Here is a 56,577-nt window from a genome sequence, read left to right on the forward strand (position 1 = left end):
ACTCGATTCCCAGTCCAACTCCCGGGGAGCAGTTCATTCCCTCAGGGTTCCCCTCACGTACTTGGGCGCGGGTGGGCGGATGGGTGAGTTTCTGGTGTCGCTGATCGGGATTGTGCGACCTTCGTAGGTGGCGGTTGGGGCTGTCTAGTGCTGTGCGGGGAGGGCTGCGAAACGGGCGTTTTTCTGATTTCGGCACATTCCGCTGTGGACAGTGCGGATGAAACGGACTTTGGTCGCGCTTGTCCCTTGTGTCGCGATGAGAGGAGCAGATAACGGTTCCGCACCGGGGAGCTTGACGCTTCCCTGGCGGGCGGGGGCAGTCCTAGTCTCGTTCCGGCGGCAGGCGGGGTCGAGGCCGCGCAACACGAGGGAGTTGCTGTGCGTAGAAGCGTCACCATGTTTCTTTCGCTGGCGGTGGTGGGCGGCTTGGCCGCTTCGCCTGCCGTGGCGTCGGCTCAGGGGCGGGCGGACATTCCGCAATCGCATCCGGCTTGGGCCAATCCGCAGTCCAAGGTGGCCGACACGGCCGCGTCGTCCACAATGGACTTTCGGGTTTACTTGAACCTCAAGGACCAGGGCGCGGCGGAGGCGGCCGCGCAGTCGGTGTCCGATCCGAACAGTCGCGGGTACCGGCATTATCTTTCGCCGGACCAGGTGCGCGACCAGTTCGCGGCTTCCGACCAGACTGTGTCCGCGGTGAAGAATTGGCTGTCCGCAAGCGGATTCACCACCGGCGAGGTGCCGTCCAACCGGGCGTACGTCGAGGCGACCGGTACCGCTGACCAGGTGCAGCGCGCGTTCGCGGTGAACCTGGGCAAGTACCAGGTCAAGGGACAGACGTTGCGGGCGGCGGACAAGGACCTGTCCGTTCCGGCCTCGCTGGCCAAGGACGTGCTCGGCGTCGTCGGCGTCGACCAGGCGACGAATCTGTTCAAGCCGGACCACACCGACGGTGCGGACACGCCGGCGACGAAGCAGTCTCGCGTGCAGGGCAGCCCGTCGACCGCGCCGCCCAGCAAGGGATTCCGCAACTCGGGACCGTGCAGCGCCTACTACGGCGAGAAGACCGACACGACTGACCCGGCGTACAACGGCAAGCAGCTTCCCTACGCGCCGTGCGGTTACACGCCCGCGCAGCTGCGTTCGGCGTACGGGCTGGACCAGGCCGCGAAGCTCGGTGCGGACGGTCGCGGCACCACGATCGCCATCGTGGACGCGTTCGCCTCGCCGACGATCTACGCCGACGCGGCGGAGTACGCCAAGCGCAACGACCCGGCGCACCCGCTGACCAAGCAGCAGTTCAAGCAGCACATCTTCCCGCCGAACCCGGTGCTCGAAGGGCCGGACCAGTGCGACGCTTCCGGCTGGTACGGCGAGGAGACCCTGGACGTCGAGGCCGCGCACGGGCTCGCGCCGGGCGCGAACATCCTCTACGTCGGCGGGCAGGACTGTGAAGACCTGTCGCTGGACACCGCGCTGAACTACGTTGTCGCGGGGCACAAGGCCGACATCATCTCCAACTCCTACGGCGACACCGGCGAGGACATCCCGGCCGCCGAGGTCAAGGTGTTCAACCAGATCTCGATGCAGGCGGTGCTCGAGGGCATCGGCGTGTACTTCTCCTCCGGCGACAACGGGGACGAGGTCGCGCGGCTGGGCACGCCGTCGCCGGACTTCTCTGCTTCGGCTCCGTGGGTGACCGCGGTCGGCGGCACGTCGCTGGCGGTCGGCCAGGACGGCAAGCGGATCTTCGAAACCGGTTGGGAGACCGGCAAGTCGACGCTGGACAACGGCGCCTACGCCCCGGCGTTCCCGGGCACGTTCAACGGCGGCGCGGGCGGCGGCACGAGCCGGCTGTTCGGCCAGCCCTTCTACCAGAAGGGAATCGTGCCGGACGCACTGTCCACGAAGAACCAGACCGGCGGCGCGAAGGGCCGCGTGGTCCCGGACATCTCCGCGATCGCCGACCCGAACACCGGGTTCCTGGTGGGCCAGACGCAGACCTTCCCGGACGGCGTCTACTACGACCAGTACCGGATCGGCGGCACGAGCCTGGCGTCGCCGGTGTTCGCGGGCGTGATGGCGGTGGCCGACAGCCTCGACCACTTCCACCACGGGTTCATCAACCCGGTGCTGTACCAGCTGACGTCGCGCACGTCGGCGATCCACGACGTGCAGCACGTCGACGGCGCGGTGCAGCGCGTGGACTTCGCCAACGGGACCGACGCGTCGGCCGGGCTGAAGACCTCGGCCCGGGTGCTCGACTACCCGAACCTGACGATCCACACGACCAAGGGCTACGACGACGTGACGGGCCTCGGCTCGCCCAACGGAGTGGCGTTCCTCTTGCTGGTGTGACCGAGGGGTGAAAGGAAGGGCCTGCCGGGACTCCCTGGCAGGCCCTTCCTTGCGTGGCGGTCCTTCACGGCACGGGGACCGGCGGGTGCCGCAGTGCGCGGACGGCACGGGAGCGCAGCGGGGAAAGCGAGGTGGCGACCAGGACGAACCCGCCGACGAGCAGCACCGCGGGCGCGCCGAACGCGGCGCCGAGCGGTCCGGCGAGGAGTTCGCCGATCGGAATGCCCGCGTAGGAGCCGAAATCGTCGAACGCGGCCATCCGGGACAGGAGATGCCCGGGGATGTTCTCCTGCAACGTCGTATCCCAGGCCACGCCCATGACGCCGGCGGAGAACCCGGCGACGAACGTCGTCCCGGCCAGCACGGCGAAGTTCGCGTGCGTGCCGAGCGCGAACAGCGGCAGCGCGGTCAGGGCCGCGCCGACCAGTCCGACCGGCAGCAGTCGTTTCGGCGCGAACCGGTACATCACCAGCCCGGCCAGCAGCGCGCCCACCGCGCGCACGCTCAGCGCCGCGCCCCATCCGGCCGCGCCGATGGTGTCCTGCGCGATACCCGGCCCGAGCACCAGCCAGCCGCCGGTGAAGACGATGTTGTAGACGGTGAACGCCGTGACCACCCGCCACAGCCACGGGATCCGCCAGAACTGCCGCCAGCCGATTCGCACGCTGTGCAAGACGCTGTTCTGCTCGGACTTCTCCGCCGGGGGCAGCGTGATCGCCTGGTAGAGCAAGGCGGCGAGCACGAACGACACCCCGTCGGCGGCGATCGCCCACCCGCCGCCGACCGTGCCGACCAGGACCCCGGCGACGGCCGGACCGGCCACCTTGGTGATGTTCCGTCCGGTGGCCAGCAGCGAGTTCGCCTGCCGCAGCGATTCCGCCGGGACGATCTGCGGCACGATCCCGCGCAGCACCGGCGTGGTGAACGCCGTGCAGATCCCGCCGAGGAACTCGGTCGCGACGAGGGCGCCCAGCGAGTAGTTGCCGGTGAGCAGGATGGCCGCGGCCGCCAGCTGGGCCGCACCGGCGCCGAGGTTCGACAGCCGCAGCACGCGGTTGCGCGGGAACCGGTCGCCGACCGCACCGCCGACGAGCAGGAACGCCAGCAGCGGGACGATCCCGGCGGCGAGCACGATGCCGAGGTCGGTCGGGCTGTGGCTGCTGCCCAGCACCGCGAAGGACAGGGCGACCGGGGTCATGGCGCTGCCCAGGAGCGAGACCAGTCGTCCGGCGTAGAAAATCGCGAACGCGCGATGGCGCAACGGTGCTTCCCCCACCCGGCGATCCTGCCTGGGCCGGGTCGGGAACGCCACAGATTATTGGCGCGGCCGGGCACTCCGGTTCAGACTCACGGGTCAGCCGGGAGAAAGGGCAGCGCATGAGCGGGATCGACGCCGAGGTCTTCGGTGGCCGGATGCCATCTGGAGCAGGGGATTTCGCGATCGAAACGCACGGAATCACCCCGATCCCGGCGGAAAACCGGTTCGGCAGGCCGTGGCGGCTCGCGGGCGTGTGGTTCGCGCCGAACCTCACCATGACCGCCGTGTTCACCGGCACCCTCGGCGCGACGCTCGGGCTCGGTTTCACCACCGGGTTCGTCATCGCCTTGATCGGCACCGTGGTCGGCTCGCTGCCGGTCGCCTGGCTGTCCACCTGGGGTCCGCGCACCGGAACCGGTCAGCTGCCGCTCGCGCGGCTCCCGTTCGGCCGCGGCGTCGTGCTGCCCGGCCTGGTGCAATGGCTCGGCTCGATCGCGTGGGACGCGCTGGTGGGACTGTTCGGCGGCGAAGCGCTGGCGCAGCTCACCGGGCTGCCGTTCTGGGCCGCGGTGCTCGTGGTGCTGGTGCTGCAGTGCACGCTCGGCGTATTCGGTTACGCGGTGATCCACCGGGTCCAGGCCGTGATGAGCGTGGTGCTGGTTGTCGCATTTGTCGCGCTCGCCGTAAAGGTGGTGCTTGATCATCCGATCACGTTTACCGATTCCGCGACTGGCGGCGATTTCGCCGGTGCCGTCGTGCTGTTTTCCACCATTACGCTCAGTCTGGCGATTTCGTGGGCTCCTTATGCCTCGGATTTCAGCCGTTACCTGCCTGCTTCGACGCGACCGAGCGGCGTCTTCTGGTTCACGCTGCTCGGCCTGACCGCCTCGTACGCGCTCGGCGAGGGCATCGGCCTCGCGCTTGGTAGCGCGCTGGGCGACCAGACCGCTGCTGGAGTGTCGACGCTGCTCGGCGGGGGTGTGCTGGGTGCGGTCGCGCTGCTGGTGATCGCGCTGGCCGCAGTGTCGTCCAACGCGATGAACGACTACAGCGGCTCGCTCGCGCTGCAGACTGTTGGCGTGCGGGTGCGCCGGCCGGTGTCGGCGGTGGTCGTGACGGTGCTGGCGTTCGCGCTGATTCTCTGGATGCACACCGGGGATCTGGCGGCGAAATTCCAGAACGTGCTGCTGGTGGTGAGTTACTGGATCCCGCCGTTCCTCGGTGTCGTCGTGCCGGATTGGCTGCGGCGCAGGCGTGGCGGACGCGAGATCGATGTGCTCGCTGAGCTGCAGCGTCCGGTGCGCGGTTGGGCCGCGCTGGTGGCGTTCGTGGTGGGCTTCGCAGCGGCGGTGCCGTTCATGAACACGACCGTCTACACCGGACCGGTCGCCGCGGCGCTGCATGGTGCGGACCTGGCCTACTACGCCGGGTTCGTGGTTTCGCTGGTGGCGTACACGCTGCTGCGCGGCCGCCGACCGGTTGACCTCCAGTAAGGTAGAGGTCGCACGCTGGCAGGTGCCTACTTCTGGAGGAACCCATGCCAGTAGCTGTTGTCACCGGCGCTTCCGCCGGTCTGGGCCGGGCGCTCGCCGCGGCTCTCGTCCGTCGCGAATGGACAGTGCTGGGCACCGGACGCGACCCGGGGACGCTGCGCGCCGCTGCGGCGGAGGCCGGATTCACCCCGGTGCCCGGCGACGTCACCGATCCCGTGCACCGCGCCCGGCTCGCCGAAGCCGCCGGACCCCGGCTCGACCTGCTTGTCAACAACGCCAGCACGCTCGGCGTCAGTCCGCTGCCGCCGCTGGTCGAATACCCGCCGGACGAGCTGGAAACTGTCTTCCGCACCAACGTTTTCGCGCCGCTAGCGCTCGCCCGCCTGCTGTTGCCCGCGCTCGCCACGGCCAAGGGAGTGCTGGTGAACATCAGCTCCGACGCCGCCGTGGAGGCGTACGAGGGCTGGGGCGGCTACGGTTCGGCGAAGGCCGCGCTGGACCACCTGAGCGCGGTGCTCGGCGTGGAAAACCCGGAAATCGCGGTGTATGCCGTCGATCCCGGGAATTTGCGCACTGCCATGCACCAGGCCGCTTTCCCGGGCGAGGACATTTCGGACCGGCCGCTGCCGGAGACCGCGGTACCTGCTTTCCTGCGGCTGCTGGAGGAACGTCCGCCGAGCGGCCGGTTCAAGGCGGCGGATCTGCAGGTGCGGTCGTGAACGCGCCGCACACCCGGTTCGACCTGGCCGAGGATCGCAGCGCGTCCGCTCCGCCCGAAGCGCGCGGCCTCGAGCGGGACGAGGTGCGGCTGCTCGCGGCCGGTCCGGCGGACATACAGCACACCACTTTCCGAGACCTGCCCGCGTTCCTGAACCCGGGCGATCTGTTGGTAGTCAATACTTCCGGCACGTTGCCCGCCGCCGTCGACGCGGTCCGGGACGAACGCGTCATCACCGTCCACTTCTCCACCGAACTCGACGATGGCACCTGGGTCATCGAGCTTCGTGCGCCTGGCGGTCCGCTCCTCGACGGCCGCGCGGGGGAGCGGCTCAGCCTGCCCGCCGGAGCTGTCGTCACGCTGCGCGAGCCGCACGTCGCCGGTGCACAACGGTTGTGGCGCGCGAAGATCGAAGTGGAAGGCGAGGTCGCGCGGTATCTCGCGAAGGTCGGTCGGCCGATTCGCTACGGCTATGTCCCGCGCGCGTGGCCGTTGCCGAATTACCAGACTGTGTTCGCCCTCGATCCCGGTTCGGCGGAGATGCCGAGCGCGGCGCGGCCGTTCACTCCGGAGCTCGTGACTCAACTGGTCTCGAGGGGAGTGCTGTTCGCGCCGATCTTGTTACACACCGGCGTCTCGTCGCCGGAGGCCGGAGAACCGCCGTACGGAGAGCGATTTCGCGTTCCGGCGACGACTGCCGCGTTGGTCAATTGGGTGCGTGACCAGGGTGGACGCGTTATCGCAGTAGGGACAACGGCGGTGCGTGCGATCGAATCGGCGGCGAATCCCGGCGGGCTCGTCACCGCGGCGGCGGGATGGACCGAACTTGTGCTCGGTCCGGGCCGGTCGGCCCGCGCGGTCGACGGTTTGATCACCGGATTGCATACGCCGGAGGCGTCTCACCTGCTGCTTCTCGAGGCGGTCGTGGGTCCCGAGCTGGTGCAGCGGGCCTACGACGCGGCGGTGCGACGGGAGTATCTGTGGCACGAGTTCGGCGACGTCTCGCTCCTGGCGAGCAGGTGAGGCCCGGGCCTGTCAAGTAATCCCACACAATTTCCCGGGATGCGGATGCATATGCAGTCTCGCGGGTGAACGTGTCATTCTCGCCCCGTTCCGCTGACCGCGAAAGGGCCATTTGTGCGTACATTTCCGCGAACCCGATTGCTTGCTTCCGCACTCGCCGCGCTGACGGTGCTCGGGGCGCTCGCCGGGTGTTCCCGAGCGGACCGCACTGAGGCCGCGACCAACCAGGGCGCCGCCGGGGAGGTGCGTGTCGGCTTCTTCCCGAACGTGACGCACACGCCCGCGCTGATCGGGGTCAAGAAGAACTTCTTCGCGCAGAACCTCGGCGGCACGAAACTCACGACACAGACGTTCAACGCCGGTCCGTCCGAAGTGAACGCGCTGCTCGGCGGTTCGCTCGACGTCGCGTTCATCGGCTCCGGGCCGGCGATCAACGCCTTCACCAAGTCCAAGGGCGCGATCCAGCTCGTGTCCGGCGCGGTCACCGGCGGCGCGCAGCTGGTGGTGAAGCCCGGGATCACCTCGGTCGACCAGCTCAAGGGCAAGACCATCGCGACGCCGCAGCTGGCCAACACCCAGGACGTCGCGCTCAAGAAGTTCCTCGCCGAGAAGCACCTGACCGGCCAGGTCAACGTGACCAACCTGGACAACCCGAAGACGTTCGACGCGTTCAAGAAGGGCGAGGTCGACGGCGGCTGGCTGCCCGAGCCGTGGTCGTCGCGGCTGGTCGCCGACGCGGGCGCGAAGGTGCTGGTCGACGAGAAGTCGCTGTGGCCGGAAGGCCGGTTCCCGACCACCGTCGCGATCGTGCGCAGCGAGTTCCTCAAGCAGCACCCGGACACCGTGCGCGCGCTGCTGAAGGGCGAGCTGCAGGCGATCGACTGGGCGAAGAAGAACCCGGCCGAGGCGAAGACCGTGGTCAACGGAGCGCTCAAGGAGCTGTCCGGCAGCTCGCTCAGCCCGGCGGTGCTCGACCGCGCGTTCTCGAACATCGAGCTGACCACCGACCCGGTGCCCGCGCAGTTCCCGCAGCTGGCCAAGGACTCGGTGACCGCGGGCGTGGTCGACAAGGTGGTGGACCTGAAGGGGTTCGCCGACTTCGGCCCGCTCAACGAGGTCCTCAAGGCACAGCAGCTGCCCGCCGTCAACGCGCCCGAACTGGCCAAGTGACGTCCCGACCGGAAGGCGATCCGCGATGACCACCACCCTGGCCCGACCAGTGACCGCCGCCGTGCACCTCGACCGCGTGGGCAAGGTGTTCGGCTCCGGCGGCGGCGCGGTGACCGCGCTCGACGGGGTCGACCTGACCGTGGAACCGGGCGAGTTCGTCTGCCTGCTCGGCGCGTCCGGCTGCGGCAAGAGCACGCTGCTGAACCTCGTCGCCGGTCTCGACCAGCCGTCCGCCGGTGAGATCACTCTCACCACTTCGCGGCCCGCGGTGATGTTCCAGGAGGCCGCGCTGATGCCGTGGCTGACCGCGTCCCGGAACGTGGAACTGCCGCTGCGGCTCGCCGGATTCGGCCGTTCCGAGCGCCGTGAAAAGGCCGCTGAGCTGCTGGACCTGGTGCGGCTGAGCGACGCGGGGCGCAAGCGTCCGCACGAGCTGTCCGGCGGGATGCGGCAGCGGGTCGCGCTGGCCCGCGCGCTCGCCGCGACCCACCGCGTCGGCGGCGGCGACGGGAACGCGTTGCTGCTCATGGACGAACCGTTCGCGGCTCTCGACGCGATCACCCGCGACGTGCTGCAGAGCGAGCTGCTGCGGGTGTGGCGCAGCACGGGTACCTCGGTGCTGTTCGTGACGCACGACGTGCGCGAGGCTGTCCGGCTTGGGCAGCGGGTGGTGCTGCTGTCATCGCGTCCGGGCCGCGTGGTCCGCGAGTGGCACGACGTCCCGTCCGCCGACGGGGAACTGCTGGCCGAGGAGATCACGGCCGATCTGCGAAAGGTGATCAGCACCCATGCCGCAGCCTGACCAGGCGGCCCCCGACCTAGACGAAGCCGTCGGCGCCGGACTGGACCGGCTCGACACTCCCACCGGCGCGCGGCCGACGTCGCTGCGCCGCCGGTTCGTGCGCGGATTCCTGCCTCCGGTCGGCGCGCTCGTGCTGCTGATAGTCCTCTGGCAGATCCTGTGGGCCGCCGCGTTCTGGCCGGAAACGACGCTGCCCGCGCCGCTGGACGTCTGGGCCGAGTTCTGGAGAACGGTCACCGACGGTTCGGTGTTCGGCTTCATCTGGACCTCCGTGCACCGCGCCGCGCTCGGCTTCGCCGCCGGGGTGGTCATCGGGACGCCGCTGGGCATCCTGGTGGCGAAGGTCCGCGTGGTCCGCGCCGCGATCGGGCCGCTGCTGAGCGGGTTGCAGAGCCTGCCGTCGGTGGCCTGGGTGCCCGCCGCGGTGATCTGGTTCGGCATCAACGACGCGGCGATCTACTTCGTCGTGCTGCTCGGCTCGGTCCCGTCGATCGCGAACGGCCTCGTGTCGGGCATCGACCAGATCCCGCCGATCCTGCCGCGCGTCGGCAAGGTGATGGGCGCCGGACGCTTCGCCGCCGCCCGGCACATCCTGCTGCCCGCTGCGCTGCCCGGGTTCCTCGCCGGGCTCAAGCAGGGCTGGGCGTTCTCGTGGCGTTCGCTGATGGCGGCGGAACTCATCGCGCGTTCGCCGAGTCTCGGCGTCGGGCTGGGGACGTATTTGAACGACGGTTCGTCGTACAACTCGATGCCCACGGTGATCGCCGCGATTTTCCTGATTTTGTTCGTCGGGGTGGCGATCGAGCTGATCGTGTTCCGTCCGCTGGAGCGGTCGGTGCTGCGCGCGCGGGGTCTGACGACGTCACTCTGAGTACCTGCCCGCGCGACGCTCAGGCGTGCCAGACAGAATGCACGACCATGACGTCCGGGCTTTTCGCGATCGCTTCCGTGCTGGTGTTCGTCGTACGGTTCGCACGCGAGCCGCGGCGGGTCGGCAACGCGGTGTGGTTCCTGGTCGCGCTGTTTTTCACCGGGTTGTGGCTGCTGTCGTTCTTCAACCACGTCGAATGGGCGCAGATCGCGATCATCGCGGTGGTGATGATCGTCGGCGGGCTCGGCGCGCTGGCGCTGCCGTGGGCGCTGATCGCGAACGGCGTCGTGATGCTGCGGCGAGAGGGCCGGCGGCTCGCGAACCTGCTGTCGCTGCTGGCCGGGCTGGGCCTGCTGGCGGTGTTCGCGCTCGCGGTGAGTTCGCTGGTTTTCGACGATCAGCCATTGCTGCGCGTGGCCGCGATGGCGGTGCTGTTCGTGACCGGCTATTTGGCGTTCCTGTTCACGGCGTTGCTGCTGTACTCGATCCTCTACAGCCGGGTCACCCGACGCGCTCGCGCTGGCGCGGTGGTCGTTCTCGGCTCGGGGCTGCAGGGCGACCGGGTGCCGCCGCTGCTGGCCAGCAGGCTCGACCGCGCGGTGCAGGTGCAGCAGCGGTCGCCGGGAGCGCTGCTGGTGGTGTCCGGCGGTCAGGGAGCGGATGAACTGACCTCCGAAGCGGACGCGATGGCGCGGTATCTCATCGCGGCCGGGGTTCCCGCGGAACAGATCGTGCTGGAGGACCGCGCGACGACCACCAGCGAGAACCTGCGGTTCAGCGTCGCTTTGCTTGCCGAGCGCGGGTTTTCCGGTCCGATTCTCGCCGTGACGAACAACTATCACGTGTTCCGCACGGCGGTGTTGGCGCGGCAATTGGGGTTGCGGCTCAACGTGATCGGGGCGCGGACGGCGTCTTACTTCGTGCCTAGTGCGTTCTTGCGGGAGTTCGTGGCGTTGCTGCTGGAGTACCGGAAGACGAACGCGGCGGTGTTGTTGTTCTTGGGTGTGGGGCCGTTTTTGCTGTTCTTGTCCTCGTAGCGATCAGGCGGCCAGGGGTGCCGTGCCGCGCTTTGCCGCAGCACGGCACCCCCGGTGCTAGCGAACCAAGGTGCAGGAGTCGCGCTGCGCCTCGACGTCAGAGAACTGCTGCCACCCGCCGTCGCCGATCACCGTCGGGCCGGGGGCCCAGGTGTCGCTGTGGGGCAGGTAGCGGTACCAGCGCAGTTCACCCTCGCCGGTGACGGTGTAGAGGACGTCCGCGCCCGCGGAACTGATGCGGGTGAAAGCGTTCCAGCCGCCGTTGCCGACGAGCTTCTTCTCCTGCGCCCACTTGTGCGCGGCCTCGTCCCAGGCGTAGCGGTAGAGGAGGCCGTCGGTGCTGCGGGCGTAGAGCACGCCGTCGCCGCCGCCGGTGATGAGGTTGTAGGAATTCCAGCCGGTGCCGAGGTTTTCGGTCGACCAGGTCTTGGCCGCGTTGTCGTAGCGGCGGCGGGAGAGCGAGCCGTCCGCGTTGACCGCGTAGATGTCGCCGCGGCTGTCGACGGTGATGCGGTTGTGGTTGGCCGGATCGTCGAACCCGGTCCAGCCGGTGGCGACGACGGCGCGCGAATCCGCCGTCCAGTCGGTGCCGTTCCACTGGTAGCGGTAGACGTCGCCGTTCGCGCGGATGCCGTAGACCAGGCCGCCGGGTCCGGCGAGGAGACGGACGTAGCTGTTCCAGCCGCCGGTGCCGATCGTGGACTGCTGGGGACCCATCGGCCCGCCGTCCGCCGGGTTGGGGTGGTTGTAGAGCTGCAGGTCGCTGCTGACGGCGAAGAGCGGAACCGTTGCCTGGCACTGGATCGCCAGCTCGGGAGCCTGCGCGCGAATCCAGTCGACGAGGTCGTCGGTGCGGGTTTCGACGCTGCCCTGGCGGGTTTCGGTGACGGCGAGGCAGCCGTGCTGCCACGACCGCGAGCTGATCCCGACGAGCTCGGGTGTATTGCCCGTCGTAGTGCGGATCGCGGGACCGCCCGCGTCGCCGAGGCAGGTGTCGTGCCCGTTGGCGTTGGTGAGGCCGAAGGTGGTGGCGGCGACCGACGCGGTGCTGAACGGCGAGGTCGTGGCCTTGTCCGGAACCCAGGTGTCCGAGGTACGGCCAAACCCGGCGACGGCGAGCGTTTCGCCCGCTGCGGGCGCGGTCCGGCCCAGTGCGATCGGGGTGACGGTGGCGATCGGGGTGGCGAGCTTGGCCAGCACGAGATCCCGGTCCGGCCGCGGGATCAGCGCGGCGACTTTCGCGGTGGTGCCGCCTGCCGTGACGGTGACTGGAGTGGCCGGTGTCCCGGATCCGGCCGGAACGCACCCGCTGGCGGTGACGATCCATTGCGGTCCGAGGAGAACGCCGCTGCAGCCGTGCCCATCGGCAGCGACGCGGACGACGAAGTCGAAAACCTTGTCGGGGACGGGGGTTCCGCCGCTGATGGCGTTCGCGGGCGGAGCGAGCAGCAGGCCTGCCGCGATGGCGGTCGAGGCAGCGACGGCCAGCCTGAGGCGTGAGGGAGTAGTCACGGCAACGTTATCGGGCACGGGAGCGCGGTATTACCGGACGGTGCCGGTGAGCGGGAGTGCCGCGTCGATACTCTGATTTCGGGGAGGGAAGCATGATTTCGGCACCCAGAGGCTCGATCCGACGAGATCTTCTCGAGTACGGCGAAGACGCCGCGGCGGAGTGGGTCGTGTCGTGCACCGACGACGAACTGCTCCGGCTGGGCTGCATCGCTGGCTGGGTCTCCCTGAAGGGCCCGTCGACGCCGTCCGGCGAGGGGATGATGGTCTGCAAGGCGCTGGCTATCGCCGCGGTGTGCGTGCGCGAGGGGAAACCGCGGAAACTAGCGCGGGCCCGGCGGAAGAAACTGCCGGAGTTGTCGGCTGAGGAGCTTCGCCGCATTCGTGCGGAGCCGTATCCAACGCGTTTGTCGTTCGAGATCCCGCGGGATTACGGCATTACGGACGAAATCAGGGAATTCTGGGCGGATCCGGGGCCTGCGGGGTGAAGCAGCGACGCCGATCCGAAGGACGTCTTCATTCAGGTGTGGCTTCGCGACAACGGCGGGTACCAGCTGGAATACCGGTGAGGCCGACGAAGCACTACCAGACACTGACTGTCTCGCGGGACAAGGTCGCCGCCGCCATCGCCGGATGGCTTGCCGACGACGGCTTCTGAACAAAAGCTTTCCAGCGGAAGGACATCGGCGACTGGTTCGCCGACGAGGAAGCGGGCTGACCCCCCGCACAGCAAAACGGGTCGGGGACCGAAATCCCCGACCCGCCCGGTGCACAACTCAGGACTCCGACTGACGCCGTCCGCTCGAGCCGTTGCGGCGGTTTCGCGGCGGCTGGCCCGATCCGCGACGGTCGCCGCCGGCAGCGCGGCGACTGGCGCCCTCCGCGCCTCGGCGGCCGGCACCCGTACCGCGGCGCTGGTCTTCCCGGCGAGCCTGGCCCGCCTGCCGGTCCGAACCAGCCGGGGATCCGGCCCGCGCGGCGCGGGGCTCTGTGCCCTGACGAGGTCCGCCGCGGCCGCCACCGGAACGGCGGGGCTGCGAGCCGGTCCGGGCGCCGAGGCCGCCTCGGTTTTCCGAAGGAGCGCCTCGGCGGCGGCCCGTGCCCGGTGCGGCGCCGGAAGCGGTCACCGTCTTCGGGCGGTTGTCCACTACCGGGCGGCGCGGCGACGCGGTGAACGAACGGTCGCCGGGGGCCAGTTCGGCCAGCAGCGGGTGCGAGGGCGAGATCCGCGTGGTGGTCGGCGAGATGCCCGCCTTCCGGGTCAGTGCGCGGACGTCCGAGACCTGCTCGTCGGTCATCAGCGTGACCACGGTGCCTGAAGCGCCCGCGCGGGCGGTGCGGCCGGAGCGGTGCAGGTAGGCCTTGTGCTCGACCGGCGGGTCGGCGTGGATGACCAGCGTGACGTCGTCCACGTGGATGCCCCGGGCGGCGATGTCCGTGGCCACCAGGGTCTTCGCGGTGCCCGAAGAGAACGCTTCCAGGTTGCGCGTGCGCGCGTTCTGGCCGAGGTTGCCGTGCAGTTCGACAGCGGGTACGCCGCTCGCGACGAGTTTGCGGGTGAGGGCCTTCGCGCGGTGCTTCGTGCGGGTGAAGACCAGGGTGCGGCCCGGCGCCGCGGTGAGGTCGACCAGGACCGGCAGGCGGTGGGTTTCCTCGAGGTGCAGCACGTGGTGCGTCATGGTCGAGACCGGGGACTGCGCCGAGTCGACGCTGTGCAGCATCGGGTCGTTCATGAAGCGCTTCGCGAGCACGTCGATGCCGTTGTCGAGCGTCGCGGAGAACAGCAGGCGCTGGCCGCGCTCGGGGGTCGCCGCCATGATGCGGCGGACCTCGGGCAGGAAGCCCAGGTCGGCCATGTGGTCGGCCTCGTCGAGCACGGTGATCTCGATCTTGTCCAGCTTCGCTTCGCCGGAGCGCATGTGGTCGGCGAGCCGGCCGGGGCAGGCGACGACGATGTCGACGCCGTCGCGCAGGCGGGTGATCTGCGGGTTCGCGCTCACGCCGCCGAAAATCGTGGTGGCCTTGAGGCCCAGCGGGCGCGCCAGGGGCACGATCGCGGCCTCGATCTGGGTGGCCAGTTCGCGCGTCGGGGCGAGGATCAGCGCCCGCGGCCGGCCGGGGCGCCGCCGCGTCGGGCCCGCGGCCAGGCGGGCCAGCACGGGCAGCACGAAGCCGTAGGTCTTGCCGGAGCCGGTGCGGCCGCGGCCGAGGACGTCGCGGCCCGCGAGCGTGTGCGGGAGCGTGGCGGCCTGGATCGGGAAGGGCTCGGTGACGCCCTGTGCGGCGAGCGCGTCGACAAGAGTCTTGGGCAGGCCGAGTTCAGTGAAAGTCGTCATGGTTGGTGCGGACGCGAAAGCGTCCCGTATCTCCGTACGTAGCGCGGTTGTCCTGCCCGGCGCGGCCTCGGGTGGCTGCGGCGCGTGGTCGTCGACAACAGTGAAACGCGGTCCGAGGCAGAACTGAGCGGACCGCACCGTCCACTATACCGTCCCAAGATCCAGCGGGCTACGTGATATCGCCCGCAGGCCGCCACGCGCGAACCGACGAAGCGGGTGCGCGATGTTCGTTCGTTTCCACCATCGCCGCCGCGTCCGCGGGTGCGAGGCTGGCAGCATGAGCGCAGACGAACTCCGGGGACTGCTGGGCGAATGGGCGCGGGAAGCGGGAGTTCCCGGTGTCTCGGCCGGGATTCTCCACGAGGGCAAGGAAATCCTGCTGACCGCGGGAGTGTCCAGTGTGGACACCGGAACGCCGGTGGACGACGACACCCTGTTCATGATCGGCTCCACCAGCAAGACGTTCGCCGCCGCCGCGGTGCTCGTGCTGGTCGAGGACGGCGTGCTCGAACTGGACCGGCCGGTGGTCGAGTACCTCCCGGAGCTGCGGCTCGCCGACCCGCTCGCGACCAAGACCGTCACGCTGCGCCACCTCCTCACGCACTCGTCCGGCTTCCTCGGCGACATCGAGGTCGACACCGGCTGGGGCGACGACGCGCTCGCCCGCGCCGTGCGGCAGTTCGACGAGCTGCCGCAGGTGTTCCCGGTCGGCGAGGTGTTCTCCTACTGCAACGCCGGATTCCTGCTGGCCGGACGCGTCGCGGAGGCGGTGTCCGGCGGCAGCTACGAGGACCTGGTGCGCACCCGGCTGCTGGAGCCGCTCGGCATGACGGACTCGTACTTCCAGCCATGGGACGTGCTCACCCGGCGGCACGCGGTCGGGCACGCGCTGCGCGAGGACGGTCCGGCGGTCGCGCACACCGTCGGCCTCGTCCGGGCGGACGCTCCGGCCGGCGGTCTCTGGTCGACTGCCCGCGACCAGCTGAAATGGGCCCGATTCCAGCTGACCGGCGGGGAGGTGCTGAGCGACGGGACCCGTCGCCTGATGCACGACGCGCAGCGCAAGGGCGCGTTGCCGTTCGAGGAGGTCGGGCTCTCTTGGCTGCGGCTGAGCCACGGTGACACGCAGCTGGTGCGGCACGGCGGGAACGTCAGCAACCTGCAGCTGTCGGAGTTCGTGATGGCGCCGAGCGAGAACCTCGCGGTCACCGTGCTCACCAACAGCGCGGGCGGCGGCGCGCTCGGTCCGCGGATCGTCGACTGGTGTCTCGAGAACCTCGCTGACCTGCCGAAACTGGACGGGCGTCCGTCCAGGGCGATCGACCCGGGCGACTGCCCTGGGCGGTATCGGACGGGCTCGCTCATCTTCGAGGTGACCGAACGTGACGGCGCGCTCTGGGCGCAGATGATCCTCGACACCGATCAGCCGGACATCCTCTCGGCCCCGCCGTTCGAGGTCGTCTTCGTCGCCGACGACGTGCTCGCCCGCGCCTCCGACACCCGCAGGCCGAGCGCGCGTTTCCGCCGCGATGACCACGGCCGGGTGGACGCGGTGGAATTCGGTGGCCGCACCGCGCTAAAGTTACCGGGCAGTAATATCGGCTGACCTGGAGATGCGATGAGCGAAACGGCGACAGCGCTGCTGAACCCGCGCGACTACGACGCCCGGAAGTTCGACCCGGAGACCCAGCGGCTGCTGCGGGCGACGATCGACTGGTTCGAATCGCGCGGCAAGCGCCGTCTCGCGGAGGCGTATCGCGACCGCGAGTTCTACGCCGACTTCCTGGAGTTCGCGGGCAAGGAGGGCCTGTTCGCCACCTTCCTCACCCCGGCCGCGGATTCGGCCGGGGACGCCGAGAAGCGCTGGGACACCAGCCGGATCGCCGCGCTGGCGGAAATCCTCGGCTTCTACGGCCTCAACTACTGGTACCCGTTCCAGGTCACCGTTCTCGGCCTCGGACCGGTGTGGCAGAGCGGAAACGCGGCCGCCCGCAAGCGCGCCGCGGAAGCGCTGGCCGAGGGCGGGGTAGGCGCGTTCGGACTGTCCGAAAAGGAACACGGCGCGGACATCTACTCGTCCGACCTCGTGCTCACCCCGGACGGCGAGGGCGGCTACCGCGCCAACGGGTCGAAGTACTACATCGGCAACGGAAACTGCGCGCGCACGGTTTCGGTGTTCGGCCGGATCGAAGGCGTCGAAGGACCCGAGCAGTACGTGTTCTTCTACGCCGATTCCGAGCACCCGAACTACCACGTCGTGAAGAACATCGTGCCGTCGCAGATGTACGTCGCGGAGTTCCGGCTCGACGACTACCCGGTGCGCGCCGAGGACCTCCTCCACACCGGACCGGAGGCTTTCAGCGCCGCGTTGAACACGGTAAACATCGGCAAGTTCAACCTGTGCTTCGGCGGCATCGGGATGGCGACGCATTCGCTGTACGAGGCGGTCACGCACGCGCAGAACCGGATCCTGTACGGCAACCCGGTCACCGATTTCCCGCACGTGCGCCGCGAATTCGTCGAGGCCTACGCGCGGCTGACCGGGATGAAGCTGTTCTCCGACCGCGCGATCGACTACTTCCGCTCGGCGAACCAGCAGGACCGCCGCTACCTGCTGTACAACCCGATCACCAAGATGAAGGTCACCACCGAGGCGCAGAAGGTGATCGGGCTGGTCGCGGATGTCGTGGCGGCCAAGGGTTTCGAGGCCGACACCTACCTCGCGATGGCCAAGAACGACATCGACGGCCTGCCCAAGCTGGAGGGCACGGTCGCGGTGAATCTCGCGCTGATCGCGAAGTTCATGCCCGCGTACCTGTTCGCGCCGCAGGAATACCCGGCGGTGCCCACCCGCGACGACGCCACTGACGACGATTTCCTGTTCCGGCAGGGCCCCGCGCGCGGACTGTCCAAGATCCGGTTCCACGACTGGAAACCGGTGTACGAGAACGCGAAGCACCTGCCGAACGTCGCCCGGTTCACCGAACAAGCCACTGTGCTGGTGCGCCTGCTGTCGGAGGCGACGCCGGGCGAGGCGCAGCAGAAGGACCTGGACTTCGGCCTGGCGCTGACCGAGTTGTTCACTCTCGTCGTGTACGGGCAGCTGATCCTGGAGCAGGCTGAGCTGACCGGCGTGTCAGACGATGTGCTGGACCAGTTGTTCGCCGTGCTGGTGCAGGACTTCAGCGTCGCCGCGGTCGATCTGCACGGCAAGCCGAGTTCCACGGAGAAGCAGCAGGAGCTGGCTTTGGCCGGGCTGCGGAAGCCGGTCGTGGACGACGAACGGTTCGGCCGCGTGTGGGCGGTCGTGCGCGAGCTTTCCGGCGCGTACGAGATGAATCCCTGACGCGCATCACTCACTAGAGCGGTCCTCTGGGCCGCCGCACCCGCTGCTGAGAACGCCCCAATGTGGCATTGGGTGCGTTGAGCGCACCGAATGCCACATTGGGTGCGTCAGACGCACCCAATGTGGCATTGGGGCGTTCTACTTGCCGAATCCGGCCCGCCGGAGCGCGTCGGCCATGGAGCCGTTGCCGCCGGAGTCGCGACGGTCCCGGCCACCGCCGCCACCACCGCCGCGCTGCGGCTGGTTCCGGCGCTGGCCGCCGCCACCCTGACCGCCGCCCTGGCCACGGTCGCGACCGCCGCCACCGCCGCGGTTGGTGCCCGCGCCGGGCTCGTCGTCCAGGCGCAGCGTCAGCGAGATCCGCTTGCGCGGCACGTCGACCTCCAGCACCTTCACCTTCACGATGTCGCCCGGCTTCACGACGTCGCGCGGGTCCTTCACGAAGTTCTTCGACAGCGCCGAAACGTGCGCGAGGCCGTCCTGGTGCACGCCGACGTCGATGAACGCGCCGAACGCGGCCACGTTCGTCACCACGCCCTCCAGCCGCATGCCCGGCTTGAGGTCGCCGATCTTCTCGACGCCCTCGGCGAACGTCGCGGTCTTGAACGCCGGACGCGGGTCGCGGCCCGGCTTCTCCAGCTCGGACAGGATGTCGGTGACCGTCGGGAGCCCGAAGGTGTCGTCGACGAACTCGGTGGGCTTCAGCGCCTGCAGGGTCCGGGCGTTGCCGATCAGCTCGCGGATGCCGCTGCCGGTGCGGTCGAGGATCCGCCGCACGACCGGGTAGGCCTCCGGGTGCACCGAGGACGCGTCGAGCGGGTCGTCGCCGTCCGGGATGCGGAGGAAGCCCGCGCACTGCTCGAACGCCTTCGGGCCGAGCCGCGCGACGTCCTTGAGCGCGGTCCGCGAGCGGAACGGGCCGTTGCCGTCGCGGTGCGCCACGATGTTCTCCGCGAGCGACGTCGTGATGCCCGAAACCCGGGTCAGCAGCGGGGCGGACGCGGTGTTCACGTCCACGCCGACCGCGTTCACGCAGTCCTCGACCACCGCGTCCAGCGAACGCGACAGCGACACCTCGGACAGGTCGTGCTGGTACTGGCCGACGCCGATCGACTTCGGGTCGATCTTCACCAGTTCGGCCAGCGGGTCCTGCAGCCGGCGCGCGATCGAGACCGCGCCGCGCAGCGAGACGTCCATGCCCGGCAGTTCCTGCGAAGCGAACGCCGAAGCCGAGTACACCGAAGCGCCCGCCTCGGACACGACGGCCTTCGTGAGCTTCAGCTCTGGGTGCTTCTTGATCAGCTCGATCGCCAGCTTGTCGGTCTCGCGCGAGGCGGTGCCGTTGCCGATCGAGATCAGGTCGACGTTGTGCTTTCCGGCCAGCACGGCCAGCTCGGCGATCGACTGGTCCCACTTGTTCGCGGGCTGGTGCGGGTAGATCACGTGGGTGTCGACGACCTTGCCGGTCGCGTCGACCACGGCCACCTTGACACCAGTGCGGAAGCCCGGGTCGAGGCCCATCGTCGCGCGGGTGCCCGCCGGGGCGGCCAGCAGCAGGTCGCGCAGGTTCGCCGCGAACACGCGCACGGCGTCGTCCTCGGCCGACTGGCGCAGCCGCATCCGCAGGTCGATGCCCAGGTGCAGGAGGATCTTCGTGCGCCAGGCCCAGCGCACGGTGTCGCCGAGCCACTTGTCCCCGGGACGGTCCTGCTGGCTGATGCTGAAGCGCGCGGCGATGCGCTGCTCGTACTCGGTGGGGCCGACGCGGGGCGGAGCGTCCTCGGCGACCGGCTCGGAAGGCTCCATCGACAGGTCGAGGATCTCTTCCTTCTCGCCGCGGAGCATCGCGAGGATCCGGTGCGAGGGGAGCTTGGTGTAGGGCTCGGAGAAGTCGAAGTAGTCGGAGAACTTGGCCCCGTCGGTCTCCTTGCCCGCGCGGACCTTCGACGCCAGGTGACCCTCGGTCCACATCTTCTCGCGCAGCTCGCCGATCAGGTCGGCGTCCTCGGCGAAGCGCTCGACCAGGATGGCGCGCGCGCCGTCGAGGGCGGCCTGCGCGTCCGCGACGCCCTTGTCCGCGTCGACGAACACCGCGGCGGCTGCCTGCGGATCCGTCGTCGGGTCGCTCAGCAGGCCGTCGGCCAGCGGCTCCAGACCGGCCTCGCGGGCGATCTGCGCCTTGGTCCGCCGCTTCGGCTTGTAGGGCAGGTAGATGTCCTCCAGCCGCGACTTCGTGTCCGCGGCGAGGATCTGCGCCTCGAGCGCCTCGTCCAGCTTGCCCTGGCTCCGGATGGACTCCAGCACCGCGCCGCGGCGCTCGTCCAGTTCGCGCAGGTAGCGCAGCCGCTCCTCGAGCGTGCGCAGCTGCGCGTCGTCCAGCTCTCCGGTGACTTCCTTGCGGTACCGGGCGATGAACGGCACCGTGGACCCCTCGTCGAGGAGCCCGACGGCGGCCTTGACCTGCCCCTCGCGCACCCCCAGCTCTTCGGCGATCCGCTGCTCGACCGACTGCACGCTCAAAACCAGGCTCCTGCTTCGTCTCGGGTTGCTCCGAGCCTGCATTGTGCCGCTGCCCGCCCGGCGCGGCGCGGATGGCCCGCCGAAGCACCTCCGGAAGTTCCTTGACATCCGTATTGGTCTAGTCCATTTTGAGGTGACCTGGCTCACTGTCGTGCGGAGGTCTGCCCGTGTCCCCACACCCGTCCCCCCGGCGGCTGCCTGCCCTGGTGTCCCTGCTGGCCTCGGTCGCGCTCGCGCTCGGTGTCACGCTCGCCCTCGGCACCAGCAGCGCGTCGGCCGCGAACATCCTCGCCAATCCCGGCTTCGAGACCGGCTCGACGTCGGGCTGGACCTGCACCGGCACCTCGTCGGTCGTCTCGACCCAAGCGCACGACGGCAGCCACTCGCTGAGCGCGGCGCCGTCGGGCTCCGACACCGCGCAGTGCTCCCAGCAGGTCACTGTGCAGCCCAACACCGCGTACAAGCTGTCCGCGTGGGTCCAGGGCAGCTACGTCTACCTCGGTGTCTCCGGCTCCGCGGTGCAGAACACCTGGACGCCCGGCGCGACCGGCTGGCAGCAGCTCAGCCTGAGCTTCACCACGGGCTCGTCCACGAGCCTCACGGTGTACCTGCACGGCTGGTACGGCCAGCCCGCCTACCTCGCCGACGACGTCAACCTCGACGGCCCGGGCACCCCGCCCACCACGTCCACGAACCCGACTTCGCCGACGTCCACCACGCCGACGACCCCGACCTCGCCGACGACGACCACCACGACCAGCACGCCGCCGCACAACGGCGACCTGCCGAAGCACATCCTCACCGGCTACTGGCAGAACTTCGACAACGGCGCGAAGACGCTGAAGCTCGCTGACGTGCCCACGACGTACAACGTCATCGCGGTCGCCTTCGCCGACGCCACCAGCACGCCCGGCGCGGTGAGCTTCACGCTCGACCCGGCCCTGTCGTCGAAGCTCGGCGGCTACACCGACGCGCAGTTCCGCGACGACATCAAGACCGTGCAGGCGCGCGGCCAGAAGGTGATCATCTCGGTCGGCGGCGAGAAGGGCACGATCAGCGTCGGCGACAGCTCCTCGGCGAGCAACTTCGCCAACTCGGTGAAGCAGCTGATCTCCACCTACGGTTTCGACGGCGTCGACATCGACCTGGAGAACGGCATCAACGCCACCTACATGGGACAGGCGCTGCGCAGCATCCACGACGGCGGCGGCTCGGTGATCACCATGGCGCCGCAGACGATCGACATGCAGTCCACCCAGGGCGGCTACTTCCAGCTGGCGCTGAACGTCAAGGACATCCTGACCGTCGTCAACATGCAGTACTACAACTCGGGCGCGATGCTCGGCTGCAACGGGAACGTCTACTCCCAGGGCACGGTCGACTTCCTCACCGGGCTTTCGTGCATCCAGCTGCAGGGCGGCCTGCGGGCCGACCAGGTCGCGTTCGGGCTGCCGTCCTCGGGCTCGGCCGCGGGCGGCGGGTACCAGTCGCCGTCGAACGTGGTGTCGGCGATGAACTGCATGGCCAAGGGCACCGACTGCAGCTCGTTCAAGCCGCCGGCGGCGTATCCGGAGTTCCGCGGCGCGATGACCTGGTCCATCAACTGGGACGCGTCGAACGGGTACGGGTTCGCCAACACGGTCAGCGCGGGCCTGAAGAACCTGCCCTGATCGAACGCACCAGGTAGTCGGCCGGGTCGAGTGCCCTGGTCCGGCGGTCGTATTCGGTGACCAGCCCGGGCCAGTTGGTGCTCACCCGGCCGTTTTCCTGCCGGTACCAGCTTGTGCAACCGCTCCAGACGCTGTGCGAGAGCCGCGTTTGCACCTCGCGGTCGTAGCGCTCCTCGACTTCTGCCCGTACCTCCAGCGACGCCACGTCCGGCCGGGCGAGGTGCTCGACGGCCTGGCGGAGGTAGCGCGCTTGCCGCTCGATCATGTAGATGATCGAGCCCGCGCCGAGGTTGGTGTTGGGGCCGTACACGCAGAACAGGTTCGGGAATCCCGGCACTGTCATGCCGAGGTACGCCCGCGCGCCGCCGCGCCACGCCTCGGACAGCGACCGGCCGTCGCGGCCGAGCACCTTCATCGGACCGAGGAATTCGGTCGCCTTGAAACCGGTGCCGTAGATCAGCACGTCCGCTTCGTGCTCCACGCCGTCCGCGGTGCGGATGCCACGCGGGGTGATTTCCTTGATCGAGGATGTTTCGACAGAGACGTTCGGCTGCGCGAGCGCGGGCAGGTAGTCGTTGGTGAACAAGATCCGCTTGCAGCCCAACGGATAGTTCGGCTTCACTCGGCGGCGCAGTGCGCGGTCTTTGAGATGGCGGCGGCGCAGCTGAGCGGTGCGCAGTTCGAAGATCTTGGTCAGCAACGGATATCGCGTCATGCCGTAGGTCGCGTACTCGGCGAGCAGGAAGATCCGGGCGCGACCGAACAGCTGTGTCTTCGGCAGACGGCGGAAAAGCCGCTTCTGCCAGGCTTTGTAGCGGCCGTCGTTCTTGCCCATGATGTACGGCGGCGTGCGCTGGAAGACGGTGACGTGCGCGGCTTCCTTGCGGATCTCCGGCACGAACTGGATCGCGCTCGCGCCGGTGCCGATCACCGCGATCCGCTTTCCCGCCAACGGGATTTCGTGGTTCCACTCGGCGGAGTGGAACGCCTCGCCGGTAAAGGTCTCGCGGCCCGGGATCGACGGCCAAGCCGGCCGGGAGAGCTGGCCGACGGCGGGCACGAAGACGTCTGCCTCGAAGGTTTCGCCTTGTGCGGTCTCGACCCGCCAGCGGCCGTCCTCGTAGGTCGCGGACGTGACCTCGCGGCTGTAGCGGATGTGCGGTTCGATGCCGTATTTCGCGATCACGTGCTTGAGATAGGCGTGGATGTCCGGCTGCATCGCGTACCGCTTCGGCCAGTCCGGGTTGGGCTCGAACGAGAACGAATACAGCGGCGACGGGATGTCGCAGGCCGCGCCGGGGTAGGTGTTCTCGCGCCACACGCCGCCCGGTTCGGCCGCCCGCTCCAGGATCGTGACGTTCGGGAAACCGGCGCGCTTCAGCTCGATCGCGGTACCGATTCCGCCGAACCCGGTGCCCACTACCAGCACCGACGGGGTGTCGTCCATAGCCCGAAGCTACGCAGGCGACCGCCGGTGCGGAAGGGCACGAACGGCCACTCGATCGAGAATTCCGGCCACCGGACGCGGTTACTCGCTCATCAGCCGGACCTCGTGCGTCTTGCCGGGCTCGGCCCAGGCGAGCAGCTTCCGCCCGGCGCTCTCCAACGCGGCGGTGTCGCGCTTCGAGATGCGCTCGAACGGCGTCAGCGCCATTGCCGCTGACTCGCGCGTGGTCGTGGTTTCCCAGCTCCCGCGGACCCGGCCATCGACCAGCAGGGTGCCTTTGACCAGGCCGTTGACGGTGATCACGCGTTTGCGGTGCTCGTCGCTGATCATCCGCGTGCGGTCGGCGTAGGACAGCAGCGTCTGGTCGAACGGACCCAGCAGCCGCGGCGGCGCGGGCGTGTCCTCGTCGGGCAGCGTGGCGTCCGGCAGGTCGTAGAGCGTGCGGCCTTCGGGATCGAGGTAGGTGCGCAGGTCCATCTCCTCGATCACCTCGCCGAGCTTCGTGACGCCAGCCCAAGCCTGCACGTCCGCCACCGTGGCCGGACCGAACGCGGCGAGATAGCGGCGCACCAGCTCGGCGGCGGACGGTTCGCGCGCGGCGACGCCGTCGAGCCAGTGGTCCGCGACCTGGTAGGTCGGCTGCCCGGCCTTGCCCCAGATGCCGCGCGGCGGGATCTGCACGAGCGGCAGGACGGCGCGGACCAGGAACATCAGCGACGCGGCAGGAGTCTCCGGGTAGTGCTCGACCAGCGCTTTGCCGAGTTGGTCGCTCGAATACGGCCGCTCGCGCAGCAGCTCGCTGGTCGTCTTAGCCACGGCGTCGTGGTCGAGCTTGGACAGCGGCTCCCGGTGCTGGTTGGCGGCTGTCAGGGCGCGGTCCATGACGATCTGCGTCAGCGGACGCCAGGCCAGCGCGTCGGCGGCGGGGACGAGGTGCACCGTGCCGCGCATCAGCACCATCCGCACCACGCTGCGGTCGAGTAGCAGGCTCGCGAGATCGTCCGGCTGGAACCCCGGCACCCGGCACCACAGCGCGTAATACGGCGGGAACGGCGCTTGCGCTTGCAGCCCGGCGAGATGCGTGACGGCGTCGAGAACCGGCATCTTGGCGGGCTTCAAGAGCAGCTGCCGGTCGAGGGTCGCGCGGTTGAGGACGCGGTGGGAAAGGTGCACGGCGGGAGCTTAACGAGCAACCCGGACAGTTTTGGCCCTCGATCGGCGCGAAGGCGGCCGGTTGATCCATAATTCCGGCCATGGCCGAGCTAGCCGCACCCGCCATCCGCGACTGGGACTACCCGCGCGGCACGGCGAGTGTGCTGCTCATGCACCGGTTCGCCGAGGAACACGGCGTCACGCTGCCCGGCGTGCCGGTCGAGGAATTGCGCGCGCCGGACCGGCAGCTCGACGCTCGGCAGGAACTGGCCGTCGTGCGCGCGTTGCTGTCGACAGTCGGCTCCGGTGACGACGTCGCGCTCAGCCTCGGCTGCCGGTACCACGCGACGACGTTCGGGATCTTCGGCTTCGCCTGCATCAGCAGCCCGACGATGCGCGACGCGATGGTGTTCGCCTTGCGGTACCTGGATTTGTCGTTCACCTTCTGCATCCCGCACGTCGAGCTGGACGCCGCCGGACTCCGCCTGGTGCTGGACGATTCGAGGGTCCCCGAAGACGTCGCGCGCTTCCTCGCACTGCGCGACCTGTCCGCGATCTGCACCGTCATGCGGGACCTCTTGCCGGAGATCTCCTTGGAACGGCTGGAGTTCCGGTTTCCGTCTTCGTCCTTTGTGGACGCATATCGGACCGCCTTCGGGGTCAGCCCGATTTTCGGGGCGGCCGAGCATCAGGTCATCCTCGATCCGGAGCTGCTGAACCTTCCGTTGCCGCAGGCCAACGAGCAAACCGTCGCGTTGTGTGCCGCGCAGTGCGACGCCCTCGTCGCCCGTCGCCGCGCGCGATCCGGGGTCCCGCAGCTGGTGCGGGAACGGCTGGTGCGGCTGGGCGGCGCGGACGCCGGGATGGACGAGATCGCCCGTCAGCTCACGCTCAGCGCGCGAACGCTGCGACGTCGGTTGACCGAGGCGGGCACCGGCTACCGCCAGTTGCTGGACGAAGTCCGTCAGACGCTCGCCGAGGAAATGCTCGACACCGGCGTGCTGTCCGTTGACGACGTCGCGCTGCGCCTGGGCTACGCCGAGGCGTCGAGCTTCATCTACGCGTTCAAACGCTGGACTGGCACCACGCCTGCCGCGTACGCCCGCCGCAGCCGATAGCCGTTATGGACATTTCGTTACACAATGTCGTAGGCTCACGGCATGGCTCGACCACGCACCTTCGATCGCGAGCAAGTGCTCACCGCCGCTACTGAGCTGTTCTGGCGGCGGGGCTTTCACGCGACCAGTGCCGAAGAGCTGTGCCAGGCAACCGGTCTCGGCCGCAGCAGCCTGTACAACACCTTCGGCAGCAAGGGTGCGCTGTTCGCGGAATGCCTCGGCCGCTATCTCGACACCACCGCGCAGGCCACCGCCGAGGTGATCGCCAAAAAGGGTGACACGGTGGCGCGAATCGAGGCTTATCTGACGAAGGTGGTCCTCGAAGAAGCCGAGCGATCGAGCACTGGGGCGCCGAGCGGATGTCTCGCCGTCAATTCCGTCGCGGACCTGGCTGGCGACACCGAGAACGCGGAATTCCTGGAGCAAGTCGCCCGCGACACCGACGCCCGGCTGCGCCTGCTGGCCGACCTGTTGCGCGCAGGTCAGGCGGCTGGCGAAGTCACCGCTGAGGTTCCGGCGGAAGGCTTGGCAGCGTACGTGAACGCCAGTGTCGCAGGGCTGCGGATCTCCGCCCAGGGCGGCGCACCGCTGGCTCGGCTGGCCGACATCGTCCAGGCCGCCACCCGGGCACTTCGCCCGTAACACCCCCCCCGTCCTTCCCGGTTGAAGGCTGACCGGATTTTGAACCGATCGTTACAGGAAAGGGTCTCCCATGTCCGCGCCCCAAGTGCCGTCCGCGGTCTACGTGCTGGCGGCAGGCATTTTCGCCATGGTCACCAGCGAATTCGCCGTCGCCGGGCTGATGCCGCAGCTCGCCGCCGGACTCGGTGTCGACGTCGCGCGGATCGGCTACCTCATCACGGTCTTCGCCGTCGCGATGGCAGTCGGCGGCCCGGTGCTGACGCTGGCGTTGCTGCGTATCCGGCCGAAAGCGGCGTTGATGGTTATTTTCGCGGTGTTCTTGGCGGGCAACGTGCTGGCCGCGCTCGCGACGACGTACTCGGTGATGGTGGTTGCCCGCGTGATCGGCGGCGTCGCGTCGCAAGCCTTCTTCGGCATCGCGATTTCCCTGTGCGGGCAGCTGGTCGACGAACGCGTGCGGGGCCGGGCGATCGGCGTCGCGATGAACGGACTGATGCTCGGCACCCTGCTCGGGCTGCCGGTGGCGACCTTCGCGGGCGGACATTTCGGCTGGCGGGCGGCGTTCTGGACGATCACCCTGCTGACCGTCCTCGCCGCGCTGCTGACTCAGTTCCAGGTGCGCGATGCCGGGCAGGCTCAGCAGCGGGAAACCGCGGACTTGCGCGTTTTCCGCCGTCCGAAGCTGATTCTCGCGCTCGTCTCCAGCACGCTGATCATCGGCGCGACGTTTTCCGCGTTCAGCTTCTTCACTCCGATCCTTACCCAGCTCAGCGGGTTCTCGCCGGACACGGTCCCGCTGCTGCTGCTCGGCTACGGCGCGGCCACGGTCATCGGCAACAGCGTCGTCGGCAGGCTCGCCGACCGGCACACCGTGGCGACGCTCGTCGTCGGCACCATCCTCAACGCGGTCTTCCTCACCGGCTTCGCACTGTTCACGGATGTGCCCGCGGCGGCGCTGGTGTTCATGTTCGCGGTCGGCCTGGCTGGCGTGACGATGAACCCCGCGATGGCGGTGCGAGTGCAGCGGGCGGGGAACACCAGTCCGCTGGTCAACACGGTGCACTCGTCGTTCATCACGCTCGGGGTCATGCTCGGCTCGTCCGTCGGCGCCAGCCTGATCGAGCCGTACGGCCTGCGCGCGCCGATCGTCCTCGGCGCCGCGATGGCCGTGGCCGCGGTTGTGACGATCCTGCCCGCGTTCCGTCGTCGAGCGGTTCAGCCGGTGGTGCCCGTTCCGGAGGTTTGCTGCGCCAGTACGGCCGGATAGGTGGTTTCCAGTAGTTGCACCAGCGATTCCACGAGGAACGCGCGCAGTTCGGCCCGTTCGAGCGTGCCGCGGACCAGCCATTCCCGGGATGCGGCGCGCAGCATCCCGCCGTAGGCGCGGATCATCGCCCGCAGCTGCGGATGTCCGTTCGCGGGCAGCTGGGCGGCGGCGAGCACGCGGTCGGCGGCGATCTCGTCGGCCTCCCGCATGATCCGCTCGACCTCCGGGTCGTGCGCCGCGTCGATCACCGTGAGCCAGGCGTCTCGGTTGCGCTCCACGACGTCGATCCACCGGTCGATGCCGATCTCCAGCCGGAGCCGGGGCGGGCCGTCGGGCAGCGCGTCGACGACCGGGGCGGGCACGATCGTCATCTGCCGCACCACTTCGAGGTACAGCTCGCGTTTGCCGCCGAAATAGTGGTTGATCAGCGGCCGGGCGACCCCGGCCGCCGCCGCGATGTCCGAAGTGGACACCGAGGAGTAGCTGCCCGCGCCGAAGCACCGCCGGGCCGCGGCGAGGATCTCGGCCCGGCGCTGCGCGGGGTCCAGCCGCCGCCGGGGTCCGCTGCTCACCGGGCCAGCCTCGCCGCCGGGCGAGGTCGTTGTCAACACGGTGCGGACCGCGTCGCGATGCTGTCACCGGATGCCGTTACCCAACCGGAACAACCGGCCGGTAACTCCGGCCGCCCCGGCCGCGACCTTCAGCCGGGGGACGTGGGGCGAGCGGGAGCGGGCGATGAACGGCACGGACCAGCAGCCGCGGCCGCCCGGCCGGTGGGTCGGGGTGCGGTTGCACTACCGGCACGTCCGGATGGACGACCGGCCGTGCGCGACCGGCTGCCCGGAGGACGAGCTGACGGTGTCGTATCCGGGGATACTGATCAGCAGCTACGACGACGGCGAACTGGTGGGGGAGCGGTGGATCCCGCTGGGAGCCGAGCCGAGCGAGGAGGACGACGAGGCGCTGATCGAACAGCTGCGGGCGGCGCTGTGGTGGCAACTGGGCGAAACCCAGGCGGACAGCTGAACCCGCCGAGAAGTCCGTGAGGGGAACCCTGGGGGAATCAGAGTCCCTCAGGGTTCCCTTCACGGACTTCCCAGCCGCCGTTCGACGCCGTCCAGGAGCAGGCGCAGGCCGTATTCGAAGGTCTGGTCCAGGTCTTGGCTGACCGGCTGGGCGGTCGTGTAGTCCAGGGCGGGGTAGCGGCCGGTCGCGCCGATCCGCCGGAACTCGGCCTCATGGTCGTCGAGCCATTCGTCGTTCGCGACGCCGGTGTCCTGGCGGGCCCACGCCTCCGACTGCCAGGTCAGCCCCAGGCCGCGGACGTGGCCGAAGAGGGTGAGGTGGACCAGAAGCAGCTCTTCGGCGGGCAGTCCGGCGCGGCGCAGGGCGGCCAGCACCCACTCGGAGTACCGCATCAGATTCGGCGTGGGACGGGGCCGGGTCATGGACAGTGCCTCGGCCACCCACGGATGCCGCCTGCAGACTGTCCACAAGAGACGGACGGTGGTTTCCAGGCAAGCCCGCCACGGGACCGGCGGTTCCCGGCGGATCGCTTCGCCTGCCACTGTGTCGGCCATCAGATGCACCAGTTCGTCCTTGTCTCCGACGTGCCGGTGCAGCGACATCGTCGCGGCGCCGAGTTCGGTGGCGATCCGGCGCATCGACACCGCGGGCAGCCCGTCCGCGTCGGCGATCCCGATCGCGGCGCGCACGATCCGGTCGCGGCTCAGCTCCGGTTCCCGCTGCCGCTCGCCGGACCGCACGACGGTTCCGGCGCCCGGTTTGGTGTCGACCAGCCCCAGCCCGCGCAGTTCGGCGATGACCTTCGTCGCGGTAGCCATCGCGACGCCCCATTCCCGGGTGATCTGCCGGGTCGAGGGCGCGCGGTCGCCCGGCCGCAACCGTCCGCTCGTGATGCGGTCGCGGATCTCGGCCACGATCCGCTGGTACGGCGCAGGATCCATCGACTCCCCAGTGCACTAGTGCTCCCACAGCTCCTCCGGCAACGGAGAAGAACTGCACTAGAGCAAAGGTACGTGAACGGAGAAACGCTCGTACGGTTTGCCCATGCGCACTGTTTTGATCTCCGGCGCGGGCGTTGCCGGGCTTTCTCTCGCGTACTGGCTGCGGCAGTACGGTTTTCACCCGACTCTGGTCGAGCGCGCACCCGCGTTGCGCGCCGGCGGCCAGGCGATCGACATTCGCGGCACGGCCCGCGAGGTGATCGACCGCATGGGGCTGATGGACGAGGTCCGTGCCGCGCACACCGGCACGCGCGGCATCGCCTGGCTCGACGAACAAGGCCGTCGGGTGGCCGAAATGTCCGCGGATGCTTTCGGCGATTCTGGCGGAGTGGTCGCGGACCTAGAGATCCTGCGCGGCGATCTGATACGGATCCTGCACGACGCCGCAGACTCTGAAATCGAATACGGCACCGAAATCACCGCGCTGACCGAGGAATCCGAAGGGATTCGCGTGACCTTCACTCACGGCCCCGCGCGGACGTTCGACGTCGTGGTCGGCGCGGACGGCATCGGATCCGGTGTGCGGGCCATGGTTTTCGGCCCGAAATCAGTGCGCGACCTCGGTTATGACGTCGCGTACTTCCCTGCCCGCACCCAGCTCGACCTGGCCGGCTGGGAGGTGATTTACAACCTGCCCGCGGGCAACGGGGTCGGCGGCCGCGCCGTCATGCTGTACCCGCTGGGCACGTCCGGCGAATGCTGCGCCATGCTCGGTTTCGTTTCGCCGGAACCGCTTTCGTCGAGGGAAGACCCGGCCGCCGCGCTGGCCGAGGTGTTCGCTGGCGCCGGGTGGGAGATTCCCGCCCTGCTCGACCAGCTGCCGGACGACCTGTACTTCGCCCGCACCAGGGAGGTCCAGCTGACGGATTGGCACCGCGGCCGCACGGTCCTGCTCGGCGATTCGGCCTTCGGCGGTTCGCTCGGCATGGGGACCAGCCTGGCTGTCGTCGGCGCGTACGTCCTCGCGGGTGAACTGTCCACTATGGACGACCCGCGAGCGGCCTTCGCCAGCTACGCCGACGAGATGCGGGACTACGTGGCGGCGAACCGGAAACGCCCGCCCGGCGGGGCCAGGGGTTTCGCCCCGCGGACCCGGAACGGCATCCGGGTGCGCAACGCGATCATGCGCGCATTGCCGCACCTGCCAGGCCGGCAACGGATGCTGGGCGGGCTTCAGCGCTCGGCGAACGCCATCACGCTGAAGCCCTACCCGGCCTTACGCTCCTGATCCGGTGACCGCCCGGTCGGCCGTCTCCGCCTTCTCCCGCAGGTCGACGCCCCGGGTCTCCGGAAGCGTGAACACGACCAGCGCACTGATCACCATCAGCACGATCCCGTAAATGACGAACAGCGACGGATGCCCGTTCCCGGCGAACAGCGTCTGCAAGTACGGGGCCGTGCCGCCGAACGCCGCGACCGCGATCGAGTACGGCACGCCGACGCCGACCGCTCGGATGCGGGTCGGGAAGATCTCCGCATAGACGGCCGGGCCGATGGAGGAGAACCCGGCCATGAACACCAGCGCGATCGACATCGCCACGAACAGCTGCCACGCCTCGTGCCCGACCATCGCGTTCAGCGGGAAGCTCAGCACGAGCAGGCCCGCGATCGCGATGAACAGCACCGGTTTGCGGCCGATGCGGTCGGACAGCATTCCCCACAGTGGCAGAGCGATCAGGAACACGACGTTCGCGAACACACCCGCCCACAGCGCGCCGGTCGGGGCGACGCCGCGCACGGTGATCGCGTACGACGGCGCGGCGACGGCCCACATGTAGTAGATGACCGTCGCGCCTACCGTCAGCCCGACGACCTGTGCGAGCAGTTTCGGGTTCTGCTTGATCGTCTGCCAGATCTGGCCCTTGTCCTTCGCCGCGTCCTTCTTCGAAGCCTGGAACACCTCGGTCTCGCGCATGCGAAGCCGCACGTAGAGCGAGTAAATCCCGAAGACGCCGCCGAGGATGAACGGGATGCGCCAGCCGTAGGACAGCATCTGCTCGTGCGTCAAGACGCCGGAGAGAACCGCGCCCAGCAGCGTGCCGACGAGGACGCCGCAGGTGCCGGAGAAGTAGATCAGGCTCGACCACAACCCGCGGCGGGCCGGCGGCGCGACCTCGGCGATGTAGGTCTGCGCGGACGGCAGCTCGCCGCCGTGCGCGAGGCCCTGGGCCAGCCGCGCGACCACGAGGATCACCGACGCCCACACGCCGATTTGGCCGTACGTCGGGGAAAGGCCGATGACCAGGCTGCCGGCGGCGGCGATCGCGACCGTCAGCGACATCGCCAGTTGACGGCCCTTGCGGTCGGCGATCCAGCCGAAGACCCAGCCGCCGACCGGCCGCGCGGCGAACCCGACCGCGAACACCGCCAGCGTGCTCAGCAGGGCCGAAACCGCGCTATGGGCGTTGAAGAACTGCGCGGCGAAGAAGGACGCGAAGGTGGCGTAGACGTTCCAGTCGAACCATTCCATCGCGTTGCCGGCACCGAGCCCGAAGAGGGTGCGGCGACGATCTGGGACCACAGAAGTCATCGCATTGCTCCTTCGGCGAAACGGTCGAGACGGCGAACGGCGAGTTCTGCGTAGACGGTCGCGGCACGGGACAGCACGGACGGGTCGAAATCGGCGTACGGACTGTGGTTGTTGGGCGCGGTGTGCGGTTCGAGGCCCGGCATCAGCGCGCCGAGGCCGAGGAACGTGCCCGGCACCGCGGCGAGCACGCGGGAGAAGTCCTCGGAACCGGCGACCGGATTGGGCAATTCGGTGTAGTACTGCTCGCCGATCGTCTCGCGGACGACCTCGGCTCCGAACGCCGTCTCGTCGACATCCGTTACGGTCACGGGATATTCGTTCTCGAACACGACGTCCGCGGTGACGCCGTTCGCCCGCGCGACACCGTCGATCGTCTCGCGGATGGTGGTGTCCAGCAGGGCGGCGGTGTCGTCGGAGAAGCACCGGACGGTGGCCTCGAACTCGGCGGTCGCGGGGATGACGTTGCGCTTGGTGCCGCCGCGGATGACGCCGACGGTGAGCACAGCCGGGTCGAAGATGTCCAGCCGCCTCGTGATCATGGTCTGCAGCGCGGTAATCATCGCTGCCGCAGCGGAGATCGGGTCCTTGGCGCGGTGCGGCATCGAGCCGTGGCCGCCTTCGCCGTGCACGGTGACGAGCAGCTTGTGCGAAGCGGACATCAGCGTCCCGGGACGGCTCGCGAACTGGCCGCTGGGCAGCATCGACGAGAAAACATGCAGCCCGTACGCGGCGTCGACGCGTCGGCCAGCGGCGTCGAGCACGCCTTCCTTCAGCATTACGCCCGCGCCGTCCCAGCCTTCCTCACCGGGCTGGAACATCAGGACGACGTCGCCGTTGATCCGGTCGCGGTGCGTGTGCAGCAGCCGCGCCGCGCCGACCAGCGACGTCGTGTGCAGGTCGTGGCCGCACGCGTGCATCGCGCCGTTGGTAGCGGCGAAGTCGAGGCCCGTCGCCTCCTGCACCGGAAGCGCGTCCATGTCGGCGCGCAGCAGGACCGTGCGCGGCTGAGCCGAATCCCGGGCGGAGCCTTTGCCGCGAAGCACTGCGGTCACCGACGTCGTATCGGTGCCGGTGGAGACCTCCAGGCCGAGCCCGTCGAGTTCGCGCAGCACCCGTTCCTGGGTGCGCGGGAGGTCGAGACCGATCTCGGGTTCGCGGTGCAGGTCGCGGCGCAGCCGGGCCAGGTCGTCCTGCTGGCTGCGGGCGTCTTCGTGGAGGTCCACCGGCTCGGCTCCTCTTCGTCGGGGAACGGGCGTCTTGGTGGTCGAGTGTGCGAACTGACGCCCGATATCGGGTTAGAGTTGTCGGAATCGCTCGCAGGATGGCCCTCTGGAGAAGAAATAATGATCGACTCACTGGAGGAGGAAGACTTTTCGCTCATCCACGCACTGCAACTGCGCCCCCGCGCCACCTGGACGCAACTGGCCGTGGCCCTCGACTCCTCCCCGGTGACGCTGGCGCGGCGCTGGGAGCGGCTGCGCGACGGGGGAGCGGCCTGGGTGACGGCGTATCCGCACGTGCCCGGGCTTTATCAGGTGCAGGCGGCGTACGTGGAAATCCGCTGCGCGAGCGGCCAGGTGCGCGAGCTGATCCGGGAGCTGTCGACGTGGCCTTCGGTGGCCAGCATCGAGGAGGCTTCGCGCGAGTACAGCCTGGTGCTGACGGTCTTCGGTCTCGGCCTGCGTGACCTGTCCGCCCTGCTGCTCGACGCGATCCCCAGCCTGCCCGGCGTGCTCAACACGCGCTCGCACCTCGCGTCGCGGCTGCACGTCGAAGGCAGCTCATGGCGAGTCGGCGCGCTGGACCGACGTCGCGTGCAGGCCCTGTCGCAACTGCCCTCTATCGGCGGCGGGCGGCTGGCCAAGCTGCAGCCGTGGGAAGAGCCTTACGCCCCGCTGACCGTCGCCCTTGGTGAGGACGGCCGACGCAGCGCGGCCGACCTTGCGCGGATCACCGGACGCCCCGTGTCGACTGTCCGCCGACAGCTCGGACACCTGTTGAGCGCCGACGCGTTGACGTTCCGCTGCGAGATCGCGCAGGGGCTGACGCCGTCGCCGATTGTCGTGAACTGGTGGTGCCAGGTGCCGGTGGCGCACGTGTCGACGTGCGTGGATCGGTTGCGGGCCAACCCGACCGTGCGGCAGATGGCGAGTTTGCCCGGTCCGGCGAATCTGTTGGTGACCACGTGGATGCGCTCGATCGAGGAGTCGATGCGGATGCAGGAGCACCTGGAGCAGGATCTGGCGCCGCTGTCGGTGGTGGATTCGGCGCTGATCCTGCGGACGGTCAAGCGGATGGGCTGGCTGCTGGACGATTTGGGGCGGAGTACGGGGTTCGTGGTGACTATGCCTGCTCCGGCTTGGAGGGAAGCGCCTTAGGCCAGCCGGAACGTCGCGCGGTATTCGGAGGGCGAGACGCCGAGTGCGTCGCGGAAGTGGCGGCGGAGGGTGGCGGCGCTGCCCATCCCGCAGCTCGCGGCGATCTGCTCGACCGGGGAGTCGGTGCGTTCGAGCAGTTCCTGTGCGCGGGCGAGGCGTTGCCGGTGCAGCCAGTTCAGCGGGGCGGAGCCGAATTCGGCGCGCATCCGGCGGGCGAGTTGCCGGGAGCTGAGACCGGCGTGGCGCGCGAGGTCGGCGACCGTGAGCGGTCGGTCCAGCCGGGACCGTGCCCACTCCGCGGTGCGCGCCAGGGCGGAACCTTCCGGGGACGGCGGCGGGGACACGAATTGCGCCTGGCCGCCGTGCCGGTGCGGCGGGACGACCAGGCGGCGGCCGAGGTCGTTGGCGACCGCGGCGCCAAGGTCGCGGCGCACCAGGTGCAAGCACAGGTCCAGGGCGGCCGTTTTGCCCGCGGAGGTCAGGATGTCGCCCTCGTCGACGTAGAGCACGTCGGAGCGCACCTTCACGCGCGGATAGCGGCGGGCCAGGTCGTCGGCGTGCATCCAGTGGGTGGTCGCGATCCGGCCGTCCAGCAGTCCCGCCTCGGCCAGGACGAACGAGCCGGTGCACAGGGCCGCGATCCGGACCCCGTTCGCGTGCGCCTCCCGGAGCGCGGCCGCGAGCGCCGGATCGATCTCCTCGCCGGGCGAATCCGTGGAGGGGACCACGATCAGGTCGGCGGCGGCTACGCCGATCTCCGAGACGCCGATCGAGGGCAGCTGCGGCAGCCAGTGCCGCGGCGACCGGTCCGGGCAGGCCACGACGACGTCGTACCAGGCGCCGCCGGGGGAGAGCTCCGATCGGTCGACGCCGAAGACTTCGGCCGCGATCGCGACCTCGTACAGCATCGCGTGCTCGTGCAGGACGAGCACCAGTCGAGGCATGTCCGATACTGTACGCAACTCGTCCTTTCAGACACTCACGAGTGGCGCGCGAGAGTGTCCAGAATCAGCTTTATGACAGATTCCCAGCGTGTCCTGGTCTACGGCGCCAGCGGCCACACCGGAAAGTTCGTGGTCGACGAGTTGCTGCGACGCGGTCTTCAGCCGATCGTCGCGGGGCGCAGTCTCTCGCGCCTCCAGCAGTTCGCGGATCTTGACCGGCGCGCGGCAAGCATCGACGACGGCCCCGGTTTGCGGGCGCTCCTCAACGACGTCGCGGTGGTGATCAACTGCGCCGGCCCGTTCCTGGACACCGCGCTCCCGCTCGCGACGGCAGCGGTCGAAACCGGCACCCACTACCTGGACGTCACCGCTGAGCAGCCCGCCGTCCAGCAGCTCTACCGCGAGCTCGACGCATCTGCCCGCTCGGCCGGGACCGTCGTCATGCCCGCCATGGCGTTCTACGGCGGGCTGGCCGATTTGCTGCTCACCGCCGTACTCGGTCCCGAGACGACCGCTGCCGAGGTCGAGATCGCCATCGGACTCGACCGGTGGTGGCCCACGGAGGGAACCCGGGTCACCGGCGCCCGCAACACCGCGACCCGGCTGGTCATCCGCGACGGCGTCCTCGTCCCGATCTCCGGCCCGGCGACCGGCGAATGGGACTTCCCGGAGCCGATCGGCGCACAGTCCACTGTGGAGCTTCCGTTCTCGGAGGCGGTCACCATCGACCGGCATCTCAAGGTGGGAACCCTGCGCTCCTGGCTGAACACCGCCCCGCTCGACGACCTCCGCGACCCGGACACCCCGGCCCCGCAAGCCCACGACGAGCACGGACGCTCGGCGCAACGCTTCGCCGTCGAAGTCACCGTCGGCTCCGGTACTGAGACTCGCCGCGCCACCGCTACCGGGCGCGACATCTACGCCACGACCGCACCGATCTTGGCCGAAGCCACAGTCCGGCTCCTCGACGGCAGGTACCGCGGCTCGGGCGCGCTGGCCCCGGGCGAGGCATTCGCCGCGGCCGACTTTCTGACGGCGATACCGGACGCCGATTTCACAGCCGTGTGGCGATAAACGGGTCAAACGGACGGGCTGAGCGAGCCGGTGAACTCTTCGAGGTGGACGTCGGTGCCGCGGAGCTGACGGAGGAATTCGACTGCTTCGGGCAGCAGGACGCGGCCGGAGATAGTGAGGGCGGCCAGCTGGGGGAGGCGGTTGCCGGAGGCCAGGAGGCGGGTGAGCTGGCTGGCGTCGAGGGTGAGGATGCGCAGGGCTTTTAGGTGGGCGAGGTGATCGATTGCCGGGATGTCCAGGCCGTTGACGGCGAGCCGGGTGAGGTTCGGGAGAGTGGCCAGCGGGGTTAGGTCGACGGGGTGGGTGAGACCGCTGAGGGTGAGGTCCCACAGGGTCGGATGACCGGAGAGCGCGTTCAGGTCGGTCTGTTCGGCGGTGATGGTGAGGGATTCCAGGAGCGGCAGATTCGACACGGTGACGGTCACGGTTTTCGCCCCGCGCACGCCGATATCGCGCAGCGAGCCGAGCGGCTCGAACACTGCCAGGTCCAGGTCGCCGTCGTGGCGGAGATAGCAGGCCTGGACCAGCTCCGGGTGTTCGATGCCGATGATCGCTTCAGCCGGGGCAGCACCGTTGCGAACGCTCTCAACGGGATCTCGGACCGGGAGACCGGTGAAGGACGCGTGGACTTCGATCCGGTGATCGCCTTCGTGCAGGGTGTACCTGCCCGCACGAAGCGCCTGCAACGCCTCCTCGATCATCTCGGTGACCGAGGAGCCGACCAGACGCGGGGTTTCGGAAAAGTCGCCGTAAGCGAGCACCTGCCCCGAGCGGCCCTCGACATCCGGGTCGAGGTCGATCGCGAGGTACTCGCCGCCGTGGTTGCCGCCGAAGGTCACCCACCAGTCGTTGCGGAAGACGCGCTTGAGCCGCCTCGGCGGGTCGGCGTCGAAGACCGGACCGGTGTCCTCCAGCGGGCTGTCGTAGGGGACTCCGGCGCACGAGCCGGGCAGGCCCTCGTGGTACTCCTCGACCAGCCTTTCCAGCGAATCGTGGGAGTAGTAGCTGAGCAGCCCGGTCTCGCCGGAATCTCGGCCGATCAGGCGGAAGAGCGCGCGCAGCTCTTCCGGCAACCGGATCCCGATCTGAGCTTCGGCCGCGGCGATTTCTTCCTCGCCGGCTCCGGGAGCCCAGTCGGGCGCGTGCCCGATGATCGCGGTGTACCGTTCGGCGAATTCCTCGACGAGCGCACCGACTTCCCGCAGTACCGCCGGATCAGTCGGCGTCCCGGTCGGTTCGATGCCCACCGGTCGCGGCATGCCGGGCAACGGATGCCCCGGGTAACGGAAGTCCGGGTCGAACACGAAGCGGGCGCGCTCGATCAGCAGGTCGACGTCGGAGCTGAACGAGAACCGGTAACTGCCGTCCCGGCGCAGCCGCGTCTCGTAGACCCCGCGCGGTAAATCGGCCTCGAGCGCTCCGAAGATGTTGACGTGCAGGTGCGGGTCGTCCGTTGGCTCCTCGTCGAGCCACTCCGCGGTCCGGGCTCCCCAGCCACGCCACGAGATCTGCAGCACCGCGTCCGACCGTCGGTCGCCGACCGCGTCACGGAGCCGTTCTGCCAGAGTCCGCCCGATCTCCCCCAGATCCATGCCGTCAGCGTAGCGAGAAATCCTTACGCACAGCACGAAATCGGATCAAGCGCGCAACCCGTCGAACGCCATCTTGCACACCGCGTCCGCCAGTTCCTCCGGAGACGACCCCCGCCGCGGCCGGTACCACTCGATCAGCGAGTTCACCGTGCCGAACAGCAGCCGCGCCGCGATCGCCGGGTCGATGTCCGGCCGGACGTCTCCCTCCGCCTCGGCCTGCTTCACCAGGTCCGTCACCAGATGATCGAACTCGCGCCGCCGCGCCAACGCCGCCCGTTCGGCCTTCGTATTGCCCCGCACCCGCAGCAGCAACGTCACGAACGGCAGCCGATCCGCCAGCACCAGCACACTTCCGCGCACCAGATGCTCCAAACGGTCGATCGCGCGCCCGTCGAGCGCTTCCGTCGACTCCGCGACCTCGAACAGCCCGTCCAAAGCCCGGTCCACCGCCAGCCGCAGCAGTTCCTCCTTGCTCGGCACGTGGTGGTAGATCGCGGATTTCGTGATGCCGAGCTTGCGCGACAGGTCCTCCATGCTGGTCCCGTCGTAGCCGCGGTCGTTGAACAGCTTGACCGCGACCTGGAGCAGCGACTCCAGGTCGTAGCCGGGCCGGCCGCGGCGGGCGGGGGTCGTCACGAGCGTTCGTCCAGTACGCGGCGCATCTTGCCGAGCGAGCGCTCCAGCGTGTCCGGGTCCACGACCTCCACCGAAACGCTTACGCCGACACCGTCCTTCACTCCGGCGGCCACCGCGGATGCCGCCGAAGACCGACCCTCGGCCGTCGTGTCCGCGCGGGCTTCGACGCGCACGGTGAGGTGGTCCAGGCGGCCGCGGGTCGAGCGGACCAGCTGGAAGTGCGGGCTCAATCCCTCGGTTCGCAGGACGATTTCCTCGATCTGCGTGGGGAAAACGTTGACGCCGCGCAAAATGATGAGGTCGTCGCTGCGGCCGGTCACCTTCTCCATCCGGCGGAAGGCCGGACGCGCGGTGCCGGGCAGCAGGCGGGTCAGGTCGCGGGTGCGGTAGCGGATGATCGGCAGCGCCTGCTTGGTCAGCGAGGTGAACAGCAGTTCGCCGCGTTCGCCCTCGGGCAGCACCTGGTCGGTGAACGGGTCGATCACCTCGGGGAAGAAGTGGTCCTCCCAGATGTGCAGGCCGTCCTTGGTTTCCGCGCATTCCTGCGCGACACCCGGGCCCATCACCTCGGACAGGCCGTAGATGTCGACCGCGTCGAGGGCGAACCGTTCTTCGATCTCGGACCGCATCTGCTCGGTCCACGGCTCCGCGCCGAAAATGCCCACCTTCAGCGAGCTGGCCCGCGGATCCACGCCCTGGCGCTCGAATTCGTCGAGCAGCGTCAGCATGTACGACGGCGTGATCATGATGATCTCCGGCTTGAAGTCGGTGATCAGCTGGACCTGCCGGGCAGTCATCCCGCCGGACGCCGGAATCACTGTGCAGCCGAGCTTTTCCGCGCCGTAGTGCGCGCCGAGCCCGCCGGTGAACAGGCCGTACCCGTACGCCACGTGCACCTTGTGCCCCGGCCGTCCGCCCGCCGCGTGGATCGAGCGCGCCATCACCGTGGCCCAGGTGTCGAGGTCGTCCTCGGTGTAGCCGACGACGGTCGGCTTCCCGGTGGTGCCGCTCGACGCGTGCAGCCGGCGGATCCGGTCCTGCGGCACGGCGAACATGCCGAACGGGTAGTTGTCGCGCAGGTCGGCCTTGGTGGTGAAGGGGAACTTCGCCAGGTCGCCGAGCTCGCGGCAGTCGTCGGGATGCACGCCCGCCTCGGCGAACTTCTTGCGGTACAGCGGGACGTTCTCGTACGCGTGCCGCAGGGTCCACTGCAGCCGTTCCAGCTGGAGCGAGGCCAGCTCGTCGGCGCTGACGTTTTCGGCGAGGGTGGGGGTCACTGTGCTTCCCGGGTCTTCTCGATGACGCGGCTGCGGCCGCGGAATTCGGCGACGACCTCGGGCCCGCCGGGGGTTTCCCGGTGCACCGTGACGTCGTAGATGCCGTTGCGGCCGTAGCGGGTGCGCTCGGCGGCCGTCGCGACGAGGTGGTCGCCCAGTTTTCCGGCGGCGACGAACGAGATCTCCGCGCCCGCGGCGACGGTGACCGGCCCGTACGTGTTGCAGGCGAGGGCGAAAGTGGTGTCGGCTAGCAGGAACACGTAACCGCCGTGGGCGATGTCGTGGCCGTTGACCATCGTCTCGGTGACCTTCATCGTGGCCACCGCGCGGCCGTCGGCCGCCTCGACGAGTTCGATGCCGAGCGAACGGGACGCCTCGTCGGTGTCGAACATGGTGTGCGCGGCGTTGCGGGTCACGAGTTCGCCCTCCGGAATGGTGACTTACTGACCGAACGGCCGGTAATCTTGGCTGGAGCCCAGTAAAGGCCGCGCCTGGCGCGGTGTCAAGCAATGCGGGGGTTCCGATCAGCGGGGAGAACGGCTATCCTGCGAATTACTGAACGTCCGGTTGGTAATTCGGCGAGAGGGTCGGCATGGTTCTGCTCCGCAGCTACGTCTCCGGGGGATGGCACACGGCGCCTGGCGAGGGCGCCCCGCTGCACGACGCGGCGACCGGGGAGGAAGTGGCCCGGATTTCGTCGGAAGGGATCGACTTCGCCGCGGCGCTCGACTACGGCCGCACTGTCGGCGGTCCGGCGCTGCGGAAGCTGACGTTCCATCAGCGGGCCGCGCTGCTCAAGGCGCTCGCCTCGCACCTGCGCGAGCACCGCGAAGAGCTGTACGCGCTGTCGGCGCGCACGGGTGCGACGCTCGGCGACTCGAAGTTCGACATCGACGGCGGCATCGGCGTCCTGTTCAGCTACGGCTCGAAGGGCAAGCGTGAACTGCCGAACGACACCGTGTACGTCGACGGCGCGGTCGAGCCGCTGAGCCGCGGCGGCACGTTCGTCGCGCAGCACATCGCCACGCCGCTGCAGGGCGTCGCGGTCCAGATCAACGCCTTCAACTTCCCGGTGTGGGGTCCGCTGGAGAAGTTCGCGCCCGCGTTCCTCGCCGGGGTGCCGAGCCTGATCAAGCCGGCCAGCCAGACCGCGTACCTGACCGCGCGGCTCGTGGAGCTGATCGTCGAATCCGGAATTCTGCCTGAGGGCACGGTGCAGTTCGTCGCGGGCAGCGTCGGCGACCTGCTCGACCACGTCACCGCGCAGGACCTGGTGTCGTTCACCGGTTCCGCGTCCACCGCGCAGAAGCTGCGCGCGCACCCGGCGATCGTGCGGAACTCCGTGCGGTTCAACGCCGAGGCCGACTCGCTGAACTGCTCGATCCTCGCCCCGGACGCCCGGCCGTCCACGCCGGAGTTCGACCTCTTCGTCAAGCAGCTGACCACCGAGATGACGGTGAAGGCGGGCCAGAAGTGCACCGCGATCCGCCGCGCGTTCGTCCCGGCGGAAATGCTCGATGACGTCGCCGAAGCCGTCAGCGCTCGGCTCGCGAAGGTGACTGTCGGCAATCCGAACGCCGAGGGTGTCCGGATGGGCGCGCTGGCCAGCCTGGAGCAGCGCGAGGAGGTACGCCGTTCGCTGAAGGCCCTGCTCGACGCGGGCAGCATCGTCTTCGGCGACCCGGAGCACGTCGACGTCGTGGACGGCGACGAGGCGACCGGCGCGTTCATCTCGCCGATCCTGCTCAAGGCCGACCCGGAACGGGCGGAGCCGCACGAGGTCGAGGCGTTCGGCCCGGTGTCCACGCTGATGCCGTACACGTCGGTCAAACAGGTCATCGAGTTCGCGGCGCGCGGCGGCGGCAGCCTGGCCGGGTCGGTCGTGACCGGCGACCCGGTGTTCGCCCGCGAGATCGTGTTGGGCGTCGCGCCGTACCACGGCCGGCTGCTCGTGCTCGACAGCGAAGACGCGAAGGAATCCACCGGGCACGGTTCGCCGATGCCGCAACTGGTCCACGGCGGCCCCGGTCGCGCGGGCGGCGGCGAGGAAATGGGCGGTATCCGCGGCGTGCTGCACCACATGCAGCGCACGGCGGTGCAGGGCAGCCCGACGGTGCTCGGTGCCGTCACCGGCCGGTGGGTCGAGGGCGGTCCGCGGACCGAGGACGACGTGCACCCGTTCCGGAAGTCGTTGGCTGAGCTGAAGGTCGGCGACTCGGTGGTGGCCGGTCCGCGCACCGTCACGCGCGCCGACATCGACCACTTCGCCGACTTCACCGGCGACACCTTCTACGCGCACACCGACGAAGCGGCCGCTGCGGCGAACCCGCTGTTCGGCGGCATCGTGGCCCACGGCTACCTGGTCGTCTCGTTCGCCGCGGGCCTGTTCGTGTCACCTGAGCCGGGCCCGGTGCTGGCGAACTACGGCCTGGAGAACCTGCGCTTCCTCACACCGGTGAAGGTCGACGACGCGCTGACGGTCACCTTGACGGCCAAGCAGATCACGCCGCGGATCGACCAGGAGTACGGCGAAGTCCGCTGGGACGCCGACGTCACCAACCAGGACGGCGACTCGGTCGCGAAGTACGACGTGCTCACCCTTGTCTCGAAGGAGCAGCCGTGACCGCTGTGGCAGAGCCCGAACTGGAAGCCCTTTTCGAGCGCACCATCGAACGGGACCAGCGCATCGAACCGCGCGACTGGATCCCCGAGGGCTACCGCAAGACGATGATCCGCCAGATCGCGCAGCACGCGCATTCGGAGATCATCGGCATGCAGCCGGAGGGCAACTGGATCACGCGCGCGCCTTCGTTGCGGCGCAAGGCGATCCTGCTCGCGAAGGTGCAGGACGAGGCGGGTCACGGGCTGTACCTGTACTCCGCGGCGGCGACGCTCGGCGCGGACCGCGCGGACCTCACCGACAAGCTCATCACCGGCCGGCAGAAGTACTCGTCGATCTTCAACTACCCGACGCTGACCTTCGCCGACGTCGGCGTGATCGGCTGGCTGGTGGATGGCGCGGCAATCTGCAACCAGGTGCCGCTGTGCCGGTCGTCGTACGGGCCGTACGCGCGGGCGATGATCCGGATCTGCAAGGAGGAGTCCTTCCACCAGCGGCAGGGCTACGAGCTACTGATGACCATGATGCGGGGCACCCAGCAGCAGCGGGAAATGGTGCAGGAGGCGGTGAACCGCTGGTGGTGGCCGTCGCTGATGATGTTCGGCCCGCCGGACGCGGATTCGCCCAACACCGCGCAGTCGATGGCGTGGAAGGTCAAGCGGCACACCAACGACGAGCTGCGGCAGCGCTTTGTCGACATGTCCGTGCCGCAGGCCGAGGCGCTCGGCGTGACCTTCCCGGACCCGGAGCTGAAGTGGAACGACTCGCGCGAGCACTACGACTTCGGCGCGGTCGACTGGGACGAGTTCAAGAACGTGCTCAAGGGCAACGGCCCGTGCAACGCGGAGCGCATCGCGCACCGTCGGCGGGCACACGACAACGGTGCCTGGGTAAGGGAAGCTGCGGCGGCGCACGCGGCCAAGAAAGAGGTTTCGGCATGAAGCACGACTGGCCGTTGTACGAGGTTTTCGTCCGCGGTAAGCGGGGGCTGAACCACGTGCACGTGGGCTCGCTGCACGCGGCGGACGACGAGATGGCGCTGCACCACGCGCGCGATCTCTACACGCGCCGCAACGAGGGTGTGTCGATCTGGGTCGTTCGCGCCTCGGACATCACCGCGTCGTCGCCGGACGAGAAGGATCCGTTCTTCGCGCCCAGCGGGGACAAGGTGTACCGGCACCCGACGTTCTACGACATTCCCGACAACGTTCCCCACATGTAAGGGATGTCTTGCTGTGTCCTTCGATAACGTCTACGAAGCCATCACCGAGGACAACGACGCCCGGTGGGCTTTCGGCACTGGATTCGCTGATCCGCTGTCCGGTGTGGACACCTCGGTGCCGTCCGGAGTGGACGGTGCGCAACTGGCCGCGTTTTGCCTGATGCTGGGTGATGACGCGTTGATCTTCTCGCACCGGCTGCAGGAGTGGGTCAGCAATGCGCCGGAGCTCGAGGATGAGGTCGCGATCGCCAACATCGGCCTCGATCTGCTGGGCCAAGCGCGGTTGTTGCTTGCTCGCTCCGGCAAGGCTGACGGCACTGATCGATCTGAGGACACGTTCGCGTTCTTGCGGGCGGAGAACGAGTTCCGGAACGTGCGGTTGGCTGAGCTGGGCGGCGGGCACTTCGGGCATCTGATCGCGCAGCTGTTCGTGTTTTCGACTTGGCGGCTCGCGTTGTTCCAGCAGCTGGAGTCCAGTGTGGATCCGGTGCTGGCGGCTATCGCTGCCAAGGGCGTCAAGGAATTGGCCTATCACCGGGATTATGCCGCGCAGTGGCTCGTGCGGTTGGGGGATGGGACGCCGCTGTCGCGGGAGCGGATGGCTGAGGGGCTGGCCGCGGTGTGGCCGTATGTCGAGGAGTTGTTCTCGACGCATCCGGTCGAGTTGGCGAATGTCGCTTTGCTGCGGCCGGAGTTCGATGCTGTGGTGGATCAGGCGTTGGCTGCGGCAACCTTGGAGCGGCCGGAGATCGGGGCTATTGCTGGGGTTTCAGGTCGTACTGGGCGCGACGGGGTGCATACGGAGCAGATTGGCTTCTTGCTGGCTGAGTTGCAGAGTGTGGCTCGGGCTATGCCTGGGGCGTCGTGGTGACCGCCATTGCGGTGGCTTCCACGGTCACTGATCCCGAGTTGCCGATGCTGACGCTCGCGGATCTCGGGGTGCTGCGCGAGGTGTCCGAAGAGGACGGTCGGGTTACGGTTTCTATTACGCCGACTTATACCGGTTGTCCGGCTATGGACACCATGCGGGACGACCTGGAGCACGCGTTGCGTGGTGCTGGGTATGTCGAGATTGATATTCGCACTGTGCTGGAACCGGCTTGGACCTCGGATTGGATCAGTGCGGACGGGCGGCGGAAGCTTGCTGAGGCTGGGATCGCCCCGCCTGGGTCTGCGCCTCAGCGGGTTGCCGGGCCGATTCCGTTGACGCTCGGGCCTTCTGTGCGGCGGGTTGCTTGTCCGCATTGCGGGTCTTTGGATACGGAAGAGCAGTCTCGGTTCAGTGCTACTGCGTGCAAAGCGTTGCGGCGGTGCCGGTCTTGCTGGGAGCCGTTCGAACACGTCAAGGAGATTTGAGTGACTGCCACCGTTTCCCGTCGTACCGGGTTCCATCCGTTGCGGGTGGCTGAGGTTGAGCGGCTTTGTGACGATGCCGTGGCCGTTACCTTCGACGTGCCTTCCGAGCTTGCGTCGGTCTATGCCTTCGCGCCTGGGCAGTCGCTCACGCTGCGGCGGATGGTGGACGGACGGGATGAGCGGCGGTCGTACTCCATCTGCGCCCCGGCCGGGGCGCGGCCTCGGGTTGGGGTGCGTCTCGTGCCGGACGGCGTCTTCTCGTCGTGGCTGGTCAATGAGGTTCGTTCTGGGGACACTGTTGAGGTTTCCGCGCCGACCGGGTCGTTTACTCCCGATCTTGCTGCTGGTGGGCACCATGTCCTGATCGCCGCCGGTTCCGGAATCACGCCGGTGTTGTCTATTGCGGCCTCGCTGCTGGCCACGCCGGATGCTTCGGTGACTGTGCTGTACGGGAATCGGCGTACTGACACGGTGATGTTCGCCGATGATCTGGCTGATTTAAAGGATCGGTATCCGGCGCGGCTTGAGCTGGTGCACGTATTGTCCCGTGAACCCCGCGAGGCCGAGTTGTTTACTGGGCGGTTGGATGCGGACAAGCTGAGTGCGTTGTTCGGGTCGATCGTGCCGGTGGAGGATGTTGATCATTTTTGGCTTTGCGGGCCGTTTGGGATGGTCGCCTCTGCGCAGGATCTTCTTGGTTCGCTGGGGGTTCCTGGGGAGCGGATTCATCAGGAACTGTTCTATGTGGACGATGTGCCGCCGGAGCCGGTCAAGCATGTTGACCCCGCGGTGGCTGGCGCTTCGTCTGAGGTCACGTTGGTGCTGGATGGTCGGTCTACGACGATGAACTTGCCGCGTGAGTCTTCGGTGTTGGATGGGGCGCAGCGGTTTCGGCCGGATTTGCCGTTTGCTTGCAAGGGTGGGGTTTGCGGGACTTGCCGGGCGCGGGTGACTGAGGGTTCTGTTGACATGCGGCGGAATTTCGCGTTGGAGAAGGCTGAGGTGGAGGCTGGTTTTGTGCTGACTTGTCAGTCTCATCCGGTTTCTGAGCGGGTTACTGTTGATTTTGACGCTTGATTGCTCGTCGCCTGGCGGCGACATTGCTGCGTTGGTTGCGTGGGGCACCCCGAAGGTTGATTGTGCTGACGGTCTGGGGGTGCTTGTCAAGGCGGGAAAGATGCCTTGACAAGCACCCCCAGACCGCAGGGAGGCTTCGTATCGGGGTTGGGGGAGGGCTGGGTGCCTCGATCGTTGGGTGCAGCGGCTGCGGTTTCGGGTTGGGGCTAGCGCCCCAATGTGGCATTGGGTGCATGTGACGCAACCAATGCCGCGTTGGGTGCGCGGGACGCACCGAATGCCGCGTTGGGTGCATGTGACGCACCGAATGCCGCGTTGGGTGCATGTGACGCACCGAATGTCGCATTGGGTGCATGCGACGCACCGAATGCCGCGTTGGGTGCATCGCGGAAGTGGGGGCGGTCCGTGAAGGGCCCCTTGAGGGAATCTAAGTCCGTGAAGGGGCCCCTCACGGACCACCGCTGGTCGTGAGGGGAACCCTGAGGGACTCTGAGTCCGTGAAGGTTCCCCTCACGGACGTTTAGCGGCGTCGGCGGCGTTTGCGTGGAGCAGCGGGGGGCGGGAAGTCGTCCGGTTCCGGGGTTTCGGGCGGAGCGGGGTCGCCCAGGCCCAGCATTTCCGCAGCCAGTTGTTGAGACGAGGCGAAGCGGCCGGTGGGCTTGTCCTTTGCCCTGCGGAGTGCGGACGGGCGGAGGCGGTTGTAGCCGCGTACTGCGATGGGGCGTCTGGTGCGGAGGTCGAACTCCGGCAGCGGCTCCAGTTGCCCGGCCAGTTCTCGGTCTACCAGCACGGTTCCGGGGCGGGCGGCTGACGTGAGTCGGGCGGCCAGGTTCACGACGGAGCCATAGACGTCCCCGAAGCGGGACAACACCCGGCCTGACGCCATTCCGGCTCGGACTGCGGGCAGGCCGCCGTCTTCGCCGGTGCGTTCGGCTAGCGTCAGGGCGATTTCCGCGCCGTCGGCGGGGGAGTCGGTGACGAAGAGGACTTCGTCACCGATCATTTTCACGACTCTGCCGTGGTGTTCGGCGATGACTTCGGTGGCTAGGGATTCGAAGCCGTCCAGGACTTGGGTTAGTTCTTCTTCGTCGGCTTCTCTCGTGAAGCGCGTGTAGCCGACCATGTCCACGAAGCCGACCACCAGGGCGCGCGTTTCCAGGTCTTCGTCTGGGCTGGCGAAGGCGCGGCCCGCGAAGGCGGCCAGGTGGCGGCGCCAGACGTAGTTTTGGACCTGCTCCAGTTCGGGGAGCAGGCGTTCCACCAGGCGGGTGACTTGGCGGTCGCTGCGGGCCAGTTCCGGGTTGTCGGTGATCAGCTCCCACAGCATGTGGACCTGCCACTCGGCCAGCCGGGAAAGATGCTGGCCGAGGGCACGGGTCACCGCGACTTCCATGCCGGGGGCGACTAGGCCGGAGCTCACCAAGCCGTCGGCTATGCGCATGGCTTCGACGTCGGCGTCGGTGAACACCATCTCGTCGTCTTCGACGGTGGCGAAACCCAGCGCCCGCCAGAGCCGCCGCGAGCGTTCTTCGGGTACGCCGGCTCGTTTCGCTACTTCGAGCCTCGTGTAGCGGCGGGGACCGCCGAGCAGGGCGCGTTCCAGGCGCTGCTGCAGGTCCCGGGAAGAATCGGCCACGGCCTCAGGTGGTGTGCACGATCAGCACGTCGACGCCCGACTTCCGGGCCACTTCCGCCGGGACCGAGCCCAGGATCCGTCCGGCGAGAGTGTTCAGGCCGCGGTTGCCGACGACCAGCAGGTCGGCTTTGCGGTCCTTCACGACCTTCCGCAGCATGTCGACCGGCTGGCCCTCCAGCGCGACCGTTTCGATGTTCGTGGCACCGGCCTTCGCCGCGCGGTCCCGTGCGGACTGCAGCGTGTCCTCAGCGGGCGCGGACCCGACGACCTGGTAGGCCTCGTCGCCGAGCTCGTCCTGCGCGCGTTCCACGTCTTGGCGGCTTGCCGGGTGGTACGCGCAGACGACGACGAGCGTCGCCCCTGCGTCGCCAGCCACCCCGGCGGCTTTGTCCACCGCGGCGAAGGACGAGTCGGACCCGTCCGTGCCCACCACCACAGTCCGATAGACAGCCATCCACAACCTCCCGGCGAATCGGTCAGCGGGGCGGCGCGGCCCCTTCGCGGGGGAAGGTTACTCGCCAGTCGGTTTTCCCGCCGGGCGCGGTTGCGGCTGCGGCTTGGGCACGTCGGAAGTCCGCAGCCGGACGGTCTGCTCGACGTCGCGGCTCACCGCGGGCTTTCCGCTGTTCGCGGGGGCGTTCTTGGTGCCCTGACCAGCGGAGTTCTGCCCGGACGCGCTGGACTTGCCGCTCTGCGCGGCCGTGGCGGCGCCGGTCTGCGAGCCGTTCGCGGCGGACTTCGGCCCGGACCCGTTGGCCTCGTCGACCGCGGCCTTGATGTCCGCGGGAACGGCGCCGTCGGTTTCGCCGAGCACGTGCTGCGCCTCGGCCAGCACGGTGCGCGCCGACCGGACCTGCTCGGCCAGGCTCGCCCGGACCGTGCGCAGGGCCTCGACCCGCTCGTTGGCCTGGGTGATCCGGCGGTTGGACTCGTCGGTGGCGGTGCGGACGCGGCGGCGGGCCTCGTCGGCCGCTTCCGCGAGGCGCGCGTTGGCCTCGGTGATCGAGTCCTGGCGGCGCTTGTTCGCGTCGGCGACCGATTCGCGCTGGCGACGGTCGATGTCGGTCTTCGCGGCCGTCTCCTCTTCGAGCACCTTGGCGCGGATCGCGGCCGCGTCCTCGGCGGCCTCGCGGACCCGGCGCTCGGCCTCGGCCTTGCTGGCCGCCTCCTGCTCGGCCAGCACGCGCATCGCCTCGGCGCGGCGGGTGGCCATGGCGATCTCGAAGTCTTCCTCGACCTGCGTGCGGCGGGCCTCGGACTCCGCGTCGAGCTTCTTGCGCTCGGCCTCGGCCTCGTCGGTGATCCGCTTGGCCTCGGCGCGCGCGTCCTCGAGCACCTTGCGGTGCTCGGCTTCCATTTCCTTGCGGCGCAGGTCGAGTTCGGTGAGCAGCTGCTCGTACCGGGCGCGCATGGCGCTCGCGTCGGTCTCCGCCTTGGCCCGGATGTGGCCGGCTTCGGCCTCGGCGCGGGCCCGCGTGTCGGCGGCCTCGTCCTGCGCCAGCCGCAGCATCCGCTGGAGGCGCTCGGACAGGCCCTCGACGCTCGTCGGCGGCTGCGCGAGCCGGTCGACCTGACCGCGGAGATCGGCGATCTCGCCGCGCGCGACCTCCAGCTGCCTGGCCAGGTCGCCGGACTGGGCGATGGCGGCGTCGCGGTCGGCGGTGAGCATCTTCAGGTCGCCGTCGAGCCGTTCGAGGTGCTCGTCGACCTGCGCTCGGGCGTACCCCCGCTTCGCTACGTCGAAGCCGGCTCCCAGCGGCACGAGTTCGCGTTCATCGCCAAGACTCATGCCACCACCGTAGTCGCTCCGCGGTCACGGACGGGTGAGCACCCACGGGGTCCGGCCGCTCGTGCGGCGAGCGGCCGGACCGAAGAGGCAGGTGGTCTGCCCTCACGCGCCGCGGAACGCGTTGATTCCGTCGAGGTGCTTGGCGCGCAGTTCCTCGTCGCGGACGCCGAGCCCTTCTTCCGGGGCGAGGGCGAGCACGCCGACCTTGCCCTGGTGCGCGTTGCGGTGCACGTCAAGGGCGGCCTGGCCGGTCTCCTCGAGCGAGTACGTCTTCGACAGCGTCGGGTGGATGAGACCCTTCGCGATCAGCCGGTTGGCCTCCCACGATTCGCGGTAGTTCGCGAAGTGCGAGCCGATGATCCGCTTGAGGTTCATCCACAGGTACCGGTTGTCGTACTGGTGCATGTAGCCCGAGGTCGACGCGCAGGTGACGATCGTGCCGCCCTTGCGCGCGGCGTAGACGGACGCGCCGAAGGTCTCGCGGCCCGGGTGCTCGAACACGATGTCCGGGTCGTCGCCGCCGGTCAGCTCGCGGATCTTCGCGCCGAACCGCTGCCATTCCTTGGGGTCCTGCTCGTTCTCGTTCTTCCAGAACTTGTAGTCCTCGGCGGTGCGGTCGATGATCAGCTCCGCGCCGAGCTTGCGGCAGATCTCCGCCTTCTCCGGGCTGGACACGACGCACACCGGGATCGCACCGCCGTTGAGCGCGTACTGCGTCGCGTACGAACCGAGCCCGCCCGACGCGCCCCAGATCAGCACGACGTCGCCCTGCTTCATGTCCGCGCCGTTGCGCGACACCAGCTGCCGGTACGCGGTCGAGTTGACCAGCCCGGGGGAGGCGGACTCCTCCCAGGTCAGGTGCGCAGGCTTCGGCATCAGCTGGTTGGCCTTGACCAGCGCGATCTCGGCGAGCCCGCCGAAGTTCGTCTCGAAGCCCCAGATCCGCTGCTCGGTGTCGAGCATCGTGTCGTTGTGCCCGTCCGGGCCTTCCAGCTCGACGTTCAGGCAGTGCGCGACGACCTCGTCGCCGGGCTTCCAGTTGTGCACGCCCGCGCCGGTGCGCAGCACGACGCCGGACAGGTCGGAGCCGACCACGTGGTACGGCAGGTCGTGCCGCTTGGCCAGCGGCGAGAGCTTCCCGTACTTGCGCAGGAACTTGAACGTCGGGATCGGCTCGAAGATCGACGTCCAGACGGTGTTGTAGTTGATCGCGCTGGCCATCACGGCGACCAGCGCCTCGCCGGGGCCGAGTTCGGGCGTCGGGACGTCGTCGACGTGCAGCGAGCGGCGCGGGTCCTTGTCCCGGCTCTCGAGGCCCTCGAACATGTCGACCTCGTCTGCGTGCACGGTGACGCCCCGGTAGCTCTCGGGCACGGGCAGCTCGGCGATCGCGTCGAGGCGGCCGTTCAGGATCGCCTGCTGGATCTCGTCGAGGTGCGACATCGGGAACCTCCAGTGGGTCGGTCGCGGCACGCGACAGCACGAAATTACTCGTCGGTAACCGGGGGGCCTCACTGTACGAGACACAGACCCCGGACACGAGTCGAAGTGTGACGCACGAATCTTGACCGGCTGGCCAGTCAAGGCGCATAGTCGGCAGTGGGAAATCTCCCTGAACGGCTCTTTTCCGGCGGAGGTGAGCACGAATGAGTGAAGTCTCGACGCGCGCCTGGACGCGGCCCTACGACTGGGCCGAGGTCGTGATTGGTGTTGTCGCCGCTCTTTCACCCCTTTGGCTGAGCACGAACACCACGATGGTGTGGACGATGGTGGTCCTCGGTGCGCTGATCGCGATCGACGGCCTGGTGTCGCTCGCGGTGCCGAGCATGGTTTACGGCGAGGGCGTGCAGATCGTCCTCGGCGCGTTGCTGTTCATCGCGCCGTGGGTGATGGGGTACACGGCATTCAACGGGGCGTCGTGGACGTCCTGGGTCGGCGGTGCGCTGACGATCATCGCCGGCGCGGCCGCGATGCCGGAGGCCAACGCCGCCCACCGGATGGCGGGCCAGCACTGACGGGGCAGCGGAGCCTCGGCTAGGAAGGTGACATGACCGACGACTCGGCGAAAGAACGGATCCTGTGCGCGGCGGAGGAGCTGTTCGCCGAGTCCGGCTTCGAAGCGACCCCGACGTCCCGCATCGCGGAGCGCGCCGGGGTCCCGAAGGGCCTGGTCCACTACTACTTCCGCCGCAAGTCCGACCTGCTGGCAGCCTTGGTCGACCGGCTGCCGGACGAACGCATCGAACCCGCCGCGGTCGTCGTTCCCGGCGACCTGGCGGGTTCGCTGCGCAGGCTGGTCGGCGAACTCGACCGCCGGTTCACCGGTTCGCTCGGGCTCTCGCACCTGTTGTGGCGCGAGGCCGACACCCACCACGTGGTCCGCGACGCGCTGTCCGAACGCTTCCAGCAACTGGTCCGGCTGATGCGGTCGGTGATCGTGGCCGCGACCGGCGGACGGCTCGCCGGGGCGGACATCGACAACGCGTCTGGGCTTTTGGCCCGCGCTGTTACCCACCGGCACGCGACGGCTCGGCATACCGGGGATGACCGGCCCGCGGAGTTCGACGGCGAGTTGACGTTCGTGGCGAACGCGTTGTCGGCTCGCGCGGTCAAGGGGAAGCCGCCCGCTTCGGCGGTGTGAGAACCGCACCGCGGCCTTCGCGCCCGAAGCTTCCCCAATGTGGCATTGGGTGCTCCATCCATGCCCCCGCCACCACCCTCAACGGAGGCGCTGCGCGCCGCTGGCTCCCTCAATGCACCCAATGTGGCGTTCGGTGCGTCAGATGCACCCAATGCCACATTGGGGTGCGGTTCAGCGCGCGGGCTCCACCAGTTCGACCAAAACCCCGCCCGCGTCCTTCGGGTGCACGAAGTTCACCCGGCTGTTCGACGTCCCGCGCTTGGCCGCGTCGTACAGCAACCGCAGGCCCTGCGCCCGGAGCGCCTCGGCCGCAGCGTCCACATCGGACACTCGCAGCGCGAGCTGCTGCAGGCCCGGCCCGTTGCGGCCGATGAACTTCGCGATCGTCGAATCGTCCCGGGACGGGGCGAGCAGCTGGATCATCGTTTCGGTGCCCGCGGTGCCGGGGGCGCGCAGCATCGCCTCGCGCACGCCCTGCTCGTCGTTCACCTCCTCGTGCGCGACCTCCAGGCCGAAGTGGTCGCGGTGGAAGGCGATGGCCGCGTCGAGGTCGGGCACGGCGATGCCGACGTGGTCGATCGCGGTCACGAACGGCTTGAGCACGGATGCGCTGGGCTCGGTGTCCATACCGGGGAGGATAAGCCCCGCGCGGCCGCGCGGAACCCCGCGTGCGCCCCCTCACACTGGCTCCATCAAGACGCGCCGGGAACCCGGCCCAGGCCGTATCGTGAGAACACTGCCAGTGCACCGATGCTTTGGAGGACGTCGTGTCCGGTTCCGTGATCCTGGGCGCTGCCCGTACCCCGATCGGGCGGCTGCTCGGCTCGTTGAAGGAATTCTCGGGAGCCCAGCTGGGCGGGATCGCGATCAAGGCCGCGCTCGAACGCGCCGGCGTCTCCCCGGACCAGGTCCAGTACACGATCATGGGTCAGGTGCTCACCGCCGGCGCGGGCCAGATCCCGGCGCGCCAGGCCGCGGTCGCCGCGGGCATCCCGATGGACGTTCCGGCGCTGACCATCAACAAGGTCTGCCTTTCCGGCCTCGACGCGATCGCGCTCGCCGACCAGCTGATCCGCGCGGGCGAGTTCGACCTCGTCGTCGCGGGCGGCCAGGAGTCGATGACGCAGGCGCCGCACCTGCTGCCGAAGTCCCGCGCGGGCTTCAAATACGGCGACACCACGCTGGTCGACCACATGGCCTACGACGGCCTGTTCTGCGCGTTCGACCAGGTCGCGATGGGTGTTTCGACGGAGAAGCACAACGCCCGCTACAGCGTCACCCGCGAGCAGCAGGACGCGTTCTCCGCGCGTTCGCACCAGCGCGCCGCGGCCGCGATCGACGCCGGGTTCTTCCGCGAGGAGATCGCGCCGGTGTCGATCCCGCAGCGCAAGGGCGATCCGGTCGTGTTCTCCACCGACGAGGGCGTGCGCGCGGACACCACTGGCGACAGCCTCGCGAAGCTGCGTCCGGCGTTCGCCTCGGACGGCACCATCACCGCTGGTTCGGCGTCGCAGATTTCCGACGGCGCGGCCGCGGTGATCGTGGCCAGCCCGGAGAAGGCGGCCGAGCTGGGCATCACGCCGCTGGCCGAGATCGGCTCGCACGGCGTGGTCGCCGGTCCGGACGCGAGCCTGCACGAGCAGCCGTCGAACGCGATCCTCGCCGCGCTGAAGAAGGCGAAGCTGGAGGTCGGCGACCTGGACCTGGTGGAGATCAACGAGGCGTTCGCCGCGGTCGGCCTGGTGTCGAGCGAGAAGCTCGGCCTGGACGAGTCGAAGGTGAACGTCAACGGCGGCGCGATCGCGCTCGGCCACCCGATCGGCGCGTCCGGCGCGCGGCTGGCCGTGCACTTGGTGCACGAGCTGCGCCGTCGCGGCGGCGGTCTCGGCGCGGCCGCGCTGTGCGGCGGCGGCGGCCAGGGCGACGCGCTGCTGATCCGCGTCCCGTCGGCGTAAGTTGGCCGGCCCGGACCTCGACGAGCTGGTCGGCCGCGCGCGGGAAGGACAACCGCGTGCGGTCGCCCGGCTCATTTCTCTTATCGAGTCGGACACCGGTTCGTCGCCGCAAGTCGCGGATATCGCCCGCGCTTTGACGCCCTACACCGGACGCGCTCGCGTCGTCGGGCTCACCGGACCGCCCGGGGTCGGCAAGTCGACGTCGACCTCCGCGCTGCTCACCGCGTTGCGTGGTGAGGGTTTGCGGGTCGGGGTGCTGGCGATCGACCCGTCGTCGCCGTTCTCCGGCGGTGCGCTGCTCGGCGACCGGATCCGGATGACCGAGCACGCCACCGATCCCGGCGTCTTCATCCGCTCGATGGCCACTCGGGGACATCTCGGCGGTCTTTCGTGGGCGACCCCGCAGGCGGTGCGGGTGCTGGACGCCGCGGGGTTCGACGTGGTGCTGATCGAGACTGTCGGGGTCGGACAGTCCGAAGTGGACGTTGTGAAACTGGCGGACACCACGGTGGTTCTGCTGGCCCCGGGAATGGGCGACGGCATCCAGGCGGCGAAAGCCGGGGTCTTGGAGATCGCGGACGTGTTCGTGGTCAACAAAGCCGACCGCGACGGCGCCGACGCGACGGTGCACGACCTGAAGCAGATGATCACCTTGGCCCGCCGAGAATTGCGCGGGCCGAGCTGGCGGCAGCCGATCGTTCGCACGGTCGCGGCGAAGGGCGAGGGCGTCGACGAGGTGGTGTCGGCGTTGCGCACGCACCATGAATGGCTTGTCGCGCATGGGGAATTGGACCGCCGCCGCGCCGCTCGCGCCCGGGAGGAAGTCGCCGCGATTGCTTTGCGCCGGTTGCATGCGGAGCTGGCGGATCTCCGGCACGGCGACCGGCTGGGCGAGTTGGCGGCGCGAGTGGTGGCGCGGGAACTGGACCCGTTCGCGGCGGCGGACCGGCTGATCGGCGAGCTGAAGGACTCGTGAGTGTTTGTCCCGGTTCTAACCGGGATTGCCGTTCACGACGTCTGTGCCGCCTCGTACAGCGGCTTGGTCACCTTGCCGCTGAACTGCGGTCCCACCAGATACCTCGCGCAGCCCGCATCGCGCTCGCACGGTTTCCCGTCTGCGGCAAAGAAGCCCGCGTGCGTGTTGTCCCCGACGACCGTGCCCAGTCCGGTCGCCGGGTTGAAGTCGCGCAACCGCGGTCCGCCGCTCGAACCACCGCCCATGACGCACTCCGTGCCCCACTGATCGGGAGAGTCCGGATAGGTCGCGGTGCCGGTCCATTGCCGTGCGGTGCCAGTGCAATACGCCAGCCGCGCCCCGGTGTACTCCGGCAGTCCCTCGCGGGCCGGGTCGGACGCCGCCCGCGGGTAGCCGAACTGGGTCACCTTCGCCGCTCCCGGACGGTCGAACCCGATCTGCTGCGCGCCGACCGCGTCCTGCACCAGTTGTCCTGACTCGTTCGGGCCGAGGACTGCGAACGCCTGGTCGTAAGTGTCGAATTTCCGCGCGTTTTGCTGGTCGTTCGCGAGCCAGGTGCGGTCGGCTACACCGATCCGGGCAGCGAACTTCCCGTACGGCGCCTGGCCGTCGTGGTAGCCGGGGACGAACATGACGTGCGCGTTCCAGGCGTTGTGCTCGCCGAGGAGATCGGTGTCGTTGACGCAATGCCCGGCGGTGACGATCGTGCTGCGGTTCTTGCTGCGGACGACGGTCGCCGTGCAGCTCGCGTCCTCGCCGTGGTCGGTGTAGAAGAGCCGGCCGACGGTCTTCGGCAGCGGATCCGGCCACGGGGCTCCGTCGGGGCCGCTCTTCGGCGGATTCTGCGACGACGGCTCGGTCAGCGCGGCCAGCCGCTGCGGGGTCCAGTAGGCGAACACCGCCTGCTGTTCGGCGGCGGAGGACGCGAGCGGTTGCTGAACCGGACCGGCGGGGACGGCCAGGAGCCCGGCGACCAGTCCGGCCAGTCCCGCGGCGAGGGGAGTGATCATGAAACCGCACGGTAGGAGGCGGGTGTCAGGAACCGGTCAGGATGCGACTTTCGCCGGAAGCGCGGGCAGTTTCCCGTCCCTATACTGCGATCCTCCGTGC

The 56,577-nt window shown here is 69.0% G+C and carries 50 protein-coding genes; 29 read left to right on the forward strand and 21 right to left on the reverse strand.

Annotated features, from left to right (window positions below):
- Window positions 1–378 precede the first annotated feature (378 nt).
- Window positions 379–2,358 (forward strand): S53 family peptidase, encoded by a 1,980-nt coding sequence (locus tag ACFORO_RS14070; protein ID WP_377875168.1) that lies wholly within the window; start codon window positions 379–381, stop codon window positions 2,356–2,358.
- 64 nt (window positions 2,359–2,422) lie between these two features.
- Here the strand turns inward: ACFORO_RS14070 and ACFORO_RS14075 are convergent, their stop codons facing one another.
- Window positions 2,423–3,634, reverse strand: a complete 1,212-nt coding sequence (locus ACFORO_RS14075) for an MFS transporter (RefSeq protein WP_377875166.1) — start codon at window positions 3,632–3,634, stop codon at window positions 2,423–2,425.
- Between the two features lie 101 nt (window positions 3,635–3,735).
- On the opposite strand from ACFORO_RS14075, the gene ACFORO_RS14080 reads away from it, so the two are divergent.
- The 7 genes from ACFORO_RS14080 to ACFORO_RS14110 all read left to right on the forward strand — a co-directional run bounded on the left by ACFORO_RS14080 (window position 3,736) and on the right by ACFORO_RS14110 (window position 10,730).
- A complete protein-coding gene (locus ACFORO_RS14080; protein ID WP_377875163.1) occupies window positions 3,736–5,109 on the forward strand; it encodes a purine-cytosine permease family protein in 1,374 nt (457 codons plus the stop codon).
- A 44-nt stretch (window positions 5,110–5,153) separates the two neighbouring features.
- Complete coding sequence (locus ACFORO_RS14085) at window positions 5,154–5,828, forward strand: SDR family NAD(P)-dependent oxidoreductase (RefSeq protein ID WP_377875160.1); 675 nt, start codon at window positions 5,154–5,156, stop codon at window positions 5,826–5,828.
- A complete protein-coding gene (locus ACFORO_RS14090) occupies window positions 5,825–6,850 on the forward strand; it encodes an S-adenosylmethionine:tRNA ribosyltransferase-isomerase (RefSeq protein WP_377875158.1) in 1,026 nt (341 codons plus the stop codon). The genes ACFORO_RS14085 and ACFORO_RS14090 overlap by 4 nt, the downstream gene beginning before the upstream one ends.
- A 114-nt stretch (window positions 6,851–6,964) precedes the next feature.
- Window positions 6,965–8,020 carry an ABC transporter substrate-binding protein gene (locus ACFORO_RS14095; protein ID WP_370939788.1) on the forward strand — a complete coding sequence of 352 codons (1,056 nt, stop codon included), beginning with the start codon at window positions 6,965–6,967 and terminating at the stop codon, window positions 8,018–8,020.
- Between the two features lie 25 nt (window positions 8,021–8,045).
- The gene (locus tag ACFORO_RS14100; protein WP_377875156.1) at window positions 8,046–8,822 is read left to right on the forward strand and encodes an ABC transporter ATP-binding protein; all 777 of its coding nucleotides are present in this window, start codon (window positions 8,046–8,048) and stop codon (window positions 8,820–8,822) included.
- Entirely contained in the window at window positions 8,809–9,693 is an 885-nt protein-coding gene (locus tag ACFORO_RS14105) for an ABC transporter permease (protein WP_377875153.1), read from the forward strand. The genes ACFORO_RS14100 and ACFORO_RS14105 overlap by 14 nt, the downstream gene beginning before the upstream one ends.
- Window positions 9,694–9,740: 47 nt before the next feature.
- Window positions 9,741–10,730 (forward strand): YdcF family protein, encoded by a 990-nt coding sequence (locus ACFORO_RS14110; protein WP_377875151.1) that lies wholly within the window; start codon window positions 9,741–9,743, stop codon window positions 10,728–10,730.
- A 57-nt stretch (window positions 10,731–10,787) separates the two neighbouring features.
- On the opposite strand, the gene ACFORO_RS14115 is transcribed toward ACFORO_RS14110, so the two are convergent.
- A complete protein-coding gene (locus tag ACFORO_RS14115) occupies window positions 10,788–12,242 on the reverse strand; it encodes a tachylectin-related carbohydrate-binding protein (protein WP_377875149.1) in 1,455 nt (484 codons plus the stop codon).
- A gap of 92 nt (window positions 12,243–12,334) precedes the next feature.
- Here ACFORO_RS14115 and ACFORO_RS14120 point away from each other — a divergent pair, with 92 nt between their 5' ends.
- Complete coding sequence (locus tag ACFORO_RS14120; protein ID WP_377875147.1) at window positions 12,335–12,727, forward strand: hypothetical protein; 393 nt, start codon at window positions 12,335–12,337, stop codon at window positions 12,725–12,727.
- A gap of 288 nt (window positions 12,728–13,015) precedes the next feature.
- Here ACFORO_RS14120 and ACFORO_RS14125 read toward each other — a convergent pair whose 3' ends face one another.
- On the reverse strand, window positions 13,016–14,575 hold the full coding sequence (locus ACFORO_RS14125; RefSeq protein WP_377875145.1) for a DEAD/DEAH box helicase: 1,560 nt from the start codon (window positions 14,573–14,575) through the stop codon (window positions 13,016–13,018).
- Window positions 14,576–14,852: 277 nt separating this feature from the next.
- Between ACFORO_RS14125 and ACFORO_RS14130 the strand changes: the two genes are divergently transcribed.
- Both ACFORO_RS14130 and ACFORO_RS14135 read left to right on the forward strand, forming a co-directional pair.
- Window positions 14,853–16,181, forward strand: a complete 1,329-nt coding sequence (locus ACFORO_RS14130; protein ID WP_377875143.1) for a serine hydrolase domain-containing protein — start codon at window positions 14,853–14,855, stop codon at window positions 16,179–16,181.
- 12 nt (window positions 16,182–16,193) lie between these two features.
- A complete protein-coding gene (locus tag ACFORO_RS14135; protein WP_377875141.1) occupies window positions 16,194–17,921 on the forward strand; it encodes an acyl-CoA dehydrogenase in 1,728 nt (575 codons plus the stop codon).
- Window positions 17,922–18,059: 138 nt separating this feature from the next.
- Here ACFORO_RS14135 and ACFORO_RS14140 read toward each other — a convergent pair whose 3' ends face one another.
- Window positions 18,060–20,483: a Tex family protein gene (locus tag ACFORO_RS14140; RefSeq protein WP_377875139.1), complete on the reverse strand. Its 2,424-nt coding sequence runs from the start codon at window positions 20,481–20,483 to the stop codon at window positions 18,060–18,062.
- A 125-nt stretch (window positions 20,484–20,608) separates the two neighbouring features.
- Here ACFORO_RS14140 and ACFORO_RS14145 point away from each other — a divergent pair, with 125 nt between their 5' ends.
- Window positions 20,609–22,111: a chitinase gene (locus ACFORO_RS14145; RefSeq protein ID WP_377875136.1), complete on the forward strand. Its 1,503-nt coding sequence runs from the start codon at window positions 20,609–20,611 to the stop codon at window positions 22,109–22,111.
- Here the strand turns inward: ACFORO_RS14145 and ACFORO_RS14150 are convergent.
- Both ACFORO_RS14150 and ACFORO_RS14155 read right to left on the reverse strand, forming a co-directional pair.
- A complete protein-coding gene (locus ACFORO_RS14150) occupies window positions 22,083–23,558 on the reverse strand; it encodes a flavin-containing monooxygenase (RefSeq protein ID WP_377875134.1) in 1,476 nt (491 codons plus the stop codon). The two genes, ACFORO_RS14145 and ACFORO_RS14150, sit on opposite strands and share 29 nt — an antisense overlap.
- Window positions 23,559–23,639: 81 nt before the next feature.
- Window positions 23,640–24,731, reverse strand: coding sequence for a winged helix DNA-binding domain-containing protein (locus ACFORO_RS14155; RefSeq protein WP_377875132.1), 1,092 nt, complete (start codon window positions 24,729–24,731; stop codon window positions 23,640–23,642).
- 80 nt (window positions 24,732–24,811) lie between these two features.
- On the opposite strand from ACFORO_RS14155, the gene ACFORO_RS14160 reads away from it, so the two are divergent.
- The 3 genes from ACFORO_RS14160 (at window position 24,812) to ACFORO_RS14170 (ending at window position 27,737) form a co-directional block, all read left to right on the forward strand.
- On the forward strand, window positions 24,812–25,828 hold the full coding sequence (locus ACFORO_RS14160; RefSeq protein WP_377875130.1) for an AraC family transcriptional regulator: 1,017 nt from the start codon (window positions 24,812–24,814) through the stop codon (window positions 25,826–25,828).
- Between the two features lie 42 nt (window positions 25,829–25,870).
- Window positions 25,871–26,470, forward strand: coding sequence for a TetR/AcrR family transcriptional regulator (locus ACFORO_RS14165; protein ID WP_377875128.1), 600 nt, complete (start codon window positions 25,871–25,873; stop codon window positions 26,468–26,470).
- Window positions 26,471–26,540: 70 nt separating this feature from the next.
- Window positions 26,541–27,737, forward strand: coding sequence for an MFS transporter (locus ACFORO_RS14170; protein ID WP_377875126.1), 1,197 nt, complete (start codon window positions 26,541–26,543; stop codon window positions 27,735–27,737).
- On the opposite strand, the gene ACFORO_RS14175 is transcribed toward ACFORO_RS14170, so the two are convergent.
- A complete protein-coding gene (locus ACFORO_RS14175) occupies window positions 27,686–28,309 on the reverse strand; it encodes a TetR/AcrR family transcriptional regulator (RefSeq protein ID WP_354748807.1) in 624 nt (207 codons plus the stop codon). The genes ACFORO_RS14170 and ACFORO_RS14175 overlap by 52 nt on opposite strands.
- A 70-nt stretch (window positions 28,310–28,379) precedes the next feature.
- Here ACFORO_RS14175 and ACFORO_RS14180 point away from each other — a divergent pair, with 70 nt between their 5' ends.
- Window positions 28,380–28,763 carry a hypothetical protein gene (locus ACFORO_RS14180; RefSeq protein WP_377875123.1) on the forward strand — a complete coding sequence of 128 codons (384 nt, stop codon included), beginning with the start codon at window positions 28,380–28,382 and terminating at the stop codon, window positions 28,761–28,763.
- A 59-nt stretch (window positions 28,764–28,822) separates the two neighbouring features.
- Here ACFORO_RS14180 and ACFORO_RS14185 read toward each other — a convergent pair whose 3' ends face one another.
- Window positions 28,823–29,704, reverse strand: coding sequence for a TetR/AcrR family transcriptional regulator C-terminal domain-containing protein (locus ACFORO_RS14185; RefSeq protein ID WP_377875121.1), 882 nt, complete (start codon window positions 29,702–29,704; stop codon window positions 28,823–28,825).
- A gap of 103 nt (window positions 29,705–29,807) precedes the next feature.
- Here ACFORO_RS14185 and ACFORO_RS14190 point away from each other — a divergent pair, with 103 nt between their 5' ends.
- Entirely contained in the window at window positions 29,808–30,992 is a 1,185-nt protein-coding gene (locus ACFORO_RS14190; protein ID WP_377875118.1) for an FAD-dependent monooxygenase, read from the forward strand.
- Here the strand turns inward: ACFORO_RS14190 and ACFORO_RS14195 are convergent.
- Window positions 30,981–32,294: an MFS transporter gene (locus tag ACFORO_RS14195; protein WP_377875116.1), complete on the reverse strand. Its 1,314-nt coding sequence runs from the start codon at window positions 32,292–32,294 to the stop codon at window positions 30,981–30,983. The genes ACFORO_RS14190 and ACFORO_RS14195 overlap by 12 nt on opposite strands.
- Window positions 32,291–33,517: a M20 metallopeptidase family protein gene (locus tag ACFORO_RS14200; protein WP_354748815.1), complete on the reverse strand. Its 1,227-nt coding sequence runs from the start codon at window positions 33,515–33,517 to the stop codon at window positions 32,291–32,293. The genes ACFORO_RS14195 and ACFORO_RS14200 overlap by 4 nt, the downstream gene beginning before the upstream one ends.
- A gap of 120 nt (window positions 33,518–33,637) precedes the next feature.
- Here ACFORO_RS14200 and ACFORO_RS14205 point away from each other — a divergent pair, with 120 nt between their 5' ends.
- Window positions 33,638–34,672 (forward strand): Lrp/AsnC ligand binding domain-containing protein, encoded by a 1,035-nt coding sequence (locus tag ACFORO_RS14205; protein WP_377875113.1) that lies wholly within the window; start codon window positions 33,638–33,640, stop codon window positions 34,670–34,672.
- On the opposite strand, the gene ACFORO_RS14210 is transcribed toward ACFORO_RS14205, so the two are convergent.
- A complete protein-coding gene (locus tag ACFORO_RS14210; RefSeq protein WP_377875111.1) occupies window positions 34,669–35,616 on the reverse strand; it encodes a GlxA family transcriptional regulator in 948 nt (315 codons plus the stop codon). The two genes, ACFORO_RS14205 and ACFORO_RS14210, sit on opposite strands and share 4 nt — an antisense overlap.
- A gap of 72 nt (window positions 35,617–35,688) precedes the next feature.
- On the opposite strand from ACFORO_RS14210, the gene ACFORO_RS14215 reads away from it, so the two are divergent.
- Window positions 35,689–36,690 (forward strand): saccharopine dehydrogenase family protein, encoded by a 1,002-nt coding sequence (locus ACFORO_RS14215; RefSeq protein ID WP_377875109.1) that lies wholly within the window; start codon window positions 35,689–35,691, stop codon window positions 36,688–36,690.
- 5 nt (window positions 36,691–36,695) lie between these two features.
- Here ACFORO_RS14215 and ACFORO_RS14220 read toward each other — a convergent pair whose 3' ends face one another.
- Genes ACFORO_RS14220 through paaI form a run of 4 tightly spaced genes read right to left on the reverse strand, consistent with a single transcriptional unit; the run spans window position 36,696 to window position 40,587 of the window.
- Window positions 36,696–38,282 carry an SMI1/KNR4 family protein gene (locus tag ACFORO_RS14220; RefSeq protein WP_377875107.1) on the reverse strand — a complete coding sequence of 529 codons (1,587 nt, stop codon included), beginning with the start codon at window positions 38,280–38,282 and terminating at the stop codon, window positions 36,696–36,698.
- A gap of 45 nt (window positions 38,283–38,327) precedes the next feature.
- Entirely contained in the window at window positions 38,328–38,918 is a 591-nt protein-coding gene (locus ACFORO_RS14225) for a TetR/AcrR family transcriptional regulator (protein ID WP_370939757.1), read from the reverse strand.
- The gene (gene paaK / locus ACFORO_RS14230; protein WP_377875104.1) at window positions 38,915–40,195 is read right to left on the reverse strand and encodes a phenylacetate--CoA ligase PaaK; all 1,281 of its coding nucleotides are present in this window, start codon (window positions 40,193–40,195) and stop codon (window positions 38,915–38,917) included. The genes ACFORO_RS14225 and paaK overlap by 4 nt, the downstream gene beginning before the upstream one ends.
- Window positions 40,192–40,587, reverse strand: a complete 396-nt coding sequence (paaI, locus tag ACFORO_RS14235; RefSeq protein WP_208720501.1) for a hydroxyphenylacetyl-CoA thioesterase PaaI — start codon at window positions 40,585–40,587, stop codon at window positions 40,192–40,194. The genes paaK and paaI overlap by 4 nt, the downstream gene beginning before the upstream one ends.
- Window positions 40,588–40,787: 200 nt before the next feature.
- Here paaI and paaZ point away from each other — a divergent pair, with 200 nt between their 5' ends.
- Genes paaZ through paaE form a run of 6 tightly spaced genes read left to right on the forward strand, consistent with a single transcriptional unit; the run spans window position 40,788 to window position 46,470 of the window.
- Complete coding sequence (gene paaZ / locus ACFORO_RS14240) at window positions 40,788–42,818, forward strand: phenylacetic acid degradation bifunctional protein PaaZ (RefSeq protein ID WP_370939754.1); 2,031 nt, start codon at window positions 40,788–40,790, stop codon at window positions 42,816–42,818.
- Window positions 42,815–43,756, forward strand: coding sequence for a 1,2-phenylacetyl-CoA epoxidase subunit PaaA (gene paaA / locus ACFORO_RS14245; RefSeq protein WP_377875102.1), 942 nt, complete (start codon window positions 42,815–42,817; stop codon window positions 43,754–43,756). Before paaZ ends, paaA begins: the two co-directional genes overlap by 4 nt.
- Window positions 43,753–44,037: a 1,2-phenylacetyl-CoA epoxidase subunit PaaB gene (paaB, locus tag ACFORO_RS14250; protein WP_009073848.1), complete on the forward strand. Its 285-nt coding sequence runs from the start codon at window positions 43,753–43,755 to the stop codon at window positions 44,035–44,037. Before paaA ends, paaB begins: the two co-directional genes overlap by 4 nt.
- Window positions 44,038–44,050: 13 nt before the next feature.
- Window positions 44,051–44,908, forward strand: coding sequence for a 1,2-phenylacetyl-CoA epoxidase subunit PaaC (gene paaC, locus ACFORO_RS14255; RefSeq protein ID WP_377875099.1), 858 nt, complete (start codon window positions 44,051–44,053; stop codon window positions 44,906–44,908).
- A complete protein-coding gene (gene paaD, locus ACFORO_RS14260; RefSeq protein WP_354748835.1) occupies window positions 44,902–45,393 on the forward strand; it encodes a 1,2-phenylacetyl-CoA epoxidase subunit PaaD in 492 nt (163 codons plus the stop codon). The genes paaC and paaD overlap by 7 nt, the downstream gene beginning before the upstream one ends.
- A complete protein-coding gene (gene paaE / locus ACFORO_RS14265; protein ID WP_377875096.1) occupies window positions 45,394–46,470 on the forward strand; it encodes a 1,2-phenylacetyl-CoA epoxidase subunit PaaE in 1,077 nt (358 codons plus the stop codon).
- A gap of 520 nt (window positions 46,471–46,990) precedes the next feature.
- Here paaE and ACFORO_RS14270 read toward each other — a convergent pair.
- From ACFORO_RS14270 to ccrA, 4 genes are all read right to left on the reverse strand, one after another.
- Window positions 46,991–48,106 carry an adenylate/guanylate cyclase domain-containing protein gene (locus tag ACFORO_RS14270; RefSeq protein WP_354750703.1) on the reverse strand — a complete coding sequence of 372 codons (1,116 nt, stop codon included), beginning with the start codon at window positions 48,104–48,106 and terminating at the stop codon, window positions 46,991–46,993.
- A 4-nt stretch (window positions 48,107–48,110) separates the two neighbouring features.
- The gene (locus ACFORO_RS14275; protein ID WP_354750704.1) at window positions 48,111–48,560 is read right to left on the reverse strand and encodes a universal stress protein; all 450 of its coding nucleotides are present in this window, start codon (window positions 48,558–48,560) and stop codon (window positions 48,111–48,113) included.
- A 57-nt stretch (window positions 48,561–48,617) separates the two neighbouring features.
- A complete protein-coding gene (locus ACFORO_RS14280; protein ID WP_377896570.1) occupies window positions 48,618–49,868 on the reverse strand; it encodes a chromosome segregation protein in 1,251 nt (416 codons plus the stop codon).
- A 129-nt stretch (window positions 49,869–49,997) separates the two neighbouring features.
- Window positions 49,998–51,338 (reverse strand): crotonyl-CoA carboxylase/reductase, encoded by a 1,341-nt coding sequence (ccrA, locus tag ACFORO_RS14285; protein ID WP_354750705.1) that lies wholly within the window; start codon window positions 51,336–51,338, stop codon window positions 49,998–50,000.
- 203 nt (window positions 51,339–51,541) lie between these two features.
- Here ccrA and ACFORO_RS14290 point away from each other — a divergent pair, with 203 nt between their 5' ends.
- On the forward strand, window positions 51,542–51,910 hold the full coding sequence (locus ACFORO_RS14290) for an SPW repeat domain-containing protein (protein ID WP_377875094.1): 369 nt from the start codon (window positions 51,542–51,544) through the stop codon (window positions 51,908–51,910).
- A gap of 32 nt (window positions 51,911–51,942) precedes the next feature.
- Window positions 51,943–52,536 carry a TetR/AcrR family transcriptional regulator gene (locus ACFORO_RS14295; protein WP_344269704.1) on the forward strand — a complete coding sequence of 198 codons (594 nt, stop codon included), beginning with the start codon at window positions 51,943–51,945 and terminating at the stop codon, window positions 52,534–52,536.
- A 171-nt stretch (window positions 52,537–52,707) separates the two neighbouring features.
- Here ACFORO_RS14295 and mce read toward each other — a convergent pair whose 3' ends face one another.
- A complete protein-coding gene (gene mce / locus ACFORO_RS14300) occupies window positions 52,708–53,163 on the reverse strand; it encodes a methylmalonyl-CoA epimerase (protein ID WP_370939745.1) in 456 nt (151 codons plus the stop codon).
- 140 nt (window positions 53,164–53,303) lie between these two features.
- On the opposite strand from mce, the gene ACFORO_RS14305 reads away from it, so the two are divergent.
- Entirely contained in the window at window positions 53,304–54,491 is a 1,188-nt protein-coding gene (locus tag ACFORO_RS14305; RefSeq protein ID WP_377896564.1) for an acetyl-CoA C-acetyltransferase, read from the forward strand.
- Window position 54,492: 1 nt separating this feature from the next.
- Window positions 54,493–55,467, forward strand: a complete 975-nt coding sequence (gene meaB / locus ACFORO_RS14310; protein ID WP_377875092.1) for a methylmalonyl Co-A mutase-associated GTPase MeaB — start codon at window positions 54,493–54,495, stop codon at window positions 55,465–55,467.
- A 32-nt stretch (window positions 55,468–55,499) separates the two neighbouring features.
- Here the strand turns inward: meaB and ACFORO_RS14315 are convergent, their stop codons facing one another.
- Complete coding sequence (locus tag ACFORO_RS14315) at window positions 55,500–56,477, reverse strand: trypsin-like serine peptidase (protein WP_377875090.1); 978 nt, start codon at window positions 56,475–56,477, stop codon at window positions 55,500–55,502.
- Between the last annotated feature and the right edge of the window lie 100 nt (window positions 56,478–56,577).

This window comes from Amycolatopsis halotolerans (assembly GCF_042647905.1).
GTDB classification, from domain to species: Bacteria; Actinomycetota; Actinomycetes; order Mycobacteriales; family Pseudonocardiaceae; genus Amycolatopsis; species Amycolatopsis halotolerans.

Excerpts from the sequence above, each read along its gene's own strand:
- ACFORO_RS14205 (WP_377875113.1), top strand. The coding sequence starts at position 33,638 with ATGATCGACTCACTGGAGGAGGAAGACTTTTCGCTCATCCACGCACTG.
- ACFORO_RS14135 (WP_377875141.1), top strand. The coding sequence starts at position 16,194 with ATGAGCGAAACGGCGACAGCGCTGCTGAACCCGCGCGACTACGACGCC.
- ACFORO_RS14085 (WP_377875160.1), top strand. The coding sequence starts at position 5,154 with ATGCCAGTAGCTGTTGTCACCGGCGCTTCCGCCGGTCTGGGCCGGGCG.
- ACFORO_RS14180 (WP_377875123.1), top strand. The coding sequence starts at position 28,380 with ATGCCGTTACCCAACCGGAACAACCGGCCGGTAACTCCGGCCGCCCCG.
- ACFORO_RS14275 (WP_354750704.1), bottom strand. The coding sequence starts at position 48,560 with ATGGCTGTCTATCGGACTGTGGTGGTGGGCACGGACGGGTCCGACTCG.
- ccrA (WP_354750705.1), bottom strand. The coding sequence starts at position 51,338 with ATGTCGCACCTCGACGAGATCCAGCAGGCGATCCTGAACGGCCGCCTC.
- ACFORO_RS14195 (WP_377875116.1), bottom strand. The coding sequence starts at position 32,294 with ATGACTTCTGTGGTCCCAGATCGTCGCCGCACCCTCTTCGGGCTCGGT.
- ACFORO_RS14140 (WP_377875139.1), bottom strand. The coding sequence starts at position 20,483 with ATGCAGGCTCGGAGCAACCCGAGACGAAGCAGGAGCCTGGTTTTGAGC.
- ACFORO_RS14150 (WP_377875134.1), bottom strand. The coding sequence starts at position 23,558 with ATGGACGACACCCCGTCGGTGCTGGTAGTGGGCACCGGGTTCGGCGGA.
- ACFORO_RS14100 (WP_377875156.1), top strand. The coding sequence starts at position 8,046 with ATGACCACCACCCTGGCCCGACCAGTGACCGCCGCCGTGCACCTCGAC.
- ACFORO_RS14130 (WP_377875143.1), top strand. The coding sequence starts at position 14,853 with ATGAGCGCAGACGAACTCCGGGGACTGCTGGGCGAATGGGCGCGGGAA.
- paaZ (WP_370939754.1), top strand. The coding sequence starts at position 40,788 with ATGGTTCTGCTCCGCAGCTACGTCTCCGGGGGATGGCACACGGCGCCT.
- ACFORO_RS14165 (WP_377875128.1), top strand. The coding sequence starts at position 25,871 with ATGGCTCGACCACGCACCTTCGATCGCGAGCAAGTGCTCACCGCCGCT.
- ACFORO_RS14125 (WP_377875145.1), bottom strand. The coding sequence starts at position 14,575 with ATGACGACTTTCACTGAACTCGGCCTGCCCAAGACTCTTGTCGACGCG.
- ACFORO_RS14160 (WP_377875130.1), top strand. The coding sequence starts at position 24,812 with ATGGCCGAGCTAGCCGCACCCGCCATCCGCGACTGGGACTACCCGCGC.
- ACFORO_RS14190 (WP_377875118.1), top strand. The coding sequence starts at position 29,808 with ATGCGCACTGTTTTGATCTCCGGCGCGGGCGTTGCCGGGCTTTCTCTC.
- ACFORO_RS14215 (WP_377875109.1), top strand. The coding sequence starts at position 35,689 with ATGACAGATTCCCAGCGTGTCCTGGTCTACGGCGCCAGCGGCCACACC.
- ACFORO_RS14105 (WP_377875153.1), top strand. The coding sequence starts at position 8,809 with ATGCCGCAGCCTGACCAGGCGGCCCCCGACCTAGACGAAGCCGTCGGC.
- paaI (WP_208720501.1), bottom strand. The coding sequence starts at position 40,587 with ATGTTCGACACCGACGAGGCGTCCCGTTCGCTCGGCATCGAACTCGTC.
- ACFORO_RS14295 (WP_344269704.1), top strand. The coding sequence starts at position 51,943 with ATGACCGACGACTCGGCGAAAGAACGGATCCTGTGCGCGGCGGAGGAG.
- ACFORO_RS14290 (WP_377875094.1), top strand. The coding sequence starts at position 51,542 with ATGAGTGAAGTCTCGACGCGCGCCTGGACGCGGCCCTACGACTGGGCC.
- ACFORO_RS14315 (WP_377875090.1), bottom strand. The coding sequence starts at position 56,477 with ATGATCACTCCCCTCGCCGCGGGACTGGCCGGACTGGTCGCCGGGCTC.
- ACFORO_RS14170 (WP_377875126.1), top strand. The coding sequence starts at position 26,541 with ATGTCCGCGCCCCAAGTGCCGTCCGCGGTCTACGTGCTGGCGGCAGGC.
- ACFORO_RS14210 (WP_377875111.1), bottom strand. The coding sequence starts at position 35,616 with ATGCCTCGACTGGTGCTCGTCCTGCACGAGCACGCGATGCTGTACGAG.
- mce (WP_370939745.1), bottom strand. The coding sequence starts at position 53,163 with ATGGACACCGAGCCCAGCGCATCCGTGCTCAAGCCGTTCGTGACCGCG.
- ACFORO_RS14110 (WP_377875151.1), top strand. The coding sequence starts at position 9,741 with ATGACGTCCGGGCTTTTCGCGATCGCTTCCGTGCTGGTGTTCGTCGTA.
- ACFORO_RS14080 (WP_377875163.1), top strand. The coding sequence starts at position 3,736 with ATGAGCGGGATCGACGCCGAGGTCTTCGGTGGCCGGATGCCATCTGGA.
- paaB (WP_009073848.1), top strand. The coding sequence starts at position 43,753 with ATGAAGCACGACTGGCCGTTGTACGAGGTTTTCGTCCGCGGTAAGCGG.
- ACFORO_RS14185 (WP_377875121.1), bottom strand. The coding sequence starts at position 29,704 with ATGGATCCTGCGCCGTACCAGCGGATCGTGGCCGAGATCCGCGACCGC.
- ACFORO_RS14220 (WP_377875107.1), bottom strand. The coding sequence starts at position 38,282 with ATGGATCTGGGGGAGATCGGGCGGACTCTGGCAGAACGGCTCCGTGAC.
- ACFORO_RS14120 (WP_377875147.1), top strand. The coding sequence starts at position 12,335 with ATGATTTCGGCACCCAGAGGCTCGATCCGACGAGATCTTCTCGAGTAC.